The 53,489-nt window shown below is 75.0% G+C and carries 57 protein-coding genes and 1 pseudogene (2 of these 58 running past the window's edge); 24 read left to right on the plus strand and 34 right to left on the minus strand.

What is annotated here, in order from left to right; translation table 11 throughout:
• The 8 genes and pseudogenes from ACF1AL_RS20370 to ACF1AL_RS20405 all read right to left on the minus strand — a co-directional run.
• Positions 1-543, minus strand: partial view of a GvpL/GvpF family gas vesicle protein gene (locus ACF1AL_RS20370; RefSeq protein ID WP_391826769.1) — the 5' portion only. 300 nt of this gene lie to the left of the window's left edge; the window shows 543 of its 843 coding nt (coding positions 1-543); the start codon lies at positions 541-543; its stop codon lies off the left edge, out of view.
• Entirely contained in the window at positions 540-866 is a 327-nt protein-coding gene (locus ACF1AL_RS20375; protein WP_391777483.1) for a gas vesicle protein, read from the minus strand. The genes ACF1AL_RS20370 and ACF1AL_RS20375 overlap by 4 nt, the downstream gene beginning before the upstream one ends.
• 161 nt (positions 867-1,027) lie before the next feature.
• Positions 1,028-1,282 (minus strand): annotated as a pseudogene (locus ACF1AL_RS20380) (gas vesicle protein GvpG); the annotation flags it as partial.
• A gap of 4 nt (positions 1,283-1,286) precedes the next feature.
• Positions 1,287-2,036 carry a GvpL/GvpF family gas vesicle protein gene (locus ACF1AL_RS20385; protein ID WP_391699969.1) on the minus strand — a complete coding sequence of 250 codons (750 nt, stop codon included), beginning with the start codon at positions 2,034-2,036 and terminating at the stop codon, positions 1,287-1,289.
• Complete coding sequence (locus tag ACF1AL_RS20390) at positions 2,036-2,548, minus strand: gas vesicle structural protein GvpA (RefSeq protein ID WP_391777484.1); 513 nt, start codon at positions 2,546-2,548, stop codon at positions 2,036-2,038. The genes ACF1AL_RS20385 and ACF1AL_RS20390 overlap by 1 nt, the downstream gene beginning before the upstream one ends.
• Positions 2,549-2,580: 32 nt before the next feature.
• Positions 2,581-2,901, minus strand: coding sequence for a gas vesicle protein (locus ACF1AL_RS20395; protein ID WP_384207907.1), 321 nt, complete (start codon positions 2,899-2,901; stop codon positions 2,581-2,583).
• A gap of 262 nt (positions 2,902-3,163) precedes the next feature.
• Positions 3,164-5,497: an ATP-binding cassette domain-containing protein gene (locus ACF1AL_RS20400; RefSeq protein ID WP_391777485.1), complete on the minus strand. Its 2,334-nt coding sequence runs from the start codon at positions 5,495-5,497 to the stop codon at positions 3,164-3,166.
• A gap of 41 nt (positions 5,498-5,538) precedes the next feature.
• Entirely contained in the window at positions 5,539-6,534 is a 996-nt protein-coding gene (locus ACF1AL_RS20405) for an LLM class flavin-dependent oxidoreductase (protein ID WP_391777486.1), read from the minus strand.
• Positions 6,535-6,771: 237 nt separating this feature from the next.
• Between ACF1AL_RS20405 and ACF1AL_RS20410 the strand changes: the two genes are divergently transcribed.
• Entirely contained in the window at positions 6,772-7,467 is a 696-nt protein-coding gene (locus tag ACF1AL_RS20410; RefSeq protein WP_391826772.1) for a chaplin family protein, read from the plus strand.
• A gap of 34 nt (positions 7,468-7,501) precedes the next feature.
• Here ACF1AL_RS20410 and ACF1AL_RS20415 read toward each other — a convergent pair whose 3' ends face one another.
• Complete coding sequence (locus ACF1AL_RS20415; protein WP_366840315.1) at positions 7,502-7,909, minus strand: (2Fe-2S) ferredoxin domain-containing protein; 408 nt, start codon at positions 7,907-7,909, stop codon at positions 7,502-7,504.
• 52 nt (positions 7,910-7,961) lie between these two features.
• Here ACF1AL_RS20415 and ACF1AL_RS20420 point away from each other — a divergent pair, with 52 nt between their 5' ends.
• Positions 7,962-8,471 carry a hypothetical protein gene (locus tag ACF1AL_RS20420; RefSeq protein WP_384207913.1) on the plus strand — a complete coding sequence of 170 codons (510 nt, stop codon included), beginning with the start codon at positions 7,962-7,964 and terminating at the stop codon, positions 8,469-8,471.
• A 72-nt stretch (positions 8,472-8,543) separates the two neighbouring features.
• Here the strand turns inward: ACF1AL_RS20420 and ACF1AL_RS20425 are convergent, their stop codons facing one another.
• A complete protein-coding gene (locus tag ACF1AL_RS20425; protein ID WP_391699992.1) occupies positions 8,544-8,759 on the minus strand; it encodes a dodecin in 216 nt (71 codons plus the stop codon).
• Positions 8,760-9,009: 250 nt separating this feature from the next.
• Here ACF1AL_RS20425 and ACF1AL_RS20430 point away from each other — a divergent pair, with 250 nt between their 5' ends.
• On the plus strand, positions 9,010-10,269 hold the full coding sequence (locus ACF1AL_RS20430; RefSeq protein WP_384207915.1) for an extracellular solute-binding protein: 1,260 nt from the start codon (positions 9,010-9,012) through the stop codon (positions 10,267-10,269).
• Between the two features lie 7 nt (positions 10,270-10,276).
• Here the strand turns inward: ACF1AL_RS20430 and egtD are convergent, their stop codons facing one another.
• From egtD to egtA, 4 genes are read right to left on the minus strand one after another with little or no spacing between them, the layout of a single operon-like run.
• Positions 10,277-11,239, minus strand: a complete 963-nt coding sequence (gene egtD, locus ACF1AL_RS20435) for an L-histidine N(alpha)-methyltransferase (RefSeq protein ID WP_366840311.1) — start codon at positions 11,237-11,239, stop codon at positions 10,277-10,279.
• Positions 11,236-12,015: an ergothioneine biosynthesis protein EgtC gene (gene egtC / locus ACF1AL_RS20440; protein ID WP_366840310.1), complete on the minus strand. Its 780-nt coding sequence runs from the start codon at positions 12,013-12,015 to the stop codon at positions 11,236-11,238. The genes egtD and egtC overlap by 4 nt, the downstream gene beginning before the upstream one ends.
• Entirely contained in the window at positions 12,015-13,334 is a 1,320-nt protein-coding gene (egtB, locus tag ACF1AL_RS20445; RefSeq protein WP_366840309.1) for an ergothioneine biosynthesis protein EgtB, read from the minus strand. The genes egtC and egtB overlap by 1 nt, the downstream gene beginning before the upstream one ends.
• Positions 13,331-14,647 (minus strand): ergothioneine biosynthesis glutamate--cysteine ligase EgtA, encoded by a 1,317-nt coding sequence (gene egtA / locus ACF1AL_RS20450; RefSeq protein WP_384207920.1) that lies wholly within the window; start codon positions 14,645-14,647, stop codon positions 13,331-13,333. Before egtA ends, egtB begins: the two co-directional genes overlap by 4 nt.
• 269 nt (positions 14,648-14,916) lie before the next feature.
• Here egtA and ACF1AL_RS20455 point away from each other — a divergent pair, with 269 nt between their 5' ends.
• Complete coding sequence (locus ACF1AL_RS20455; RefSeq protein ID WP_391826775.1) at positions 14,917-15,744, plus strand: TIGR02452 family protein; 828 nt, start codon at positions 14,917-14,919, stop codon at positions 15,742-15,744.
• On the opposite strand, the gene ACF1AL_RS20460 is transcribed toward ACF1AL_RS20455, so the two are convergent.
• From ACF1AL_RS20460 to ACF1AL_RS20475, 4 genes are all read right to left on the minus strand, one after another.
• A complete protein-coding gene (locus tag ACF1AL_RS20460) occupies positions 15,729-16,175 on the minus strand; it encodes a type II toxin-antitoxin system PemK/MazF family toxin (RefSeq protein ID WP_366840306.1) in 447 nt (148 codons plus the stop codon). The two genes, ACF1AL_RS20455 and ACF1AL_RS20460, sit on opposite strands and share 16 nt — an antisense overlap.
• 41 nt (positions 16,176-16,216) lie before the next feature.
• Positions 16,217-17,695 carry a flotillin family protein gene (locus ACF1AL_RS20465; RefSeq protein WP_391826777.1) on the minus strand — a complete coding sequence of 493 codons (1,479 nt, stop codon included), beginning with the start codon at positions 17,693-17,695 and terminating at the stop codon, positions 16,217-16,219.
• A 133-nt stretch (positions 17,696-17,828) separates the two neighbouring features.
• Positions 17,829-18,047: a hypothetical protein gene (locus ACF1AL_RS20470; protein ID WP_384207927.1), complete on the minus strand. Its 219-nt coding sequence runs from the start codon at positions 18,045-18,047 to the stop codon at positions 17,829-17,831.
• Positions 18,048-18,079: 32 nt separating this feature from the next.
• Positions 18,080-19,480: an amidase gene (locus ACF1AL_RS20475; RefSeq protein ID WP_391826779.1), complete on the minus strand. Its 1,401-nt coding sequence runs from the start codon at positions 19,478-19,480 to the stop codon at positions 18,080-18,082.
• 278 nt (positions 19,481-19,758) lie between these two features.
• Between ACF1AL_RS20475 and ACF1AL_RS20480 the strand changes: the two genes are divergently transcribed.
• On the plus strand, positions 19,759-20,484 hold the full coding sequence (locus tag ACF1AL_RS20480) for a hypothetical protein (protein WP_391826994.1): 726 nt from the start codon (positions 19,759-19,761) through the stop codon (positions 20,482-20,484).
• Here ACF1AL_RS20480 and ACF1AL_RS20485 read toward each other — a convergent pair.
• Positions 20,408-21,235 carry an MIP/aquaporin family protein gene (locus tag ACF1AL_RS20485; RefSeq protein WP_391700010.1) on the minus strand — a complete coding sequence of 276 codons (828 nt, stop codon included), beginning with the start codon at positions 21,233-21,235 and terminating at the stop codon, positions 20,408-20,410. The genes ACF1AL_RS20480 and ACF1AL_RS20485 overlap by 77 nt on opposite strands.
• A 175-nt stretch (positions 21,236-21,410) precedes the next feature.
• Here ACF1AL_RS20485 and ACF1AL_RS20490 point away from each other — a divergent pair, with 175 nt between their 5' ends.
• A complete protein-coding gene (locus ACF1AL_RS20490; protein WP_391777496.1) occupies positions 21,411-22,292 on the plus strand; it encodes a fructosamine kinase family protein in 882 nt (293 codons plus the stop codon).
• A gap of 116 nt (positions 22,293-22,408) precedes the next feature.
• Complete coding sequence (locus ACF1AL_RS20495) at positions 22,409-23,191, plus strand: gamma carbonic anhydrase family protein (RefSeq protein WP_391777497.1); 783 nt, start codon at positions 22,409-22,411, stop codon at positions 23,189-23,191.
• A gap of 155 nt (positions 23,192-23,346) precedes the next feature.
• Here ACF1AL_RS20495 and ACF1AL_RS20500 read toward each other — a convergent pair whose 3' ends face one another.
• The 3 genes from ACF1AL_RS20500 to ACF1AL_RS20510 all read right to left on the minus strand — a co-directional run bounded on the left by ACF1AL_RS20500 (position 23,347) and on the right by ACF1AL_RS20510 (position 24,603).
• Positions 23,347-23,697, minus strand: coding sequence for a hypothetical protein (locus tag ACF1AL_RS20500; RefSeq protein ID WP_366840299.1), 351 nt, complete (start codon positions 23,695-23,697; stop codon positions 23,347-23,349).
• Positions 23,698-23,803: 106 nt separating this feature from the next.
• On the minus strand, positions 23,804-24,160 hold the full coding sequence (locus ACF1AL_RS20505) for a DUF6479 family protein (RefSeq protein ID WP_391659797.1): 357 nt from the start codon (positions 24,158-24,160) through the stop codon (positions 23,804-23,806).
• A gap of 38 nt (positions 24,161-24,198) precedes the next feature.
• Complete coding sequence (locus tag ACF1AL_RS20510) at positions 24,199-24,603, minus strand: ChaB family protein (RefSeq protein ID WP_391777498.1); 405 nt, start codon at positions 24,601-24,603, stop codon at positions 24,199-24,201.
• Between the two features lie 126 nt (positions 24,604-24,729).
• On the opposite strand from ACF1AL_RS20510, the gene ACF1AL_RS20515 reads away from it, so the two are divergent.
• Positions 24,730-25,104: a ferredoxin gene (locus tag ACF1AL_RS20515; RefSeq protein WP_366840296.1), complete on the plus strand. Its 375-nt coding sequence runs from the start codon at positions 24,730-24,732 to the stop codon at positions 25,102-25,104.
• An 87-nt stretch (positions 25,105-25,191) separates the two neighbouring features.
• On the opposite strand, the gene ACF1AL_RS20520 is transcribed toward ACF1AL_RS20515, so the two are convergent.
• Complete coding sequence (locus tag ACF1AL_RS20520; protein ID WP_391777499.1) at positions 25,192-25,728, minus strand: DinB family protein; 537 nt, start codon at positions 25,726-25,728, stop codon at positions 25,192-25,194.
• A 274-nt stretch (positions 25,729-26,002) separates the two neighbouring features.
• On the opposite strand from ACF1AL_RS20520, the gene ACF1AL_RS20525 reads away from it, so the two are divergent.
• The 4 genes from ACF1AL_RS20525 to ACF1AL_RS20540 all read left to right on the plus strand — a co-directional run bounded on the left by ACF1AL_RS20525 (position 26,003) and on the right by ACF1AL_RS20540 (position 31,142).
• Positions 26,003-28,591: a tetratricopeptide repeat protein gene (locus tag ACF1AL_RS20525; protein ID WP_391826781.1), complete on the plus strand. Its 2,589-nt coding sequence runs from the start codon at positions 26,003-26,005 to the stop codon at positions 28,589-28,591.
• A 109-nt stretch (positions 28,592-28,700) separates the two neighbouring features.
• Positions 28,701-30,269, plus strand: a complete 1,569-nt coding sequence (locus ACF1AL_RS20530) for a phytoene desaturase family protein (protein WP_391826783.1) — start codon at positions 28,701-28,703, stop codon at positions 30,267-30,269.
• A 79-nt stretch (positions 30,270-30,348) separates the two neighbouring features.
• The gene (locus ACF1AL_RS20535; protein ID WP_384207945.1) at positions 30,349-30,540 is read left to right on the plus strand and encodes a DUF2795 domain-containing protein; all 192 of its coding nucleotides are present in this window, start codon (positions 30,349-30,351) and stop codon (positions 30,538-30,540) included.
• A gap of 44 nt (positions 30,541-30,584) precedes the next feature.
• Positions 30,585-31,142, plus strand: a complete 558-nt coding sequence (locus tag ACF1AL_RS20540; RefSeq protein ID WP_391826785.1) for a GNAT family N-acetyltransferase — start codon at positions 30,585-30,587, stop codon at positions 31,140-31,142.
• 49 nt (positions 31,143-31,191) lie between these two features.
• Here the strand turns inward: ACF1AL_RS20540 and ACF1AL_RS20545 are convergent, their stop codons facing one another.
• A complete protein-coding gene (locus ACF1AL_RS20545; protein ID WP_391826787.1) occupies positions 31,192-32,952 on the minus strand; it encodes a serine hydrolase in 1,761 nt (586 codons plus the stop codon).
• Between the two features lie 157 nt (positions 32,953-33,109).
• On the minus strand, positions 33,110-33,859 hold the full coding sequence (locus ACF1AL_RS20550; RefSeq protein ID WP_391826789.1) for a helix-turn-helix transcriptional regulator: 750 nt from the start codon (positions 33,857-33,859) through the stop codon (positions 33,110-33,112).
• A gap of 140 nt (positions 33,860-33,999) precedes the next feature.
• On the opposite strand from ACF1AL_RS20550, the gene ACF1AL_RS20555 reads away from it, so the two are divergent.
• Positions 34,000-34,533, plus strand: a complete 534-nt coding sequence (locus tag ACF1AL_RS20555; RefSeq protein WP_384207953.1) for a DUF2231 domain-containing protein — start codon at positions 34,000-34,002, stop codon at positions 34,531-34,533.
• 24 nt (positions 34,534-34,557) lie between these two features.
• Positions 34,558-34,977: a hypothetical protein gene (locus ACF1AL_RS20560; protein WP_391826791.1), complete on the plus strand. Its 420-nt coding sequence runs from the start codon at positions 34,558-34,560 to the stop codon at positions 34,975-34,977.
• Positions 34,978-35,177: 200 nt separating this feature from the next.
• Here ACF1AL_RS20560 and ACF1AL_RS20565 read toward each other — a convergent pair whose 3' ends face one another.
• A complete protein-coding gene (locus ACF1AL_RS20565) occupies positions 35,178-37,580 on the minus strand; it encodes a penicillin acylase family protein (protein WP_391826793.1) in 2,403 nt (800 codons plus the stop codon).
• A 317-nt stretch (positions 37,581-37,897) separates the two neighbouring features.
• On the opposite strand from ACF1AL_RS20565, the gene ACF1AL_RS20570 reads away from it, so the two are divergent.
• Positions 37,898-39,397 carry an acyl-CoA synthetase gene (locus tag ACF1AL_RS20570; RefSeq protein ID WP_391826795.1) on the plus strand — a complete coding sequence of 500 codons (1,500 nt, stop codon included), beginning with the start codon at positions 37,898-37,900 and terminating at the stop codon, positions 39,395-39,397.
• 169 nt (positions 39,398-39,566) lie between these two features.
• Here ACF1AL_RS20570 and ACF1AL_RS20575 read toward each other — a convergent pair whose 3' ends face one another.
• Positions 39,567-40,178, minus strand: a complete 612-nt coding sequence (locus ACF1AL_RS20575; RefSeq protein ID WP_391777504.1) for a TetR/AcrR family transcriptional regulator — start codon at positions 40,176-40,178, stop codon at positions 39,567-39,569.
• Positions 40,179-40,283: 105 nt separating this feature from the next.
• Here ACF1AL_RS20575 and ACF1AL_RS20580 point away from each other — a divergent pair, with 105 nt between their 5' ends.
• Complete coding sequence (locus tag ACF1AL_RS20580) at positions 40,284-41,546, plus strand: FAD-dependent monooxygenase (RefSeq protein ID WP_391826797.1); 1,263 nt, start codon at positions 40,284-40,286, stop codon at positions 41,544-41,546.
• 144 nt (positions 41,547-41,690) lie between these two features.
• Here the strand turns inward: ACF1AL_RS20580 and paaK are convergent, their stop codons facing one another.
• Positions 41,691-42,989, minus strand: a complete 1,299-nt coding sequence (gene paaK / locus ACF1AL_RS20585) for a phenylacetate--CoA ligase PaaK (protein WP_386417743.1) — start codon at positions 42,987-42,989, stop codon at positions 41,691-41,693.
• Between the two features lie 290 nt (positions 42,990-43,279).
• On the opposite strand from paaK, the gene ACF1AL_RS20590 reads away from it, so the two are divergent.
• Positions 43,280-44,122, plus strand: a complete 843-nt coding sequence (locus tag ACF1AL_RS20590) for an alpha/beta fold hydrolase (protein WP_391826799.1) — start codon at positions 43,280-43,282, stop codon at positions 44,120-44,122.
• 40 nt (positions 44,123-44,162) lie between these two features.
• Here the strand turns inward: ACF1AL_RS20590 and ACF1AL_RS20595 are convergent, their stop codons facing one another.
• Positions 44,163-44,693: a DUF6069 family protein gene (locus ACF1AL_RS20595; RefSeq protein ID WP_391700050.1), complete on the minus strand. Its 531-nt coding sequence runs from the start codon at positions 44,691-44,693 to the stop codon at positions 44,163-44,165.
• Between the two features lie 129 nt (positions 44,694-44,822).
• Complete coding sequence (locus ACF1AL_RS20600) at positions 44,823-45,518, minus strand: type 1 glutamine amidotransferase domain-containing protein (RefSeq protein WP_391826802.1); 696 nt, start codon at positions 45,516-45,518, stop codon at positions 44,823-44,825.
• A gap of 144 nt (positions 45,519-45,662) precedes the next feature.
• On the opposite strand from ACF1AL_RS20600, the gene ACF1AL_RS20605 reads away from it, so the two are divergent.
• Both ACF1AL_RS20605 and ACF1AL_RS20610 read left to right on the plus strand, forming a co-directional pair.
• Positions 45,663-46,562 (plus strand): LysR family transcriptional regulator, encoded by a 900-nt coding sequence (locus tag ACF1AL_RS20605; RefSeq protein WP_391826804.1) that lies wholly within the window; start codon positions 45,663-45,665, stop codon positions 46,560-46,562.
• 103 nt (positions 46,563-46,665) lie between these two features.
• Complete coding sequence (locus ACF1AL_RS20610; protein WP_391818275.1) at positions 46,666-47,319, plus strand: dienelactone hydrolase family protein; 654 nt, start codon at positions 46,666-46,668, stop codon at positions 47,317-47,319.
• Between the two features lie 61 nt (positions 47,320-47,380).
• On the opposite strand, the gene ACF1AL_RS20615 is transcribed toward ACF1AL_RS20610, so the two are convergent.
• Together ACF1AL_RS20615 and ACF1AL_RS20620 are read right to left on the minus strand one after the other, a co-directional pair.
• Complete coding sequence (locus ACF1AL_RS20615) at positions 47,381-48,259, minus strand: SDR family oxidoreductase (protein ID WP_391658657.1); 879 nt, start codon at positions 48,257-48,259, stop codon at positions 47,381-47,383.
• Between the two features lie 34 nt (positions 48,260-48,293).
• Entirely contained in the window at positions 48,294-48,746 is a 453-nt protein-coding gene (locus tag ACF1AL_RS20620; protein ID WP_391658656.1) for a YbhB/YbcL family Raf kinase inhibitor-like protein, read from the minus strand.
• 92 nt (positions 48,747-48,838) lie between these two features.
• Here ACF1AL_RS20620 and ACF1AL_RS20625 point away from each other — a divergent pair, with 92 nt between their 5' ends.
• Entirely contained in the window at positions 48,839-49,291 is a 453-nt protein-coding gene (locus tag ACF1AL_RS20625) for a flavodoxin family protein (RefSeq protein WP_391777511.1), read from the plus strand.
• Between the two features lie 67 nt (positions 49,292-49,358).
• Here the strand turns inward: ACF1AL_RS20625 and ACF1AL_RS20630 are convergent, their stop codons facing one another.
• The gene (locus tag ACF1AL_RS20630; RefSeq protein ID WP_366840274.1) at positions 49,359-49,622 is read right to left on the minus strand and encodes a GlsB/YeaQ/YmgE family stress response membrane protein; all 264 of its coding nucleotides are present in this window, start codon (positions 49,620-49,622) and stop codon (positions 49,359-49,361) included.
• A 248-nt stretch (positions 49,623-49,870) separates the two neighbouring features.
• Here ACF1AL_RS20630 and ACF1AL_RS20635 point away from each other — a divergent pair, with 248 nt between their 5' ends.
• From ACF1AL_RS20635 to ACF1AL_RS20650, 4 genes are all read left to right on the plus strand, one after another.
• Complete coding sequence (locus ACF1AL_RS20635; RefSeq protein ID WP_366840273.1) at positions 49,871-50,296, plus strand: CBS domain-containing protein; 426 nt, start codon at positions 49,871-49,873, stop codon at positions 50,294-50,296.
• Positions 50,297-50,390: 94 nt separating this feature from the next.
• On the plus strand, positions 50,391-51,071 hold the full coding sequence (locus tag ACF1AL_RS20640; RefSeq protein WP_391700067.1) for a transcriptional regulator: 681 nt from the start codon (positions 50,391-50,393) through the stop codon (positions 51,069-51,071).
• Positions 51,068-52,039, plus strand: coding sequence for a threo-3-hydroxy-L-aspartate ammonia-lyase (locus ACF1AL_RS20645; protein ID WP_391777512.1), 972 nt, complete (start codon positions 51,068-51,070; stop codon positions 52,037-52,039). The genes ACF1AL_RS20640 and ACF1AL_RS20645 overlap by 4 nt, the downstream gene beginning before the upstream one ends.
• 143 nt (positions 52,040-52,182) lie before the next feature.
• Complete coding sequence (locus ACF1AL_RS20650; RefSeq protein ID WP_391700072.1) at positions 52,183-52,539, plus strand: cupin domain-containing protein; 357 nt, start codon at positions 52,183-52,185, stop codon at positions 52,537-52,539.
• A 22-nt stretch (positions 52,540-52,561) separates the two neighbouring features.
• Here ACF1AL_RS20650 and ACF1AL_RS20655 read toward each other — a convergent pair whose 3' ends face one another.
• Positions 52,562-53,489: the 3' portion of a VWA domain-containing protein gene (locus ACF1AL_RS20655; protein ID WP_391826807.1), read on the minus strand. Its footprint extends 440 nt past the window's final position; 928 of the gene's 1,368 nt are visible here — the last part of the coding sequence; its start codon lies off the right edge, out of view; it ends in the stop codon at positions 52,562-52,564.

Consider the following 53,489-nt stretch of genomic DNA (forward strand, 5'->3'; position numbering starts at 1 on the left):
GTGCCCCTCCCGTTCGGTGCGCCGGCGCGCGCTCGCCCGGCTGAGGTAGGCACGCCCGCCCGCGACCGCCGCGGCGTCCCCGGCATCCGGCGCGCGGACCCCGGCCCCGGCCGCGTGCACCTTCACCGCCCACTCCGTACGGCCGCGCAGCCGCTGAAGCAGCGCCACGAGTCCCGCCGACCGTTCCGCGACGGCGGCCACCGCGCTGTCGTCACCGTGGAAGAGGGTCGCCAGCGGCAGCGGGACGACGGCACCGCACCGCGCGGCGGCCTCGACGGCGCGGTGGTGCGCGCGGGCCAGGCGCTCCAGGTCGTCGGCGCGCTCCAGCCGCGCCCTCAGCGGCTCCTCGCCGAAGGCCGCCACGGGCACGTCCTGTACGTGCAGGAACAGCTCGCCCGCGGTCAGCACCCGCAGGGGGCCGCCCTCCTCGTGGCCGCGCGCGTCCGCTGCCCCGGCGGGCCGGGGGGCGCCGGTGACGGCGAAGGCGCAGACGAGCACACCACCGCGCGGCCCGACGAGGTCCCCTGCCGTCCGCGCGCTCACCGGGAGGCCTCCGGCGCGGCGGCCTCCAGGACCTCCACCCGCTCGCGCAGCCGCGCGTTCTCCTCGGCGAGCGCGTCCCGCGCGGCCCGCGAGGACAGCGCCGGGTCGGTCTCCCACCAGTCGATGCCGGCCTTCTTGGCCGTCTCCACCGAGGCGATGAACAGGCGCAGCCGGATGGTGAGCAGTTCGATGTCCAGCAGGTCGATCTTGATGTCGCCGGCGATCACGATGCCCTTGTCCAGGACGCGTTCGAGCAGGTCGGCCAGACTGCCGGTGACGGGGCCGGGGTCGTAGGGCTGCGGTTCGAGGCCGAACTGGGTCATGGCGTCCTCCGCGGACGGCCGCGGGGCCGGTCACCGGGCTGTGCGGCGGCCCGGACTCCGGTACGGCCACCGGCCTGCGCGGGGCCCCGGGCTCCGGGACGGCCTCCGGCCCGTGGTGCGGCCTGCCCGCCGGCCCCGACTGCGGAACGGCCGCCGCCCACGCCGCCGGGCCGCGCCGGAGCGCCGGGCCGGCTCCGGGCCTCCAGCAGGGCGAGCAGCCGTTCCTCCTCCCGCTCGAAGGCCGCCTCGTCGAGGGTGCCCTCCTCCAGGTCCCGGTTCAGCGCGGCCAGCCGGGCCTGCACGGCGCGCGGGTCGGTGGCCTGCCGCCGGGCCTCGGTCAGCAGGTGGTCGGCCACCCACAGGGTGCCGCGCACCGGGGCCAGCGGCAGCAGCAGGAGTCCGCTCACGAGTCCCACCGCGTCACCGGCCGGCCGGCAGGGGGCCGGGCTGCACGAAGCTGTAGCACGGCAGCGGGCCGGTCACGGCGAGGGCGAGCCGGTCCCCGTACGCCTCGGCCTGCGCGGCCACGACCTGCCGGAACCGTTCCTCGTCTGCCGCGGGCACCAGGAACGACGCGCTCAGCACCTGCCCGTCGTCCGTGGCGCCCGGCGCCGTGCGCACCGCGAGCGGCGTGAGCGCGGCGAGCACCTGCTGCGCCGCCTTGCGCGCCTCGCGCCCGACGGCCCGGGCCAGCGCCTGGCCCAGCCGCACGTTGGCCTCGTAGTCGGGGCGCCGCCGGGTCCGCCGGGCCAGGGCGCGCAGGCTCTCGTCCCGGCGCACCAGGGTCTCGAAGTACCCGGACACCGCGGTGCCCTTGACGTTCATCTCCACGCAGTCCCGCACGCCGTCGAGCTGCGCGGCCAGGTGCCCGGCGTCGGTGCGCAGCTGGGCGCGCAGCGTCCCCGCGCCGGGGGAGAGCACCCCGAACCGCATGGGCAGCACGGCGCCCTGCGCGGCGAGTGCCCGCAGCACTTCCTGATGGGCGGTCAGGTCCCGGCGCCGCGCCCGCACCCGGGCGGGCGCACCGGACACGGCCGCGCAGAGCCCGGCCTCCGTCAGCAGCCGTACGGGCTCTCCGCCCACCCCCGGTGTCTCAGGCGGGCGGACGCCGGAGGCGCAGATTCCGTAGACGTAGAGCGTGTCGGTACGCGTCGCGGTGGCGGGCGCCATCACTCCTCCTCCTCGGTGCGGCGGCGGGTGCGGGTACGGGGACGGTCGTCGTCCTCCCGGGAGCGGCCGGGGCCCTCGCGCCGCTCCGCGGCCGGCCGGCGGCGCGGCCGCTGCGCGGCGGGGACGGGCTCGTCGCGCCCGGCGGCGGCCGTCTCCGCGGCCTCCTCCTCCGGGCTGAGGATGTCCCGCACCTTCTCGGTCAGGGAGCGGGCGGTGCGCTTCACGCCCGCCTTGCCCACGCTCTTGGCGAGCGGGCCGCCCAGGAGCTCGGGGACGGTCTTGGCCCGGGGGTCGTACTCCAGATCCAGGCGGTTGCAGGCCTCGGCGAACCGCAGGTAGGTGTCGACACTGGCGACCACGATCCGGGCGTCCACCTTCAGGATCTCGATGCCGACCAGCGAGACGCGCAGGAAGACGTCGATCACCATGCCGCGGTCGAGGATCAGCTCCAGGACGTCGTAGAGCGTGCCGGCGCGCGGGGCGCAGACGACCTCGTCGTCGTAGGTGATCATGCTGCGGTCCTTCCGGAGAGGGGTACGGACGCTCACTGGTCCTGGGCACCGCGCCGGTAGCGGGCGACGCGCCGGTACTGCTGCAGCTCGCCCGCCCGGTCCAGCTCGACCTCGTAGGTGGCGAGCAGGCTGGTGGTGTCGGGGATCCGGGCCAGTTCCAGGACGTCCACATGGACGAGCCAGCCGTCGCCGCCCTCGGTGCGGCACACCGCCGAGACGCCCTCGATGTGCTGCCCGACGAGTGCGGCCAGCTCTTGCGCGGCACATCGGGCGGCATCCCGCGCGCCGCGTACCTGGGACGCGCGGGGTGCCTTGGCGGCCGTGCCGCGCCGTCGCTCGCCGGGTTCTGTCATACGGCCCACTCTGACCGCGGGCCCCGCGCGGCGCCCGGCCGGTTGGTCCGGTCGGGCGGCACGGGTCCGCCACCGGGGTCCGCGGAGGCGGTCCACCCGCCGGGCGAGTGCGCGGACCCCGACACGGGCGTCCCGGCCCCGTCAGCGCGTTTCCACCCGTCGCCGTACGCCCGGCCAGGGCCCGCGCCGCTCGACCCCGCAGGGCCCGTGCCGCTCGACCCCGCAGGGCCCGTGCCGCTCGACCCCGCAGGGCCCGCGCCGCTCAGCCCCGCAGGGCCCGGGCCAGGTACGGGCCCGTCACGCTGCCCTCGGTGCGGGACACCTCGGCCGGTGTGCCCGCCGCCACGATCCGGCCGCCCGCGTCGCCGCCGCCCGGGCCCAGGTCGATCACCCAGTCGGCGGCCGCGACCACCGTCATGTCGTGCTCGACGACGATCACCGTGTGCCCGGCGTCCACCAGCCCGTGCAGCTGACGCATCAGCACCTCCACGTCCGCCGGATGCAGGCCGGTCGTCGGCTCGTCCAGCAGGTACACGGTGTGGCCGCGCCGGCCGCGCTGCAGCTCGCTCGCCAGCTTGATGCGCTGCGCCTCACCGCCGGACAGCTCCGTCGCCGGCTGCCCGAGCCGCAGATAGCCGAGACCGACGTCGAGGAGCGTGCCCAGGCTGCGCGCGGCCGCCGGGGTGTCGGCGAAGAACTCCGCCGCCGCCTCCACTGTCAGGTCCAGCACCTCGGCGATCGTCCGCCCCCGGTAGGTCACCCGCAGCGTCTCGGGGTTGTAGCGGGCACCGCCGCAGTCCGGGCACGGCGCGTAGGTGCTCGGCAGGAACAGCAGCTCCACGCTGACGAACCCCTCGCCCTGGCAGGTCTCGCAGCGCCCTCCCGGCACGTTGAAGGAGAACCGGCCCACCCCGTAACCCCGGGCACGCGCCTCGTCCGTCGCCGCGAACACCTTCCGTACGACGTCGAACAGGCCCGTGTACGTCGCCAGGTTGGAGCGCGGGGTGCGCCCGATGGGCTTCTGGTCCACCGCCACCAGCCGGCCCACGCCCGGCACGTCCTGGGTGATCTCGCCGACCAGCGTGGACTTCCCGGAGCCCGACACGCCCGTGACCGCCGTGAACGCGCCGAGCGGGAACTCCGCCGTCACCCCGCGCAGGTTGTGCCGCGTGACCGGACCGACGGTCAGCCATCCGCGCACCTCGCGCACCTCGCGCACCGGGGCGGGGGAGGTGTCGAAGAGAAAGCGGGCCGTCGCCGACTCCGCCACCGCCGCGAGGTCGGCGACCGGCCCGCTGTGCAGCACCCGCCCGCCGTGCTCGCCCGCGCGCGGCCCCACGTCCACCAGCCAGTCGGCGCCGCGCACCACGTCCAGGTGGTGCTCGACCACGAACACCGAGTTCCCGGCCCGCTTCAGCCGCTCCAGCACCGTCAGCAGCGCCTCGGTGTCCGCCGGGTGCAGCCCCGCCGACGGCTCGTCGAGCACGTACACCACCCCGAACAGGCCGGAGCGCAGCTGGGTCGCCAGCCGCAGCCGCTGCAGCTCGCCCGCCGAGAGCGTGGGCGTGGCCCGGTCCAGGCTGAGATAGCCCAGGCCCAGTTCGAGCACCGGTGCGATCCGGGACTTCAGGTCCTCGGTGAGGACGCGGGCGGTCTCCCCGTCGGCGGTCAGGGTGTCCGCCAGCTCCGCCAGCGGCAGCGCCGCCAGCTCGGCGATCGTGCGGCCCGCGAAGGTGACCGCCAGCGCCTCCGGCCGCAGCCGGCTGCCCCCGCACGCCGGGCAGGGCGCGCTGGTCAGGAACCGCTCCGCCTTCGCCCGCAGGGTGGCGCTCTTCGAGTCCGCGAACGTCTTGAGCACATACCGCCGGGCGCTCATGTACGTGCCCTGGTACGGCCGTTGGATCCGGTCGGCGTCCCGCACCGGATGCACGGTGACCACCGGCTGCTCGTCGGTGAACAGGATCCACTCCCGCTGCCCGGCGGGCAGGTCGCGCCAGGGCCGCTCCACGTCGTAGCCGAGCGCGTCGAGGATGTCCCGCAGGTTCTTGCCCTGCCAGGCGCCCGGCCAGGCGGCGATCGCGCCGTCCCTGATCGACAGCGACGGGTCCGGCACCAGCAACTCCTCGCTGGTGTCGTGCACCTGGCCGAGCCCGTGGCACGCGGGGCAGGCACCGGCGGCCGTGTTCGGCGAGAACGCGTCGGAGTCGAGCCGCTCGGCGCCCGGCGGGTAGGTGCCGGCCCGGGAGAACAGCATCCGCAGCGAGTTGGACAGGTTCGTCACCGTGCCCACCGAGGAGCGCGAGGTCGGCGCCGAGCGGCGCTGCTCCAGCGACACCGCGGGCGGCAGCCCGGTGATCTCCGCGACCTTCGGCGCGCCCACCTGGTGGATGAGCCGGCGCGCGTACGGCGCCACCGACTCGAAGTACCGGCGCTGCGCCTCGGCGTAGATCGTGCCGAACGCCAGCGACGACTTGCCCGAGCCGGACACCCCGGTGAACACCGCCACCACATCGCGCGGAATGTCGACGTCCACGCCCTGCAGGTTGTGCTCACGGGCACCGCGGACCCGGACGTACGGGTCGTGGGGGCTGTGCATGCGGGACTCCGAAGCGCTGGTGGGGGACAAACCCCGCGATTCTATGCGAACAGCGTGGCCAGGCGGCGATAGGAGTCCAGCAGTGCCTCGCGGTCGTAGGTACTGGTGGTGACGAGCACCTCCTGCGCGCCCGTCTCCTTCAGCAGCGTCTCCAGCTCCCCGGCGACCTGCTCCGCGGTCCCGGCGATGTGCCCGCCGAGCCCGGCCTCGTACAAGCCGCGCTCCTTGGCGGTCATCGCGCGGGTCTCGACGGCCTCGGCGGGCGGCAGCGGCGGGAAGGTGCCGTGCGTGCGGGAGTACGCCATCGACCAGGCCTCGGGCAGGAGGAGCCGCCGTGCCGCCTCCTCGGTCGCGGCCACGGCGACCGTGCCGGAGACCACCACGTACGGCTCCGCGGCCCACGGCGAGGGACGGAAGTGCTCCCGGTAGGCGTCGATCCCGCGCCGCATCTTCTCCCGGCCGCGCAGGTCGCCGATCACCAGGGGCAGGCCGAGCCGGGCGGCGATGTGCGCGCCCTCGCCCATCGCCAGCACGAACGGCGGCACGGTGAGCCCGTCGGCGGGCCGCGCGCGTACCCCGGTCGGCGAGCTGCCGCGGAACCAGCCGAGCAACTCCTCGATCTGCGCCGCGAAGTCCTCGGCGTCGCCCTTGTCGCGGCCCAGCGCCTTGCGCACCCCGTCGGTGAACCCGACCGAGCGGCCGAGCCCCATGTCGATCCGCCCGGGAAAGAGCGACTCCAGCACGCCGAACTGCTCGGCGACGACCAGGGGTTGGTGGTTGGGCAGCATCACCCCGCCGGTGCCGACCCGGATCCGCGCGGTCGCGCCGGCCACCGCCGCGGCCAGCACGGTCGGCGCGGAACCGGCCACGCCGGGCACGCCGTGGTGCTCCGACACCCAGAACCGGTGGTAGCCGAGCCGCTCCGCCTCCCGCGCCAGGCGCACGGTGTCGCGCAGCGCCTCACCGGGCGGCCGGCCCTCCCGGGTACGGGAGCGGTCGAGAACGGAGAATCGGGTCCGGGAGATCAGCGCACTCACATCTGTCTTCAACGCCCGCGAGCCCACCGGATTCCCGTCGTCACGCTGCGTCAAGTCTACTGTCACGGTGAGTGAGGCGGGCAGTGTCGGCCCGTGGTCATGCCGTGTTCACCTCGCCGTCACGCCCTGCCCGGGCGCGCGAACGGTTGATTCTCCATAACCCCGGCCGCCGGGCCGCGTTGCACCTCTTGCGGGCACATGCCCGCGTCTCTCTCATCTGTGGAAGGCAGGGAACCTATGAAGCGGGTTACCCGGAACACCCTGATCGCGGTGGCCGCCGCGTCCGGTGCGATGGCCATGGTCCCGGCGGCGCACGCCGACTCGACGGCGGAGGGCAACCTGGCCAACTCGCCCGGCGTGGGCTCGGGCAACGGCATCCAGCTCCCGGTGGCCGTGCCGGTCAACGTGTGCGGGAACAGCGTGAACGTGGTGGGCCTGCTCAATCCGGCGTTCGGCAACACCTGTGCGAACAAGGGCGGCTCGGGCCACGGCGGCTCGTCGAACGCGGGCGGCGGCGCGACGGCCGGGCAGAGCAACGAGGGCTCGCCCGGCGTGATCTCCGGCAACGGGGTGCAGCTGCCGGTCGACCTCCCGGTCAACGTCAGCGGCAACACGGCGAACGTCGTCGGCATCGGCAACCCGGTGTTCGGCAACGAGTCGTCCAACACCTCCGGCCACAAGCCGGAGCAGCCCGGCACGCCGCAGACACCGGACGAGCCCGTCGACCGGTCGGTGCCCCCGGCGCCCGAGCGGCCGCAGGCCCCGCACCACGACACGGCGCTGGTGCGCACGCCGGTGGAGGAGGCCGCCGCCGCGGGCGCCCTCGCCGAGACCGGCACGGACGGCACTCTGGCGGCCGCCCTGACGAGCGGTGCGCTGCTGCTCGGCGGCGCGGCGCTGTACCGCCGCTACCGCCCGGCCGCCCAGCGCTGACGCGCCCCGGCCCACGGCGTGGGCGTACCGGACGCTATCGGCGTGCCCCCGGCCGCCGGATGACCTGCAGTTCCAGCGTCACCGGCGGCGCGGCCACACCGGGCCCGCCGGCGGCCGCCCAGTCGATGACCTCCTCGGTGCTGTCGTCGTCCAGCGTGAAGCCGATCCACACGGCCCGCCCGCCGGCCCGGCGCCCCGCGGCGGAGGGCTGGACGACGATCACGTTCGCCTGGTCGCAGGGGCCGAGACAGTCGGTCGTACGGACCTGGAAGCCGTGCTCGGCGGCCGCGGCGCGCAGCCGCTGAAGCTGCCAGGCGTGGTCGGTGCCGGGGTGCTTGCGGGCGTCGCCGCAGCAGCAGCCCCGGCACACCACGAGGGTGCAGGGGCGCTGCCGGGCCGCACCGACCAGGGCCGTGCGGGGCGGGGGAACGGGGGATCGCATGGGAGAAGCATGATCCATACGCCGGGTCGGGACACCCTCTAGGGTGGACGTCGTGACTGTTACGTCCCGCACGTCCCGTACGCCCCGGCGGCCGCTGGCCGTGTTCGACCTCGACAACACGCTCGCCGACACCGCGCACCGGCAGCGCTTCCTTCAGCGGCGGCCGAAGGACTGGGACGCCTTCTTCGCGGCCGCGCCGCAGGACCCGCCGCTCGCCGAAGGGGTCGCGCTGGCCGTGGAGAGCGCGCGGGAGTGCGAGGTCGTCTACCTCACCGGGCGGCCCGAGCGGTGCCGGAGCGATACGCTGGACTGGCTGGCGGCGCACGGGCTGCCCGAGGGGCGCGTGTACATGCGGCGCGACGACGACCGGCGGCCCGCCCGGCGCACCAAGCTGGACACCCTGCGCCGGCTCGCCCGCAGCCGGGAGATCCGGGTCCTGGTCGACGACGACGAGCTGGTGTGCGACGACGCCGAGCGGGAGGGGTTCACGGTGCTGCGGGCGCGCTGGGCGACCCCGTCGGCCGAGCTGAAGGTGGCGCAGGAGCGCGAGGGCCGCACCTGACGGCCCGGCCCCCGCTCCCTGCCTCGTCCTGACCCCGGCCGGGGTCACCGCACCTGCCGGGTGCCGCGTCCGTCAGTCGTTCTCCTCCAGGCGGAAGCCGACCTTCAGGCCCACCTGCCAGTGCGCGATCTGCCCGTCCTCGATCTGTCCGCGCACCTGCGTCACCTCGAACCAGTCCAGGTTGCGCAGGGTCTGCGAGGCGCGGGAGATGCCGTTGCGGACGGCCGAGTCGACGCCATCGGGCGAGGTGCCGACGATCTCCGTGACCCGGTAGGTGTGGTTCGACATGCGGGTGCTCCTTACGCGGGGGCGCTGGCTCGCGTGTGTCACGCGTCACTCCACCGTGCCCCAAGCTGCCGCGCGGCGCGAGGCGTCCGGGCCCGGCCCGGGGAGCCTTGCTCGGGGAAACCCTTGACCTTCGCATTGGTCCATACCAAAATCCGGCACACCCGTTCGAGCGAGTTGCTCGCCCCCCATGTCGGGTCTCTGACGCCTGTCCGCAGCCTCATCCCTGAGACCAGGACCCCGGGAGCCCCTCGTGCCACGCCGTCTTCTCGCCCTCGCCTGCGCCTCCGCCTGCCTGCTCACCGCGTGCGGCGTCCTGCCGCACGACGGCGCCGCCCGTCGCACGGTCACCGTCTGGCTGATGAAGGACAGCGCCTCGCCGGAGTTCCTGCGCCGCTTCACCGACGACTTCGAGCGCACCCACACCGATCTCGCCCTCGACATCCGCATCCAGCAGTGGACCGGCATCGGCGCCAAGGTGCAGGCCGCGCTGAAGGCGGACGGCGGCGACGGCCCGGACGTCATCGAGGTCGGCAACACCCAGGTGCCGCAGTACATCGACAAGGGCGGACTGCTGGACCTGACCCTGGAGTCGATGCGCGACTGGGGCCTGGACGACTGGCTCCCCGGCCTCGTCGAACCGGGGCAGCGCGACGGACAGCAGTTCGGCATCCCCTGGTACGCCGCCAACCGCGTCGTCATCTACCGCAAGGACCTCTTCGCCCAGGCCGGCGTCACCCGGCCGCCGCGGACCCGCCAGGAGTGGCTGGAGACCACCCGCAAGCTGAACTCCGGCGGCACCCAGGGCATCTACCTCGCCGGCCAGGACTGGTACACCCTCGCCGGGTTCGTCTGGGACGAGGGCGGGGAGCTGGCCGTGGAGGGCGACGGCGGCTGGCGCGGCACCCTGGACACCCCGGCCGCGCTGCGCGGCATGGACTTCTACCGCCGGCTGCACGCCCTCGGCGACGGACCGGCCGGCGCCGACGAGGAACACCCGCCGCAGGCCGGGGTGTTCGCCTCCGGCAAGGCGGCGCAGATCGTCGCCGTCCCCGGGCTCGCCCAGTCGATCGTCCAGCAGAACCCGGACCTGAAGGGCAAGCTGGGCTTCTTCCCCGTCCCCGGCCGGAGCGCCGGGCGGCCCGGCGCGGTGTTCACCGGCGGCTCCGACCTGGTCGTGCCGCAGAACACGGACGACCGCAAGGGCGCCGTCGCCGTCGTCGCCGCCCTCACCGGCGAGCACTGGGACAGCGAACTGGCCCGGACCATGAACTACGTGCCCAACAAGGCCAGGCTCGCCCCGGCGGTCGCCGGGGAGGAGGGGGTCGCGGCCATGGCGGCCGGAGCCGCGCACGGCCGGGCGACCCCCAGCACACCCGAGTGGGCGGTGGTCGAGGCCGACAACCCGATCAAGCGGTACATGACCGCCGTGCTGACCGGGGCCGACCCCGCCACCGAGGCCCGGCGCGCGTCGCGCCGGATCACCGAGCAGCTGAAGGTGTCCCTCGGCTGAGCGCCCTTCAGCGCACCGTGGACAGCGACAGCGCGAACCGTCCCTCGCGGTCGGTCCACCAGTGGGTCAGCTTCAGGCCCTGCGCGGCGAGCTCGTCGCGCACGCCGTCCTCGCGGAACTTCGCCGACACCTCGGTGCGCATCTCCTCGCCCGCGGTGAAGTCCACGGCCAGGTCGAGCGCGGGCACCTTCACGCTCTGCGCGGTGCGGGAGCGCAGCCGCATCTCGATCCACTCGTGCTCCGCGTCCCACACGGCGACGTGGTCGAAGGCGGCCGGGTCGAAGTCGGCGCCCAGCTCGCGGTTGATCACCGTCAGGACGTTCTTGTCGAACGCCGCCGTGACCCCGGCCGCGTCGTCGTAGGCGCGGACGAGGACCCGCTCGTCCTTGACCAGGTCCGTGCCGAGCAGCAGCGCGTCCCCGGGGGAGAGCAGCGCGCGCACCGAGGAGAGGAACGCGGCCCGCTCGGCCGGCAGCAGATTGCCGATGGTGCCGCCGAGGAACGCCACCAGACGGGGTCCCGGCGTGTCCGGCAGCGTGAAGGTGCCGGTGAAGTCGGCGATCAGGGCGTGCACGTCCAGGTCCGGCCGTTCGGCGACGAGCGCCCGCCCGGCCTGGGTGAGCGCGCTCTCGCTCACGTCGACCGGCACGTACGTGCGCAGCGAGGTGAGCGCGTCGATCAGGTACCGCGTCTTCTCCGAGGAGCCGGAGCCCAGTTCGATCAGGGTGCGGGCCCCGGTCGCGGCGGCGATCTCCGCGGAACGGTCGATCAGGATCTCGCGCTCGGCGCGCGTCGGGTAGTACTCCGGCAGCGTGGTGATCCGCTCGAACAGCTCGCTGCCGTGCGCGTCGTAGAACCACTTCGGCGGCAGCGTCTTCGGGGTGGCCGTCAGGCCGGCCAGGACGTCGGCCCGCAGGGCGGCGTCCGTGGCGTCCTCCGGCAGGGTGCGGGTGATCTGGAACGGGCTCACGGTCGGGGCTCCTTGGAAGAGGCGTCCACGGGGTCCTTCAGCTCGGTGAGCAGCACCTCGGTGCGGCTCGCGGTCAGCAGAGTGCGGTCGGGGACCTCGCGCCACAGCGGGTCGTCGTCGTACGGTTCGGAGGCCACCACCGTGCGGCGGCCCGGCTCGGCCAGGTACCACAGGGTGTCGCCCCAGGCGGTCGCGGCGATCGCGTCGCCGTCGGTGAGCAGCAGGTTGAGGCGGGAGCCGGGCGCGGCCGCCGCGGTCTCGGTGACCGTGTCGGCGAGCGCCTGCCCCATCGGGTCGCCGGCCCGCAGCCGGCCAAGGACCAGCGCCCACACCAGCGCGGAGTCGGTGCGCGCCTCCAGCTCCAGCAGGTCCCCGGCCGGCAGGGTGCGCGCGAGCCCGGCGAGCGAGCCCGGCCAGCCGGCGATCGCGCCGTTGTGGCTGAACAGCCACCGCCCGGCGGCGAACGGCGCCGCCGCGGCCTCCGCGTCGGCCCCGGCCAGCGTCGCGTCCCGGACGGCGGCCAGCAGCGCGCGGCTGCGCACCACGCGGGCCAGGTCGGCGAAGGACTGGTCGGCCCAGATCGGCCCGGCCCGGCGGTAGCGCGCCGGCACCGGGTCGCCCTCGGCGTACCAGCCGACGCCGAACCCGTCGGCGTTGACCGTGCCGTACCGCTGGCGGCGGGGCGCCCAGGACTGCCGGTACAGGCCGTGCGGCGGCTCCACCAGGAGCCTGCCGAGCGGTTCCGCGTCGCCGAGGAAGGCGAGGTGACGGCACATCAGCCGGCCTCCACGGAGCGGGCCGTGCGGAACCCGGAGAAGATCTGGCGCCGGATCGGGTAGTCCCAGTTGCGGAAGGTGCCCCGGCAGGCGACCGGGTCCACCGCGAACGAACCGCCGCGCAGCACCTTGTACTCGGGCCCGAAGAACACCTCCGAGTACTCCTTGTACGGGAAGGCCGTGAAGCCCGGGTACGGCAGGAAGTCGCTGGCCGTCCACTCCCACACGTCCCCGATCAGCTGCCGGACGCCGAGCGGCGACTCGCCCTTCGGATAGCTGCCGGCCGGGGCCGGGCGCAGATGGCGCTGGCCGAGGTTGGCGTGCTCGGGCTCGGGGTCGGCGTCACCCCACGGGTAGCGCATCGAGCCGCCGGTCGCCGGGTCGAAGCGGGCCGCCTTCTCCCACTCCGCCTCCGTCGGCAGCCGCCGCCCGGCCCAGCGGGCGTAGGCGTCCGCCTCGTACCAGCACACGTGCAGCACGGGCTCGTCGGGCGGGACGACCTCGGTGACGCCGAAGCGGCGGCGCAGCCACTGCTTGCCGTCGCGGCGCCAGTACAGCGGCGCGTCGATGGAGTGGCGGCGGATGTGGTCGAAGCCCTCCCGGGTCCACCAGCGCGGGTCCTCGTAACCGCCGTCCTCGATGAACGCCTGGTAGGCGCCGTTGGTGACCGGGGTGGTGTCGATCGCGAACGGTGCCACCTCCCGCACGTGCGCGGGCCGTTCGTTGTCCAGCGCCCAGGGCTCGCCGGAGGTGCCCATCGTGAACGGCCCGCCCGGCACGACGACTTCGGCCGGGCCGGTGAACAGCGGCGCCGGCTCCGGGTCCGGGGCGGTGAGCGCCTGCGGCCCGCGGCGCAGCTGATGGGTGATCAGCATGGTCTCGTCGTGCTGCTGTTCGTGCTGGGCGACCATCCCGAAGGCGAAGCCGGCCTCGGTCAGCCGGGTGCCGTCCAGGCGGGCCGACTCCAGCACGTCCAGCACCCGCGTGCGCACCTGGGCGGCGTAGGCACGGGCCTCCTCGGGCGGCAGCAGCGGCAGGGAGGGCCGCTCGGAACGCGGGTGCTCGAAGGCGTCGTACAGTGTGTCGATCTCGGGGCGTATCGCCTCCTGCCCGCCGACCGCGCGCAGCAGCCAGAGCTCCTCCTGGTTGCCGATGTGCGCGAGGTCCCAGACCAGCGGGGACATCAGCGGCGAGTGCTGCGCGGTCAGATCCGGGTCGTCGACGCAGCTGGTGAGCAGGGTGGTGCGGTCGCGGGCGGTGGTGAGCGTGGTGAGGGCCCGCTCGCGGAGCGTCTCGGCGTCCGGGGCCGGCTCGGTCATCGCAGGTCGTCCTTCCCGTGGGCGCGCGCGTCCGCGCCGCGCAGTCGGTCCAGCAGATCGTCGGCGGGGCAGCGGCCCCTGAGCACATGGCGGTCGCGGTACGCCGCGACGGCGTCGGTGACCTCGGTGGTGGCGCCGAGCCGGGGCAGCGCCTCCAGCGCCGCGTCGAAGCAGTCCTCGGCCGCCTGGCGCAGCTCCGGGTCGGTGAGGCCGTCGCGGGCGGCGGCGACCCACAGCGGGTTGTGCGGGGCCGGCTTGCCCAGCGCCCGCTCCGCGAGCGGCTTCACCGTGCGGTACGCCCTCTCCGCGGCCTGCGGGTCGTCGAACAGGGCGGCGGTCACCGCGAGCGGCACGATCCAGCCGTCGTCGCCGGGCTGCGCGTCGATCATCCGCAGCTCCAGGTGGCCGCGCGGCCTGACCGGCGGGAACAGCGTGGTGAGGTGGTAGTCGAGGTCGGCGCGGGTGGGCGGCCTCGGCGAGCGGGTCCACTCCCGGAAGGTGAGCCCCTCGGGCACCTCCCACGGGCCGCCCTCGCGCCGTACGCACATCACCGGCGCGTCCAGCACGTGCCGGGCCCAGGCGGCGCGCGGTTCGACGTCGAGCGCGGGGGCGCCCGCGCGGCCCGGGCCGATCTGTGTCCAGCGCAGCTGCCGGGTGGAGCGCCAGCCGGTGGGCGTGTTCCCGGCCATCGGCGAGTTCGCGAAGGCGGCCACCAGGACCGCGCCGAGGGTGTGCCCGAGCCACCAGCGGCGCCCGTGGCCCAGCGGGCCGGGTTCCTCGTGGCCGGCGTCCACGCAGACCTGGACGGAGGCGGAGGCGCACATCATGGCGCGGCCGGCGGGGCCGGTGCGGTCCAGACAGGCCTCCATCGCCTCGTAGCGCGGTTCGCGCAGGAACCGGCGCGGCAGGCGCCAGGGGTCGTGGCCGATACCGGCCAGGGCCAGGCCGTCGCGGCGCAGCACGGCGCGGACGGCGGCGAGGTCGGCGGAGACGGTGCCGACGCACTCCATCAGGGAGGCGGCGGGCGGCGAGCTCAGCTCCAGCTGGCCGCCGGGCTCGACGGTGAGCGCCGAGCCGAGGGGAACGGTCCGCAGCGCGGCGTAGGCCGCGGCGAGCCGGTCGTCGGTCACGGGGAGCTGCGGCCGCCGCTCCTCCTGGACCAGCCATTCCACTTCCACCCCGAGCCGGCGGGGCGGTCCGGTCTTGAAACAGATGCCCCTGACCAGGGCCTCCACCTCGGCTTCGGTGACCGATGTACGGGGCGTCCGGTGCTCCGTACAGTCACCCGCCGCGGTGGTCGACGAATCGGACATGTCGGGATCCTCCTGAGAGTCCACCATGCCACCGGCCCGGCTCGGGTGGTCCGGGCACGGCACGCTCGTCCCACCCAAGACGCTCGTGCCGCTTCGCACAAGAGTGCCCAGCGGCATGTTCCGGGCTTCGTAAGGTTCCTTTCCCGCGGGTTTTCCCCCGCGTTCCGTGCCCGGGAAAATTCGTTGCGGCGCATCACCAGCATCGCTCAGGATGCGTCCATGAGCACGACGGGGGAGCGCGTGCCCGCGGCGTCGACGGGGGTGACGCCGTGAGCGCGCGGCTGCGCGGCATCGCGCGGGAGACGGAGAAGATCGTCGCGGCCGGCCGGTACGTCCGGGCGGACGGGCGGCCCGTCCCGCTCGCGGAGTGGATCGAGGCCGCCCGCCAGGAGACCCGGATGCTCGGCCCGCAGCCGGTGCCCGTGCCGCCGGCGCCGCCCGTCGACACCCGGATCGAGGTCACCGGCGAGAGCAGCCTCCAGGCGGCAAGCCGCCTCGCGCACCGCCCGGTGGCCGTCCTGAACTTCGCCTCCGCCCGCAATCCGGGCGGCGGCCACCTCAACGGCGCGCAGGCCCAAGAAGAGGCCCTGTGCCGGGCGTCCGCGCTGTACACCTGCCTGCGGCGGGCGCCGGAGTTCTACGACCACCACCGCACCCACCGCGACCCGTTCTACACGGACCGTGTCGTGCACGCCCCGGCCGTGCCCGTCTTCCGCGACGAGCGCGGGCACCTGCTGGACGAGCCCTTCCGGGCCGGTTTCCTGACGGCCGCCGCGCCGAACGCCGGGGTGGTCCTGCGCACCGCCCCCGAGCGCGCCGCCGAGCTGCCGGGTGCCCTGGCCGCGCGGGCCGAGCGGGTGCTGGAGACGGCCGCGGCGCACGGCTACCGGCACCTGGTCCTCGGCGCCTGGGGCTGCGGGGTGTTCCGCAACGACCCGGCTCACGTCGCGGAGGCGTTCCGGGGGCTGCTCGCCCCCGGCGGGCGGTTCGCCGACCGGTTCGCGCACGTGGTCTTCGGGGTGCCGGCCCGCACGGGCGACACCCGTGCGGCCTTCGAGCGGTGCTTCGCCGGGGTCGCCGCTCAGGTCCAGCCGTAGCGCTCCGCCAGGCGCCTGCGGACCAGGTCGAAGCGGCCGCGGTCCAGGGCGCACGCCTCGCGGCGCATGCCCTCCTCGTGCAGGCGCAGCACGCGGTCCACGTCCACCCACGACTCGCGCCCGGAGCGGTCCCACGGCCCGCTGCCGATGGCGACCCACTCCCGGTCGCCGTCGTGGCGCTTGCTCGACAGCTGCACGGCGAGGAAGGTGCCGGCGGCCTCCCGGGCCACGACCAGCACCGGCCGGTCCTTGCCCCGGCCGTCGTTCTCCTCGAAGGGCACCCACGTCCACACGATCTCGCCGGGGTCGGGATCGCCGTCGTGGGCGGGGGAGTACTCGGTGCGCACCGGGCCGACCTCGCGCGGGTCGGCCTCCATGGTGGCCGTCGGGCCGAAGCGGCCGGGAATGTTCTCGTCGGTAAACGCAGTCACGGGGGCACCTTAGAGGCTGCCCCCGTGACTGCGCGATCAGCTCACGCGTCCTGCACGGGCACCTTCTGCGGCGGCTGCGGCCCCGCCCCGTTCAGGGAGGCGCCGTTCGCGTTCGGGGCGCCCGCGTTCATCGACGCGAGCACCTGCCGGGCCAGGCCCAGTCCGGTGCCGCCCATGGTGAGCGCCTTGGCGAACAACTCCGCCATGCCGTCCGCGCCGTTGAGCAGCACCATGTTGTCGACGTTGCCGAAGGCCGAGGCCCCGGCCTGGACGATCTCCGGCCACTTCTCGGCGAGTTGCTGGGCGACGACCGCCTCCTGGTTCTCGGCGAGCGCGGCCGCCCGTGCCTTGATGGCCTCCGCCTCGGCCAGGCCGTGGGCGCGGACCGCCTCGGCCTGCGCGAGGCCCTTGGCCTGGGCGGCGGCCGCCTCGGCCTCACCGGTGGCCCGGGTCGCCGCGGCCGAGGCCTCACCGCGTGTCTTCGTCGCCTCGGCCTCCGCGCCCGCGGCCGCCTTGACCCGGGTCGCCTCGGCCGCCGCGGCCAGTTCCGTCTCCTTGGCCTTGGCCTGCGCCGCCGAGATCCGCGCGTCGCGCTCGGCCTCGGCCAGCGTGCGGGTCTCGTACGCCCGGGCGTCGGCCGGCTTGCGCACATCGGCCTGGAGCTGCTGCTCACGCCGGTGCGCCTCCAGTTCGGCGACCCGGGTCTCCTGCACGACGACCTCCTGCCGGGCCCCGGCCTCGGCGAGCGGCCCGGCCTGGCGCGCCTTCGCGGCCGCCTTGTCCCGCTCGGCCTGGTAGCCGGCCTGGAGGATCTCGCTGTCCCGGGTGGCCTCCGCCATCCGCGCGAAGGACTGCTGCTCGGCCTCGGTGGCCAGCCGGTTGGCCTCGGCCTGCGCGATGCGCGCGTCGCGCTGCACGGCCGCCGCGTGCGGCATCGCCAGGTTCTGGATGTACCCGGTCGGGTCCTCGATCTCGTGGATCTGCAGCGAGTCCACGATCAGGCCCAGTTTCTCCATCTCCGTGCCGCACGCGGCACGCGTCTGACCCGTCAGCTTCTCCCGGTCGCGGATCATGTCCTCGACCGTCAGCCCGCCCACGATGGACCGCAGATGTCCGGCGAAGACGTTGTGCACCCGCTCCGCCATCAGCTTCTGCTGGTCCAGGAAACGGCGGGCCGCGTTCGCGATCGACACGAAGTCGTCGCCCACCTTGAAGATGACCACGCCGCGCACCTTCAGCGGGATGCCCTGGTGCGTCACGCAGTCCACGTGCAGCTCGGTCTCGTTCAGGTCGAGGGAGAGCCGGCGCACCGCCTGCACCCCGGGCAGCACCAGCGTGCCCCGCCCGGTGACGATGCGGAAGCCCATCCCCTCCTCCAGGCCCTCCGTGAGGTGCTTGGAGCCGGAGATGACGAGCGCCTCGTTCGGTTCGGCGACGCGCCACATGAGCTTGAACAGACCGATGAGAAGCAGGACGGCAACGACGACCGTCCCCGCAACGACGCCGACGACCATCGGCATTCGCCCCCTTTGCATGGTGCCCTTTCGGCACCGAACGAAGGGAGTGTGCGCCCGGCGGGGCCACGCGGGAAGACGTCCGGGCATCCTTGTCGCAATCTTGACGCGAACGCCCCTCACCTGCGCCGCGGCGGGCTCAACTGTCGTACGCGGCGGTGACGTAGACGGTCCGCGGCGGCAGGTACTCCACCACCATCACGACCGTGCCGCGCTCGATGCGGTCCGTGCCGGAGGCGGCGTAGGCGAGGAAGTGCTCGGCCCCGCCGCGCACCCGGACGATCACCTCGCCGACCAGTCCCGGCCCGACCGTCCCGGTGACCCGCCCCATGAGCCCGACCATCGACGCATCGTCCATGGTCACAGCGTACGGGCCGGGCCGGGCGCGGCCTACGCCCCGGACGGCCACCGTTCGTGCCAGCGCAGCCGGTCCTCCAGCTGGGCGGCCAGCGACACGAGCAGCGGCTCGGCGTGCGCCGGCCCGAGCAGCTGAGCGCCCACCGGCAGCCCGTCGGCGGTGAACCCGGCGGGCACGTTGACGCCGGGCCAGCCCAGCACGTTCCACGGCCAGGCGTAGGGGCAGGCCGCGATCATCGCCCGGTCGGTGGCGAATCCGCTCAGCTCGTGCAGGGCGCCGATGCGCGGCGGGGGAGCGGCCGTGGTGGGCGCCAGCACCACGTCGTAGGACCGGAAGAAGGCGCCGACACGGCGGTGCAGCACCGCCTCCGCCCGCCGGGCCGCCCGCAGCGGCACGCCGCCGAGCAGCCGGCCCAGCCGGGCCGCGCCCCGGGTGCGGGCGTCGAGCAGGGCGGGGAAGGGCGCCTCGGCGACCCGTTCGGCGATGCCGGCGGTGGCGCGCGGCACGAAGGTCAGCCCAATCGGCCCGTACGGCGGGTCGGCCTCCTCCACCTCGTGCCCCAACGCCGCGAGCGTATCGGCGAGTTCGACGACCCGGGCGCGCACCTCGGGCCGCAGCCGGGCGGGCACGGCGGTGAACGGAGGGCGCAGCGACAGCGCGACGCGCAGCCGCCCCGGGTCGCGGCCCACCGCGTCGGACACGGTGAGCGCGGGCGGCCGGTGCGGGTCGCGGGCGTGGTTGCCGCTCGCCGCGTCCAGCAGCAGCGCGGCGTCGGCGACCGTGCGGGCCAGGGTGCCGTTGACGGTGATGCCCTGGAAGGACTCGCCGCGCGGCCAGGTGGAGATGCGGCCGCGCTGCGGCTTGATGCCGACGAGATGGGTCCACGCGGCCGGGATGCGCACCGAGCCCGCGCCGTCCGAACCGAGCGCGGCCGGCACCAGCCCGGCGGCGACGGCGGCCGCCGATCCGCCCGAGGAGCCGCCCGGGGTGTGCGGCAGGCTCCACGGGTTGCGGGTGGCGCCGAACGCCGGGCCCTCCGTGAACGGCCACTGCCCGAACTCGCAGGTGTTGGTCTTGCCGACGATCACCGCCCCGGCCGCGCGCAGCCGCCGGACCGCCTCCCCGTCCTCGGCGACGGGCGGGAAGTCGCCGCGGCAGCCGAAGGCGGTCGGCTCGCCCGCCACGTCCATGTCGTCCTTGACGGCGACCGGCACTCCGAGCAGCGGCTTGCGCACCCCCGCCGCCAACTCCCGGTCGGCCGCGTCGGCTTCGGCGAGCGCGGCCTTCGCCCGCACGATCCGGAACGCGTTCACGGTCGCCTGGGACGCCTCGATCCGCTCCAGCGTGCGCTCGGCCAGCTCACGCGCGCTCACCTCCCCCGCGGCCAGCGCACGGGCGGTGTCCGCCAGTCCTGCGGAACGGTCGAGCGTCATACGGCGCACCTCCGGGACTCTGTTGTCTACCGAACGGTAACCTGCGGTCCGGGGCGGGGGAACGCCCCCGCGCCGCGCGGGCGGGCCGGGCGGCCTTCCTACGATGGCGGTGTGCGTGCTGTCGGGGGCGGCGGGGGCGGACCCCGCGTCAGGGGGCGGATGTGTACCGGGACCAGGGGCGTCCAGGCGGAGAGGGGACCGGCGGTGGCGGGGCGGTGCCGGCCGCCGCGCCCGAGGGGCTGCGCCGGCGGGTGCTCGGGGCGGCGCGCCGGGCCGCGATGTTCGTCGGGCGGACGCTGTGGAACGAGTTCCGGGGCATCGTGGCCGACCCGGTCCGCCGTCTGTTCGCCCGGGGTCCCGGCGCGCTGCTCCTCGGCTGCCTGGCCTGCGTCGGCGTGATCTTCTTCCACGCGATCGCGCAGCACCCGGCGGGCGCCACCGTCGTCCGGGTCCTCGGCGGGGTGACGGGCGACCTGCCGCTGTGGCTGGCCCTGCTGCGCACCCCGGTGTCGCTGTACGTGCCCGCGCTGGACCTGCCGGTCTGGGCCGGACTCACCCAGCTGTTCCTGGCGTTCGCGCTGGCCGAGCTGGCGCTGGGGCGGGCCCGCACGCTGGCGGTCGCCTACGCGACCACGCTGGCCGGGACGCTCACCGCCCGGGCGATGATCGCCATCGGCCCGGGCTGGTGGGGGCTCGGACTGCCGCCGGAGACCGGCCGGGTGCTCGACACCGGCCCTTCGGCGGCGGTCGTGGGACTGTTCACGTACATGGCGGTGACCCGCCGGGCCCCCGTGCTGTTCACGCTCACCGGCGGATCGATGGTGTGGGAGTCGATCGCCGTGCCCAATCTGGCAGGCCGCGAGCATCTGGTCGCGGTGGGCGCGGCGATCGTCCTGGGCGCGGCGCACGGACGCCTGCGGCGCCCGGCTACTCGTCTCCTGCGTCGGGTGCGGGGACGCGGCCCGGTTCCTGCTCCTCCACGCCGCGCCGCAGGATCGGAGTGATCATGAAGTGGTAGATCGCCGCGCCGAGCACACCGCCGACGAACGGCCCGACGATGGGCACCCACCAGTACAGATCGCCGTACTGATCTCTCCAGGCCGTGCCGTACCCGGTGAGGTAACTCGCCAGCCGCGGACCGAAGTCACGGGCGGGGTTGATCGCGTACCCGGCGTCCGTGCCCCAGGCCATGCCGATCGCCACGACGATCAGGCCGATGATGAACGGCGCCAGGTTGGCGCCTGGCGGAGTGTTGAGCAGGTCGGTGACCGCGAAGATCAGCAGCAGCAGGATCGCGGTGCCGATCACCTGGTCACGCAGGCCACCCCACATGCTCACCGGATTGACACCGTTGCCGGGCAGGGTGGAGAACACGCCCTGCGACTTGATCGTGTGTCCCGGGTCGAACTTGGCCAGCACCTCCGTGTAGTTCCAGCGGACGATCAGTGCGGCGACGAACGCGCCCGCCGTCTGGGCCACCACGTACGGCGCGACCTTGCGCCACGAGAAGCCCTTGAAGCAGGCCAGCGCCACGGTCACGGCCGGATTGAGATGCGCACCGCTGATCCGGGCGGCGACGTACACACCGAGGGTGACGCCGAGACCCCAGGCCCACGCGATGCTGTCGTGAGCTCCTAGTCCGCCGGCCACGACCTGGGCGACCACGCCGAGGCCGAAGAGGAGGAGGACCATCGTGCCGAGGAATTCGGCGATCAGCTCGCCGGCCATTCCTCTGGCGGCCGTCCTGTCTGCCATGAGAGCACCGCCTTCCACCTGCTGAGGGGGATGTGGTGTGACGACGATGGGGGCGTTTTATGTGCGAGCGTAGTGATTTGATGCTGGACGTCCAGAGGCTGAACGTCAACCGGAGGGCCTCGTTCCGCACGCCGCGGCGGCCGGGACCGGGGCCGCACCGCCTACCCTGGGCGCCGTGCTGAACAGCTTCGACGGCGAGGACGACGAGGGTGCCGAGGCCGCGGTCGCCCGGATCACCGGAGCCCGGGTGACCGGGCGGCGGGCCCTCTCCGGGGCCCTCGCCGAGGTCCGCCTGGACGGCGGCCGCGTGGTGATGGTCAAGCGCGGCGACGCGCCCGGCGCGGTCCGCGCGGAGGCGGCCGGACTGCGCTGGCTCGCGGATGCCGGCGCGGTGCGCGTGCCCGCCGTGCACGGCCACGACGAGCGCTGGCTGGTCACCGACCGGGTCCCCGACGGGCCGCCCACCCCCGAGGCGGCGCGGCGTCTGGGCCGCGAGCTGGCCGCCCTGCACGCCGCCGGGGCCCCGGCCTTCGGCGCGGCGCCGCCCGGCGGGCCGCACGACGCCTGGATCGGCCGGGCGCCGATGCGCAACGCCACCGGCGCCGAGTGGCCGCGCTGGTACGCCGAACACCGCGTCCTGCCGTACCTGCGACAGGCCGTCGACCGGGGAACCCTCCGGCCGGCCGAGGCGGCCGTGGTCGAGCGGGTCTGCGCGCACCTGCCCGAGCTGGCCGGACCGGCCGAACCGCCCGCCCGGTTGCACGGCGACCTGTGGAACGGCAACGTGGTGTGGGGCGCCGACGGGCACGCCTGGCTGATCGACCCGGCCGCACACGGCGGGCACCGCGAGACCGATCTCGCGATGCTGCACCTGTTCGGCTGCCCGTACCTGCAGCAGGTGCTGGAGGGCTACCAGGACGCGGCACCGCTCGCCGCGCACTGGCGCGAGCGTATCGCCCTGCACCAGCTGTTCCCGCTGCTGGTGCACGCGGTGCTGTTCGGCCGCGGCTACGCCGAGCAGGCCCTGACCGCAGCCCGGACGGCGCTGCGGGCCTGACCCAAACTGACCCACGGCGTCTGCGCGACGTCGGGGCCACGGCCCGGCACGGCCGGGCGAGAACGACGTCCGAAAACCGCCGGACGGGTCCGGCCGCGCGCCCGACCCTGGGGTGTATGAACGGCATCCGCATCCGGCACCGGGGCCGTGCCCCACAGGTCCATCCGAGCGCGTACGTCGCGCCGACCGCCACCCTCGTCGGTGACGTCCGCGTCGGCCCACGGGCACGGGTGATGTACGGCGCCGTACTGACCGCCGAGGGCGCCTTCGTCGAGGTCGGCGAGGCCACCGTGGTCTGCGAGAACGCCGTGCTGCGGGCCTCCGCCACGGCCGGGGCGCAGCCCGTCGTCCTCGGCGACCACGTCTTCGTGGGCCCGCACGCCACCCTGCTCGGCTGCCGGGCCGAGCGGTGCGCCTACCTGGCGACCGGCGCCACCGTGCTGCAGGAGGCGCGGCTCGGGGCGGGCGCGGTCGTCGCCGTCGGCGCGCTGGTGCACGCCCGCGCCCGGGTGCCGGCCGAGTTCTTCGTACCGCCGCACACCCTCGCCGTCGGTGACCCGGTACGGCTGCTGGCGCCCGGCGACCCGGCCGTGCCGGAGGCGATCGCGGGCGTCGGGTTCGCCCGGACCGCGTTCGGCGTCGACGCCGAGTGGACCGACCGGATCCGCCGCTACGAGCGGATCGCGGAGGTACGGGTCGCCGAGTTCGGCGCGCACGCGGGGGACGGGGCCGACGAGGACGCCGATTTCGGCGCGCACGCGGAGGGCGGGGGCGACGGGAACGCCGCGTCCGGAGCGTACGCGGACGAGGTGGTCGGCGCGGACCCGGACGACGTGGAGGGCAGCGGCACGCCGGGGGACGGCGGAGACGACGCGTGGCGGGGCGACGGGGCACGGTGAGGGGCGACTGCGGCGTGGGGCGGGGCGGGGCGACGGGCCGCCGGGCACCCCGCACGGGGGCACTCCGCGCCGGCCGTCGCGGTGGTGCGGGGCACACATAAGCGACCCCGCGCCCAGTGGCGGCGCGGGGTCGTGGAGGGGAGGCAAGCGGAGCGCTAGGTGCGATCGCCCTTGGGCTTGCCGCGCTGGTCGGGAGTGCCGTGCGGGGGCGGGCTGAAGGGCTGCGGCGAGGTCGCCGGGGACACCGGCGAGCCGGCGCGGCCCGCGCCCTGCTCGGGGCGCAGGGCGCCCGGGTCGCCCGCGGTGGGTTCGGCGCCGGCCCGCAACTGGTCCAGGCGCGACGTGAGGACCTCGGTGATCGGCAGGCGGTCGGCGTGGGTGCGCTCGTAGGCGAGCAGCTCCTCGACCTCCTCGGCGGTCAGCGACCGCACACGGCTCTCCAGGCCGCCGATCGGCAGATGGTCGTAGTCGGGCAGGGGCAGGGTGTCGCGGCCGGGATCGGCCATGGGGACCTCACTTCCCTTCGGACGTGGGCTCGCTCGCGTACGGTCGCTGCGGCCGGCCGGCCGCCCCGCGGGCGCGGGGACGGACGGCTCCGGAGCGGGGCGCGCCTCAGTGGGCGCCCAGACCGCCTCCGCCGAACGAGCCGCTGGTGCCCTTGCCCCAGCGCGGCCGTTCCTGGGACTCGCCCGTCCGGGTGCCGAGATTGCCGAACTCGTGCGGCAGCCGGCGCCGGCCGTCCTGGGGCACTTCCTGGGGTTCCCGGTTCTCCTGGATTCCGCGGACCGCACCCTCGGGTGGCAGGTGCGGCTGCTCCTCGGGACGCGGGGGAGCCGGCTCCCGGCTCTTGAACACGTCGCCGAACCAGAACGCGCCGATCAGGCCACCCACGAGAAAGACCCCGATGATCACGGGACCCAGCACGAGAGCGCCGCTGACGGCGGCCATTTGCATCATTGCGCTGCTCATATCACCTGAATACCCCGCAAACCGTTCCGCTACCAGAGTCATTCGGCCCTGGATTTCCGGGTCTGCGAGCGATTGGCCTTGCGCACCGCCTCGAGCAGCTCGGACTTCGACATCCGGGACCGTCCGCCGACGCCGAGTCGCCGCGCGAGGTCGTACAGGTGGTCCTTGGTGGCCTGCTCGTCGACGCCCTCACCGCTGCGCCCGCCCTGCTGCCGGGGCCGGGCCGACCGCGGGTCCGAGGGGCCCTTGCGGCCGCCCTCCTTGCGCTCCCAGTGGTCGCCGACCTTCTCGTGCGTGTGCTTGAGCGCGCCGTAGGCGACCCGGTGCGCGCGCTCGCCCTCGCCGTACGTCTCGACGGCGGAGTCGTGCGCCTTGATCCAGGTCTCCTGCGCTTCCTGCGAGGAGCGCTCGAGGGTCGACGGCAGCTCCTGTCGTCCGGGCACGTCGCTCACCTCCTCGGGTGTCCCGCCGGGGGTGTACGGGTGCCCGCGCGGCGGGTGCGATAACGCCGGGCCGCGGCCCGGCCGGACCCGGGTTTGGTGCGGGGGGCACCGGCTACCCGGCCCGACGTGACTACGACTACATCCCAACAGGAGCTCATCCGGTTTCTGGAGGACCGCTTCGCTTGCGCCCAGGCGTGCACGCAGTGCGCGCGGGCCTGCGCGCTCCGGGCGAGCCTGGTGGACCCGGGAGGCACCGAGGAGCAGGAACTGGCGCGGCGCAAGGGCATCATGTGCGCCGAGGTGTGCGATGCGACCTGTCGCGTGCTGTCCGAACAGAACAGCGTGGACGAGGCCGGCATCCGCGTACAGGTGGAATGGTGCCGGACCGTGTGTCTGGAGTCGGCCCACGTCTTCGACCGTCATCCGGGCGCCGAGGACACCGCGCAGATGTGCCGGGACTGTGCCCGGGCCTGCTCGGACTTCCTCACGACGCTGACATGACACCGGATCAGGCGGACATGGCGGCGGATCAGGAGGTGCCGCGCACTCCCGACGACTGAGCGCGTTCTACGGTCTCTTCGGTGATTCTCATCCCCCGTGACGGCTGCCGGCCTCGCCCTGGGCCGTGAGGGCGCGGCGCATGTCGATCAGGTGGTGGCGCAGCTCGTGCAGCGTGTGCACGGCGAGCCAGCGCAGGGAGCGCTCCGCGCGCTCGGGGAAGGAGTACACCAGCGTGCGCTCCCAGCCGGCGGGTCCGTGGCGCAGACCGGCGAGGACATCCCCGAACAGCAGGGCGGCGTCCTTGAGTTGGCGCGCCACGTCGGCGGGCCGCTGCCGGGCGTACCCGTCGTGCACCACCCGCTCCTCGCGCCCCATCGACTCGACGACCGGTGTGTCCAGGCGCAGCGCGGCCAGCACCCGTTCCCGCTGGACGAGCAGGACGTCCCGCACATGACAGGCGTACTCCAGCGGTGACCACACGTCCGGCGCCGGCCGGCGCCGCAGCAGTGAGACGTCCGACGTCAGCAGCCGCGCGTAGGCGCCGGCCTCCGCCTCGGCCAGCTCCGGGACACAAGGGGCCAGCCCGAGGTCGTACACGAAGCCGCATTCCGCGCATGTCGTCATGCGGGCACGGTAACAACGCCCCCGCCGGCCCGGGCAGATGCCGTCGCGGCCGAGCGGGGCGCTGTGGCTGTCCGTCCGGCGCGCGAGGTGCCGGTGCGGCGCGGGCTGCCCCGCGCGTACGCCCTCTGGCGCCGCGCGCCCGTGTGTACCCCGTACGCCTCCTCGCTGCCGTACGCCCGGGCCGGTCCGGCGCCGTACAAATCAGGGCGATAGGCCGCCATACTGGGCAAGCCAGGGGAGGGCGGGGCGAAGGGTTACGGGGGCGACGCGGCAGATGGGGGAGAACCGGCTGCTCCAGGGCCGTTACCGGCTGCTCGACCTGATCGGGCGCGGCGGCATGGGCGAGGTGTGGCGGGCCCGCGACGAGTCGCTGGGGCGCCGGGTGGCCGTCAAGTGCCTCAAGCCGCTCGGGCCGCACCCCGAGGAATCCTTCACGCGGGTGCTGCGCGAGCGGTTCCGGCGCGAGGCGCGGGTGGCCGCGGCTCTGCAGCACCGCGGGGTGACGGTGGTGCACGACTTCGGCGAGAGCGACGGCGTGCTGTTCCTGGTGATGGAGTTGCTCGACGGCCGCAACCTCAGCCGGCTGCTGGAGGACAACAAGCATCATCCGCTGTCCGTCCCCGACGTGGTGGACATCGCCGGCCAGGTCGCCGCGGCGCTCGCCTACACCCACGACCAGGGCATCGTGCACCGCGACCTGAAGCCCGCGAACATCGTGCGGCTCACCGACGGCACGGTGAAGATCTGCGACTTCGGCATAGCGCGCCTCGGTCACGGCATCGGATTCACCTCCAAGCTGACCGGCACCGGCGTCGCCATGGGCACCCCGCACTACATGTCGCCGGAGCAGATCGGCGGAGAGGCGGTCGACCGGCGCAGCGACCTGTACTCGCTGGGCTGCGTGCTCTACGAGATCGCCACCGGAGTGCCGCCGTTCGACCTCGACGACCCGTGGGCGGTCCTCGCCGGCCACCGCGACACCCCGCCCCGGCCGCCCAGCGTCCACCGGCCCGGACTCCCCGGCCCGCTGGAGGAGGTCATCCTGGACCTGCTCGCCAAGCGGCCCGAGCAACGCCCGCCGGACGCCCGCGAGGTCGCCCGCCGCCTCACCACGGGCGTCCGCGCGGCCCCGCCGGTGCGGGAGCGGGGGCCGGGCGCCGCGCCCATGCGCGAGGCCCGCCCGGACGCCCCGCCCGTGCGACAGCCCGGCCCCGGCGCCCCGCCCGTGCGGGAGGCCGGCCCCGGCGCCGGCGAGCGTCGCCCGCCGTCCTGGACGCGTGGGGTGACCGCCGGGCAGGAGTCCGCTGGGGCGGGTGACAGGCGGCACGCCACGCCGCCGGATCCGGGTGGCGGCTCAGGGTTCGGCGCGGTGCCGCAGGTCGGGGGCGCCGCGCGGTTCGGCGCGGTCCGGCAGGCCGGCGTCTCCGCCCAGGCCGGGGACGCCGCCCAGGCAGCGGACGCCCCGCAGGCCGGCGCCGACCCCCAGTCCGGGGACGCCTCAAGGATCGGAGCCGTCCGGCACATGGCAGAGGCCCCGCAGACAGGCGAGATTCCCCAGGCGGGGAGCGTTCCGCAGGTCGGGAGCGTCCCCCAGGTCGGGAGCGTCCCGCAGGTCGGGAGCGTCCCGCAGGTCGGGAGGGCCCCGCGGGCCGGAAGCGTTCCCCAGGTCGGGAGCGTCCCGCAGGTCGGCAGGGCCCTGCAGGTCGGCGGCGTCCCGCAGACCGGCGTGGACCCCGCTGTCGTCTCCGCGCTCGCCGAGCGGCATCGCTCCGCGCTGCGGCTCGGTGGGCTGGGCCGCTGGGCCGAGGCCGGGGTCGCGCATCGCGCGCTGGCCGCGGAGCGGGAGCGGCTGCTCGGGCCGGAGCACCCCGACACCCTCGCCAGCCGCTACGAGTACGCCTTCACCCTCTCCCGCACGGGCCGTCCGGCCGAGGCGCTGCGGGAGTACAAGGACGTGGCCGCCGCCCGCACCCGGCTGCTGGGCGCGGACCATCCCGTCACGCTCACCGTGCGGCAGGAGATGGCGTACGTGCTGGGCCAGGTGGGGCGCCACCACGACGCCCACCAGGTGTACGCGGCGGTGCTCGCCGCCCGGGAACGCACCATGGGCGCCGAGCACCCCGACACCCTGCGCTGCCGCCACAACCTCGCGTTCAGCCTCGGCCGGATCGGGCGGGCGGAGGAGTCGTACCGCACGGCCCGCGAGGTGGCCGAGACCCGGGCCCGCGTGCTCGGGCCCGATCACCCGGACACCCTCGTCACCCGGTACGAAGTCGCCTACGCCCTGGGCCAGTTGGGGCGCTGGCCGGAGGCGCTGCGGACGTACCGGGAGGTCGCCGAGGCCCGTGCCCGGGTCCTCGGTCCGGACCACCCCGACACGCTGGCCGCCCGCTACGAGACCGGCATCAGCCTCGGCCGGCTCGGCCGCAGCGCCGAAGCGCTGCGGCTGTACGGCGAGCTGGTCGCGGACCGCACCCGTACCCAGGGCCCCGCCCACCCCGAGACCCTGCGCGCCCGCCACGCCCTGGGCGTCAACCTGGGCCGGCTCGGGCGCTGGGAGGAGGCGCTCGCCGAGGCCCGTGACGTGTGCGCGCTGCGCGAGCGGGTCCTTAGCGCCGGCCACCCCGACACCCTGGCCAGCCACCGGGAGATCGCCGTCGCCCTGGGCCGGCTGGGCCGCTGGGCGGACGCGCTCACCGCGTACCGGCACGTGGCCGGCGCGCGCGAGGCCGCCCTCGGCCCGGACCACCCCGACACCCTCTCCGCCCGCACCGACGTGAGCCACTGCCTCGACCGGCTCGGCCGTCACGCCGAGGCCGCCGCCCTGCGTCCGCGTCGGCGGCGGGAGCGCGACGCCGGGTGAGCCGCGCCGGGTGAGCCGATCCGGGTGAGCCGCGCCGCGTGAGCCGCGCCCGCGCGCCGGCCGGTGCGTGGCTCTGGCGTGGGGTGATCGTCCCGTGTTACCCAGGAGCATGTCTGGAGCGCGCGCACACCGCAGTTTTGACGCCGTCGTCGTCGGTGGGGGACACAACGGGCTGGTCGCCGCCGCCTATCTCGCCCGGGCCGGGCGGTCCGTCCTGGTGCTGGAACGGCTGGCGCACACGGGAGGCGCCGCCGTCTCGACCCGGCCGTTCGCCGGAGTGGACGCGCGGCTGTCGCGCTACTCCTACCTCGTCAGCCTCCTGCCGGACAAGATCGTCCGCGACCTCGGGCTCGACCTGCGGCTGCGGACGCGGACCGTCTCGTCGTACACCCCCGCGGTCCGGGACGGCCGGGCGACCGGGCTGCTCGTCGGCGGGGGAGAGGAGCGCACCCGGGAGGCGTTCGCGCGGCTGACGGGCGGGGAGCGCGAGTACGCGGCCTGGCGGCGGTTCTACGGGATGACCGGCCGGGTCGCCGAGCGGGTCTTCCCGACGCTCACCGAGCCGCTGCCCACCCGGGAGGAGCTGCGCCGCCGGGTGGACGACGCGGATGCCTGGCGGATGCTGTTCGAGGAGCCGATCGGCGTGGCGATCGAGGAGCACTTCGCCGACGACCTGGTGCGCGGCGTCGTGCTCACCGACGCCCTGATCGGCACCTTCGCCGACGCCCACGACCCCTCGCTGAAGCAGAACCGCTGCTTCCTCTACCACGTGATCGGCGGCGGCACCGGCGCCTGGGACGTGCCGGTCGGGGGCATGGGCGCCCTCACCGACGCCCTCGCCGCAGCGGCCCGCGCGGCCGGCGCGGTGCTCGCCACGGGGCACGAGGCGGTCCGGATCGACACCGACGGGCGCAGCGCCGAGATCACCTACCGGACCGCCGACGGCGAGGGCATGGCCGCCGCCCGGCACGTGCTGGTGGGTGCCTCCCCGCAGGCCCTCGCCGAGCTCACCGGCGATGTCCCGCCCGAGCCCGCCGAGGGCGCCCAGCTGAAGGTCAACATGCTGCTCAGGCGGCTGCCGCGGCTGCGCGACGGCGCGGTCGACCCGCGCGAGGCGTTCGCCGGCACCTTCCACATCGCCGAGGGCTACGGCGAACTCGCCGCCGCGCACGCCGAGGCGGCGGCCGGCCGGCTGCCCGCCGCGCCGCCGTCGGAGATCTACTGCCACTCGCTGACCGACCCCTCGATCCTCGCCCCCGAGCTGGTGGCCCAGGGCTACCAGACCCTGACGCTGTTCGGCTTGCACACCCCCGCCCGGCTGTTCGCCCGCGACCACGACGCCGTCCGCGAGCACCTGCTCAAGGCGACCCTTGCCCAGCTCGACGCGCACCTCGCCGAGCCGCTGGCCGACTGCCTCGCCACCGACGCCGACGGCCGCCCCTGCATCGAGGCGAAGACCCCGCTGGACCTGGAGCGCGACCTGCGCCTGCCCGGCGGCAACATCTTCCACCGCGAACTGTCCTGGCCCCACGCCCAGGACGGCACCGGCCGGTGGGGCGTGGAGACCCGGCACGCGAACGTCCTGCTGTGCGGGGCGGGCGCGGTCCGCGGCGGCGGGGTCAGCGGGGTGCCGGGGCACAACGCGGCCATGGCGGTGCTGGAACAGCAGGTGAGTTGAATGGGCCCGGGGTGGGAGGGTACCGGGACGAAACGGTAATAGCGGACATCGCGCCTATCACCTTCCCAAGGAGGCTCCCATGGCGGACCTGAGCCCCATCGACCTGCAGAAGGCGCTCAGCGGGATGGACTACCCCACGGACAAGCAGCACCTCGTGGACGTCGCCCGCAAGAACAAGGCCGACGAGAAGATCGTGAGCCGTCTCGACGGCCTGAAGGAGGATCACTTCGACGGTCCCAACGAGGTGCAGAAGGCCGTCTTCAACTCCTAGCCTCCCGCGTACCCGGTACGCCCCCGGCGCCATAGGCTCGGCGGATGAACAAGATCTCCGCCCGGCTTCGGACAGAGGCCGCCGAGGGCGTACCGGCTCTGTTGTTGCGCCCCTGGGAGCCGCGCGACGCCCCCGGTCTGGTCGAGGTGTTCTCGGACGCGGCGCTGCGCCGCTGGACCTCCGCCGCGGTGCACGACGAGGAGAGCGCGGCCCGCTGGGTGCGCGACCAGCGCGCCGGGTGGGACAGCGGCCGGCGCTACGCCTTCGCCGTCGTCGAGCCCGCCGCGGACGGCGGCGGCACCCTGGTCGGCCACGTCGTGCTGAAGACGCCGGCCGCGACCGCCGAGGTCGGCTACTGGACCGCCGCCCACGCCCGCGGCCGGGCCGTCGCCCCCCCCCGGGCCCTGCGCGCGCTCACCGACTGGGCCTTCACCGAGCTGGGCCTTCAGCGGCTGGACCTGATCCACCGGACGGACAACACGGCGTCCTGCCGCGTGGCGGAGAAGACCGGCTACGCCCTGCACGCCGTCCTGCCCGCCTCGCCGCCCGCCTTCCCGCTGCCGGGCCACCTGCACACCCGCCTACGGCGGCCGGCGGGGTGACCGCCGCCCCCGTGTCCCGGCCCCCGTGTCCCAGCCGCCGCGCCCGCCGCTAGTCCGCCGACGCCGACCAGCCCTTCGCCTCGATGCGCGCGGCGTCCGCGGGCCTGCGTTCGTCGAAGACGGGGCCGGTGGCCGTCTCCACGCGCAGGCCGTCGACGTACGCTCCCCTGCCGACGTAGAGCCGGTCGGTGGTGCTGCGCCAGCGCACGATCAGGGAGCGGGCGGGCGGCAGGGCGGCCGTGAGCCGGTGCCAGACGCGGCCCGACCAGCCGGTCACCGTGCCGGCCGGGTGCTCCTGTGGCCGCTCGCCGGCGGCGGCCGTGACGAACGGCACCGGCTGCCAGGTGGCGCCGCCGTCCGGGGACGCCTCCAGCGCCACCACGTCCGCCTGCGGTTCGGTGTCCCACCACAGCGCACACGTCAGCCGCGCGGCGCCCGCCGACGTGTCCAGCGGCGGCAGCGCGAGGGTGGCCGACGCGGCGCTCGCCATGCCGGAGAACCAGGCGGTACGGCCCTGCCGCGGACGCACGGGCACCGCGCGCGCCAGGTTGTTCCCGGCGGCCACGCGCGGCGCGGAACCGGAGCGCCAGGAGCGCACCGGGTGGACCGAGTTGCCGAGCACGATCAGGAACGAGTCGGTCGTCGGGTCCAGCACCAGCGACGTCCCCGTGAAGCCGGTGTGGCCCGCCGTGCGCGGCGTGGCCATCGCGCCCATGTACCAGTGCTGGTACAGCTCGAAGCCCAGTCCGTGCTCGTCGCCGGGGAAGGCTGTGTTGAAGTCGGTGAACATCAGCTCCACGGACGACGGCCGCAGGATGCGGGCCCGGCCGTAGGAGCCGCCGTTGAGCAGGGTGCGGGCGAGCACGGCCAGGTCCCAGGCGCAGGAGAACACCCCGGCGTGGCCCGCGACGCCGCCGAGCGCGAACGCGTTCTCGTCGTGCACCTCGCCCCACACCAGACCCCGGTCCAGGCCGGACCACGGACGGCGGGCGTCCTCGGTCGCGGCGATCTTCGGCCGCCAGGAGGCGGGCGGGTTGTAGCGGGTGCGGGTCAGGCCGAGCGGGCCGGTGATCTCCTCGTGCAGCAGGGCGTCCAGCGGGCGCCCGGTGATCCGCTCCAGGACGAGCTGCAGCGAGATCATGTTGAGGTCGGAGTAGAGGTAGGCCGTTCCCGGCGGGTTCAGCGGCGCCTCGTCGTAGACCAGCCGCAGCTTCTCCTCGCGCGTCGGCGCGTTGTACAGCGGGATCCAGGCGCGGAAACCCGAGGTGTGCGTCAGCAAGTGACGGATGGTCACGTCCTGTTTGCCGGCGGCCCCGAACTCCGGCACGTAGGAGGCGACCGTCGCCTCCAGCCGCAGCGCGCCGCGCTCGATCTGCTGCACGGCCAGCAGCGAGGTGAACAGCTTCGACACCGACGCCAGGTCGAAGACGGTGTCGGCGGCCATGGGGATCTGCTGCTCGGGCGGGAACTCCACTCCCACGTCGCTCTTCTCGTCGTACGCCCGATAGCGCACCGCCATGCCGATCGGCTCGTGCAGCGCGACCGTGCCGCCGCGCCCGGCGAGCAGGACCGCGCCCGCGTACCAGGGGTGCCGGGGGGAGGGGCCGAGGAAGGCCCGCGCGTCGGTGACGAGTTGGCGCAGGTGTCCGCCGAGCAGTCCGGCGCGCTCCGGTGAGCCGTGCCGCAGGGTCGGCCCGCCGCCGCGCGGCTCGGTGGCCGCCGCCGGGCCGGCCGGGAACGGTACGAAGGTCAGGGCGCCGCCCAGCGCCACCGCCGCCGCACCGAGTTGACGCCGGGTCAGACCGCTCATCGCTTCCTCCCGCACACCGCCTGAAAGTATCTTTCCGTGATCGTGGGGCCGCGTGAAACTTTCCCGTCAGGCCCCGAGGTGTGTCAACGGTGCGGGAGCAGCAGGAAACTGACGGTACGTCAGGCGTGAGCAAGGTGAAGAGCGCGGCCGCGGCAGGTCACGGCACCTGGTCGACTCCGTCCCGGCCGCAGGAGGCGTTCGTGGCGTCGTCGCCGGCATCCGTGACGCCGGTGATCAGCTCGACGCAGCACAGGCCCGCGTGCGGTTCGAGCACCGCGGTGGTGCGGGGGTGCCCGGAGGTGGCGAGGTAGCCGGACAGGAACGCGTGATTCATGCCGCACACCAGCTCCGGCGCCTGGGCGGCCACCGGGTGGAACGGGCAGTTGTGCAGCACGGTACGGCCGCTGCCGTCCTCCCCTGGCTCGAAGCCGAGGGACTCCAGGAAACCCGTGACGTCGCGCCCGCGCGCCTCGGCGCCCAGGGCCGCGCCGCGCTCACCGGCGACCCGCAGCGCGGCGTGGTGCGCGCTCTCGCCCGGCCGCGCGCCGAGCACCGCCTCGGTCAGCAGGGAGGCCAGCAGTTCGTGCCGGCGCGGCGGCAGACTGATCTGCAGGGTCTGCGCGCTGGGCTCGTACACCTTCGGGGCACGGCCCACGCGGCGCGGCCCGTGGCCTCCGTGCCGGGCCTGCAGCAGCCCCGAGTCGACCAGCTTGTCCAGGTGGAACGCGGCCAGCTTGCGGGAGATCCCGACCGCCGCCGACGCCTCCTCGCGGGTCACCGGACGCCGGGCCCGCCGCACGAAGTCGAACAGCCGCCGCCGGGACTCGTCGCCCAGGACGGCGAGCGCGGCCACGGAATCGGCGGTGGCCGGGCCCGGAGCGCCCGCGGCAGGGGAATCGAACGTCACGGCCCCACCGTAACTCCGTCGCGGACCGGTTGGCGCGGGCCCGAGGCGGACGCCGTCACGTCCGGTTGACGCCGGCCTTGACCCGCGAGATGAATAAGACCAACAATCGTTGGTGAAATAACCCGCAGGTGAGGTGCCGTATGACGGTGAACAGTGAGCTTCGTCAGGCCAAGGAACCGGTCAGCGGCGCGCTGGCGGGGCCGTACGGCCACCCCTTCCATCCGATCCTCGTCACGGTGCCCATCGGCGCCTGGGTGAGCAGCCTGGTCTTCGACATCGCCTCCCATGTCGCCGACCGGCCCGCGTTCCTGGTACGGGGCTCCCTGTGGCTGATCGCCATCGGCGTGATCGGCGCACTGGCGGCGGCCTGCGTCGGCTTCCTCGACCTGTTCGCGATCCCCACCGGCACCCCGGCCTTCCGTACTGCACTGGTGCACATGGCGCTCAACCTCGCCGTCACCGCCGCCTACGCGGGCGGCTGGGCGTGGCGGCACGGCACCGGCACCACCGGACAGGAGGGTGTCGGCCCCGGGCAGCTGGCGCTCTCCGCCGTCGCGCTCGCCGCCCTCGGCCTGTCCGGCTACCTCGGCGGAAAGCTCGCCTACCGCTACGGCGTGCGGGTCGCCGACGAGGCCGTGCAGGCCGACGGCTACCGCACCCGTTCCTCGTCCTGACGCACGCACCCTGGAGACCGCCCCATGGACATCGCCGCTCTCGTCGCCTGGATCGTCACCGCCCTCGGCGGTTTCGTCCTCCTCGCCCGCTGGATCGCCCGCGGCGGCCTGCGCCCGGCGCAGCAGGCGGCGCCGACCCGGCTGCCCGCCCCCGTCGTCTTCGGCCACTTCCTGCTCGCGGCGGCCGGGCTGGTGGTGTGGATCGTCTACCTCGCCGCCGACAAGGGCGCGCTGGCCTGGACGTCCTTCGGCCTGCTCGTCGCCGTCGCGCTGCTCGGCTTCACCCTGTTCGGCCGCTGGCTGCCGGTCCACCAGGGCACGGGGGGCGAGACGGCGCCCCCGGAGCGGCACCTGCCCGTCCCCGTGGTCGCCGCCCACGGTGTGCTCGGCGCCACGACCCTGGTGCTGGTGCTGCTCGCGGCCCTGGGCGTCGGCGGCAGCTGACGCCTCCGGCGGCCGGCGCCCGGGAGACGGACCCCGGGCGCCGGCCGCGTCACGGGCACCTCACCGGCGACCGGCCGCGTCACCGCCGTCCTGATCCGTCGCCAGCGTCACCGGCGCCCGACCGGTCCGGTGCCCCGCCCCGGCCGACCGATCCGGTGGCCGGCCCCGGCCGGCCGGTCCGGTGGCCCGCCCCGCACCGGTCAGCGGTGCTCGCTCACCCGCACCACCCGCAGCTGCGGCGAGGCGAGGATGTCCCGCTCGCAGAACCGCGAGGTCACCCACCGTCCCTGCGAGAACAGCCGCGTCTGGTCGCTGAAGTGCGGCGACGCCGGGTTCGAGGACTGGGAGTACGTCAGCAGCGTGCGGGCCACCGGGCAGCGCGAGCCGTCCCAGCCCACCGCCTGGATGTAGCTGGAGCCGTGCGCCACCTCCGTGTAGCCGCCGCCGGCCGCGTTCCACACCGGCTCCACCTTGTTCCACACGCCGAGCGCCTCCGTGCCTCCCGGGACCGGGATGCGCTGCCCGCCGCGCTCCACGAACTGGTGCTCGCCCAGCGGGGAGTCCAGCGCGATGCCCGCCGCCCGCAGCTCGGCCACCGTGTCCGCGAGGGCGGTGGCGAACGCCGGGGTGTCCGTGTTCAGCGTGTGCGGCGTGCCGACCGGGTCGGACGGCGAGAACGGCACCCTCCACAGCTGAGCGGCCGGCAGCCGGCGCCACAGCCGGTCGAAGAGCAGCGCACCCCGGCTGGAGACGTTCATGGTGCGGTCCCACGCCGCGAGCACCCCGCACGCCTCCCGCACGTCGACCGCCCTGCCGTCACCGGCCGTGGCCGTGCCGCCCGGCAACGCGGCGCACGCCCGCGCCGCGTCGGCGGCGGCCAGGTCGCCCGCGGGCACCCGGTCGGCGAACTGCTGCGCCTGCAGATCCCGCACGGTCAGCCCGCCGCGCGCGGCCATCGCCGCCACGTCCTGCACGGCGCCCCGGGTGCGCAGCGTGCGCGGGGTCCCGACCGTGCCGAAGATCCGCTCGTACCCGGTCAGCGGACGGTCCGCGTTCGCCAGCCAGGCGCTGTCGTTGGAGTTCTCCGCGTACGGCGCGTCCTTCAGCACCGGCATCCGCGCGGGTCCGAACACGCCGGGCTGTACGGCGTCGGGGTCGCTGCCGAGGGCGCAGTCACCGCGTGCCCCGTCCAGCACCGCGAGTCCGGACGCCGGGTAGGTGGCCCGGCCCAGGGGCGTCAGGCAGCGCTGCGCCAGCTCGTCGGTGACCCGGGGGAGCACCTGCGACTGGGTGAACAGGGAGTGGCCGCGGGAGTCGGCGGCGATCGTGTTCACCCACGGCAGGCCCTGGGTGCGGCGCAGTGACGCCAGGACGTCGTCGGTGGAACGCGCCCGGCTGAAGCCGAGGGCGGTGTCGGCGCCGCGCAGGTTGACCGCGTTGGGGTCGTCGACGGCGTACGCGGTCGTCGCCGTCCACGGCAACGGCAGCGCGGGGCCGAGGGAGGTGGTGACGGGGCCGTACCGGGTCCACCACTGGGTGCGGGTCACGGGCGCACCGCCCTCGACCGCGACGGTGACGGTCCGGCGGGTCATCCGCTCCGGCCGGCCGTCGACCAGGTAGACGGTCGGGTCGGCCGGGTCCAGCGCGAGCCGGCGCAGGTCGAGCGTGACACCGGTGGCGACGGTGTGGCTCCAGGCGACGGCGGGCGTGTGGCCGATGGAGATCGTCGGCGAGCCGAGCAGGGAGCCACCGGCCACGTCCAGCCGGCCGGGGATGGTCTGCTGGGACTGCCAGAAGCGGCGGCCGCCCTGCCAGGGGTAGTGCGGGTTGCCGAGCAGCAGGCCGCGGCCGTTGGCGGTCGTCGCCCCGCTGAACGCGACCGCGTTGGACCCCATGTCGGCGGTGTCGGTGGCGAGCAGCGCGCGGGCGGCCCGCGCGGCACCGCCCGGGTCGGGGGCCTGGGCGGCGGGCCGGCCGGACGCCGGCGGCTGCGCGGCGGTGATCCCGTCGATCGCCCGGCCCTGACCGCCGAGCACGGACAGCGCGTAACTGCGCGCGGCCACGTCCAGCGTGGTGACCGGGCGCACCCAGGCGGCGCCCCGGCACGCCGGGTCGGTGATCCGGTTCTGCGCCAGCCACGCGTTGTACCCGGCGGCGAAGCCCCGCATCAGCTCCTTGGCGTCACGGCTCGGTCCGGCCGGCGCCGGCTGCCGCAGCAGCCTCTCCACGGTGCCGGCCTCGCGCACCCCGCGGAAGTACAGGTCGCTGGAGAGGTTGGTGGCGGCCGACGACAGCGACCCGTCGGTCGCCGCGGCCGGCCCGAAGTGGCGCGAGCGCTCGCCCCGCACGGTCACGAAGCCGTCGGCGAGCGTGCAGACCTGGTCGGCGGCCTGTGCCCAGCCGGTGCCGAAGCCGAGGCCGGCGTAGGAGCGGGCGAGGATGTGCGGGATGCCGTACTCGGTGTACCGGATGACGGCGGACAGTCCGCCGTGCGCGGGACGGTCCTCGCGGGCGGGCCGTTCGGCGGCGGCCGCCGGCAGCGCGGACGCCGCCATGAGCAGCGCGGCGGCCGCGACGACGGCGCGTCTGGAACGGATGCGCATCGTGCCTCCCAACATCGTCGGGGGAAGGAGCGGCGAGCGTACCAGTCGGTATGTGCCGGTGACAGCAGGCGTGTTGGGAGGAGATGCGGAGTCCACGCGGATCGGTGCGGGTCCGTCCGGAGGCGGTGCGGGGACCGCCGAGCGACCGCCCGGAGGCGCTGTGGGGCGTGCCCCCACCTGTCCGGCGGCGTGACGGGGCGTGCCCGCCGGACCTGTCGCACCGCCGTTCACGCCCCCCGCCCGTGACGCCCCGCCGCGTCCCCCGGACCGCGCACGTGTCTTGACCCTCCCGGCGCGTGCGCCGAGGATCATGAGGCATGACGCCCGGACACGGCAGCACCGTCGACGGCGTGCTGCGCCGCAGCGCCCGCCGCACCCCCGCCCGCGTCGCCGTCACCTACGGCGAGCGCAGCTGGACCTACGAGCAGCTCGACGACGCCGTCTCCCGCGCGGCGGCCGTCCTGCTCGGCCGGGGCCTGGCACCCGGCGACCGCGTCGCCGCCTACGGCCACAACTCCGACGCCTACCTCATCGCCTTCCTCGCCTGCGCCCGCGCCGGCCTGGTGCACGTCCCCGTCAACCAGCACCTCACCGGCGACGACCTCGCCTACCTCGTCCGCCAGTCCGGCAGCACCCTCGTCCTCACCGACCCGGACCTCGCCGGCCGGCTTCCCGAGGGGTCACGGACGCTGGCGCTGCGGGACGCGGACGGCTCGCTCCTCGGCCTGCTGGCCGGGGCGGAGCCGTACGACGGGCCGGAGCCGCGCAGCGAGGACCTGGTGCAGCTGCTGTACACCTCCGGGACCACCGCCCTGCCCAAGGGCGCGATGATGACCCACCGGGCGCTGGTCCACGAGTACCTGAGCGCCATCACCGCCCTCGACCTGAGCGCCGGCGACCGCCCGGTCCACTCGCTGCCGCTGTACCACTCGGCGCAGATGCACGTCTTCCTGCTGCCCTACCTCGCCGTCGGCGCCACCAACGTCATCCTCGACGCCCCGGACGGGGAGCGGTTGTTCGACCTGATCGAGGCCGGCCGCTGCGACAGCCTCTTCGCGCCGCCGACGGTGTGGATCGCCCTGGCGAACCGCCCGGACTTCGCGACCCGCGACCTCGCCGGGCTGCGCAAGGCGTACTACGGCGCCTCGATCATGCCGGTGCCCGTGCTGGAGCGGCTGCGCGCGCGGCTGCCGCACCTGGCCTTCTACAACTGCTTCGGGCAGAGCGAGATCGGCCCGCTGGCCACCGTGCTCGGCCCCGAGGAGCACGAGGGGCGCATGGACTCCTGCGGGCGCCCCGTGCTGTTCGTGGACGCGCGGGTGGTCGACGAGGACGGCAAGGACGTGCCGGACGGCACCCCCGGCGAAATCGTCTACCGCTCACCGCAGTTGTGCGAGGGCTACTGGGACAAGCCCGAGGAGAGCGCCGAGGCCTTCCGGGACGGCTGGTTCCACTCCGGCGATCTCGCGGTGCGCGACGCCGACGGCTACTTCACCATCGTCGACCGGGTCAAGGACGTCATCAACTCCGGTGGGGTCCTCGTCGCCTCCCGCCAGGTCGAGGACGCCCTGTACACGCACGAGGCCGTCGCCGAGGCCGCCGTCATCGGGCTGCCGGACGAGCGCTGGATCGAGGCGGTCACCGCGGTCGTCGTCCCGCGCGGGGAGGTGACGGAGGAGGAACTCATCGCCCACGCGCGGGAGAAGCTCGCCGCGTTCAAGGCGCCCAAGCGGGTCGTGTTCGTCGACGCGCTGCCGCGCAACGCCAGCGGGAAGATCCTCAAGCGGACCCTGCGGGACCGGCTGGCGCGGGACTGAGCCGGCTATAGGGGGTGTCTCGTCGATCACGCCGGGCTCGCGGCGCCTGGCACCGCACCTCGCCGCGTTGTCGTCACTCCCCGATGCTCCGCATCGACTCCCTCCTCCGCCTTGCGATGCACGGCACCAGACGCCGCTCCCTGATCCGGCCTGATCGACGAGACACCCCCTAGCGCAGCGCCGTGTCCACCAGGCGCCGGATCTCCTGCACGCTGACCGCGCGGTCGTTCACCAGCCGGTCGAAGACCAGCCCGTCCACGCAGGTCAGCAGCGTCAGCGTGCGCTCCTCGGCGTCGGCGTGCCCGTGCGCCGCGACGAAGGCCCGCACCAGGTCGCGGCCGGGGTTCTCGCGCGGCAGCAGGATCTCCCGCAGCTCCGGGTGGTGCACGCTCTCCAGCGCACAGGCGTAGCGCGCGAGGGAACGGCGCCGGCCCTCGCCGGTGAGCCGCCGCTCGGTGAGCGCGGCGATCCCGGCGACCAGGTTCTCGGCCGTCAGCGGCGCCGGCGCCGCCTCGCCGGCCGCCCGCAACTCGGCCTGGTCGAGCGCCACCAGCCGCCGTACCAGCGCCGTCAGCAGCGCCTGCCGGGTGCGGAAGTACGCCGAGGTCGTCCCGGACGGCAGACCGGCCGCCCGGTCCACGGCACGGTGGGTCAGCCCGCGCATCCCGGCGTCGGCGAGCACGCCGATGGCCGCGTCGGCGAGCAGGGTACGGCGGTCGGACGGCGCGGCGGGCCGGTCGCCGGGCACGGCACGTCCCCCGGGGGATCCGTCGATGGGCATCCCCCTTTTCTACACCCCGGTTTCTACAGCTGTAGAGAGCGGGCGTACGCTGCTGCCGTCCTTCTACATCTGTAGAAGCTTCGGCGATCGAGGAAAGGGGGCGGCATGCGCAAGAGCGCGGTGGTCGTGGGCGGAGGCATCGGCGGGCTGGCGGCCGCGATCGGACTGCACCGCACCGGCTGGGAGGTGACCGTCACCGAACGCGCGCCGGTCCTCGCCGACGTCGGCGCCGGCATCTCCCTGCACGCGAACGGTCTGCGCGCCCTGGACGCGCTGGGCATCGGCGCCGCGGTCCGCGCCGCGGCCCGGCCCGAGTACACCGGCGGCACCCGCACCCCCGACGGCCGGTGGCTCGCCCGGATGGACGGCGCGGCGCTGGCCCGCGCGGTCGGCGACCCGATCCACGGCATCACCCGGGCCGACCTGCACCGGCTGCTGCGCGAGGCCCTCCCGGCCGACCGGCTGCGGGTCGACGCGGAGGTCACGGGCGTGGACCGCACCGACCCGGCCCGGCCGCGGGTGCTGCTGGACGGCGAGGCGCTGGAGGCCGACCTGGTGGTCGCCGCCGACGGCGTCCGCAGCCGGCTGAGGTCGCAGCTGCTGCCCGGCCACCCCGGGCCGGTGCACAGCGGCTCGACGATCCTGCGGGCGCTGACCGACGGGCCGCTCGCGCTGCCCACCGACTTCTCCCTCACCTGGGGCCGGGGCGTCGAGTTCGGCCACCTCGCCCTCGCCGACGGCCGCGCGGAGTGGTTCGCCGTGCTCGGCACCGCGCCCGGCGACCGGACCGGCGACGGGTGGGACGTACGGGACTCCCTGCCCGGCGGAACGGGCCCGCGGGGCTCCCGACGAACGGAGACGCCGGCCGTGGACGGGGCGCGGGACTCGTGGCAGGCCGACGCCCTGGCCGCGCTGCGGGAACGGTTCGCCGGGTGGCACGACCCGATCCCCGCGCTGCTGGACGCCACCCGCCCCGACGCGGTGCTGCGCCATGACGTCCACGAACTGGCCACGCCCCTGCCCACGTTCACGGCCGGCCGGGTGGCCCTGCTCGGCGACGCCGCGCACGCCATGACCACCAACCTCGGCCAGGGAGCCTGCCAGGCGCTGGAGGACGCGGTCGTACTGGCCGCCGCGCTGGCCGCCGAGCCCTCCGTCGAGGCGGCCCTGACCCGCTACGACGCCGAACGCCGCCCGCGCAGCACCGGCGTCGCCCGCGCCGCGCGCCAGGCCGGCCGCATGGGCCACCAGCTCACCCACCCGCTGGCCGTCGGCCTGCGCAACACGGCCGTCCGGCTCACCCCCGCCCCGCTGATGCTGCGCGGGCTGCTGCGGCACGCCGACTGGACACCGCCGGCGCTCGCCTGACGGGCCGTCGCGCCTGCCGGGCGGGACCCGCCTGCCGGGCGGGATGGGCTGCCGGGCGGGATGCGCCTGCCGGGCAGGGCACGCCTGCCGGGCGGGGCACGCGTGCCGGGCCGGAGGCGCCGTGCGGGCGCCGGCTCCGCCGGGTCAGCGCGGGCGCAGGTCGACGATCCGGCGGATCTTGCCGACCGAGCGCTCCAGGGACTCCGGGTCGACGATCTCGACGGCCACCGAGACGCCGACGCCGTCCTTCACGGCCGCCGCGATGGACCGCGCGGCGGCCTCGCGCGCCTCGGGACCGGCGTCGGGGCGGGCCTCGGCGCGAACGGTGAGGGCGTCCATGCGGCCCTCGCGGGTCAGCCGCAGCTGGAAGTGCGGGGCGACGCCCGGCGTGCGCAGCACGATCTCCTCGATCTGGGTGGGGAAGAGGTTCACTCCGCGCAGGATCACCATGTCGTCGCTGCGGCCGGTGATCTTCTGCATCCGCCGGAAGGCGCGGGCCGTGCCCGGCAGCAGCCGGGTCAGGTCCCGGGTGCGGTAACGGACGATCGGCATGGCCTCCTTGGTGAGCGAGGTGAACACCAGCTCGCCCTCCTCCCCGTCCGGCAGCACCTCGCCGGTGATCGGGTCGACGACCTCCGGATAGAAGTGGTCCTCCCAGACGTGCAGACCGTCCTTGGTCTCCACACACTCCTGGGCGACGCCGGGGCCGATCACCTCCGACAGGCCGTAGATGTCGACGGCGTCGATGCCGAACCGCTCCTCGATCTCCCGGCGCATCTCCTCCGTCCACGGCTCGGCGCCGAAGATGCCCACCTCCAGCGACGTGGAGCGCGGGTCGACGCCCTGCCGCTCGAACTCGTCGAGCAGGGTGAGCATGTACGACGGGGTCACCATGATGATCCGCGGCCCGAGGTCCTGGATCAGCTGCACCTGGCGGGCGGTCATGCCGCCGGACGCGGGGACGACCGTGCAACCGAGCCGCTCGGCGCCGTAGTGGGCGCCCAGGCCGCCGGTGAACAGGCCGTACCCGTACGCGATGTGCACGGTGTCGCCCGGGCGGCCGCCCGCGGCGCGGATCGAGCGGGCCACCATGTCCGCCCACAGCGACAGGTCGCCGTCGGTGTAGCCGACGACGGTGGGGCGGCCCGTGGTGCCGCTGGAGGCGTGCAGCCGGCGGATCCGGTCCCGGGGGACGGCGAACAGGCCGAAGGGGTAGTTCTCGCGCAGGTCAGCCTTGACGGTGAACGGGAAGCGCGCCAGGTCCTCGAGCGTGCGGCAGTCGTCCGGGTGCACGCCCGCCTTGTCGAAGGCCTCACGGTAGAACGGCACGTTCGTGTACGCGTGCCGCAGCGAGGACCGCAGCCGCTGAAGCTGCAGCTCCCGCAGGGCGTCCCGGTCGAGCCGTTCCCCCTCGTCCAGCAGGTCCGCCGTCGCATCCGCCATCGGGACTTCTCCCTCACCAACCATGCCAATCCGGGCGACCGATCATTCGGTCGAGCTGCTGGAGATCAGTAATCCAGGCGCGGCGGACACAAGGCAAGGGGGAGAGCGGCACTTTTTCGCGCGACGGCCGCGCGACCGGGCCCGCACCGCCGGACATCCACGGCCCGGCCGCCTCCGGCACCTCCGGCTCCGCACGGCCCGGCCGCCTCCGGCTTCGCACGGCTCGGCCGCCTCCCGCACCGCCGGAAACCCCTTGCCGGGAGCCCGCGCGGCAGCCCATGCTCGGCCGCATGCCGATCTTCAGCGCCTTCGACGGGACGGAACTCGCCTACCACGAACAGGGCACGGGGGAGCCGCTCGTCGTGGTCCCCGGAGGACCCATGCGGGCCTCCGCCTATCTGGGGGACCTGGGCGGTCTCGGGCGGCACCGCCGTCTCGTCCTGCTCGACCTGCGCGGCACCGGCGACTCGGCCCGGCCGGCCGACCCGGCGACGTACCGCTGCGACCGGCAGGTGGACGACCTGGAGGCGCTGCGCGTCCACCTGGGCCTGGACCGGATGGACCTGCTCGGCCACTCGGCGGGCGGCAGCCTCGCCGCCCTGTACGCGGCCCGCCACCCGCGGCGGCTGTCGCGCCTCGCGCTGGTCACCACCGCGCTGCGCCCGCTCGGGCTGCGGGCGAGTGCCGAGGACCGGCTGGCCGCCGCCCGGCTGCGGCCGGAGGGGCCGGGCCACGACGAGGCGCTCGCGGCGCTGCGCGGCTGGCTCGCGGGGGAGCGGGAGTACGACCTCGACCTCGCGCCGTTCTTCTACGGCCGCTGGGACGACGCCGCCCGCGCCCACGCCGCGTCCGAGGCGGCGCAGACCCACGACGAGGCCGCCGACCGCTACTTCGACCCGGCCGCCTTCGACCCGCCGGCGACCCGGGCCGCGCTGTCCGCGCTGACCGCCCCCGTCCTCTTCCTCGCCGGGGAACTCGACGGCGGCCCCCGCCCGGACCTGGCGCGCCGCGCGGCCCGGTCCTTCCCGCGGGCCGAGGTCGCGGTGCAGCCGGGCGCCGGCCACTACCCGTGGCTGGACGACCCGGAGTGGTTCGTCCGGCGCGTGACGGCGTTCCTCGACGCGCCGGCGTAGGAGCGCGGAGGTCCCGGGCATACGGGGCCCCCGGCGAAGGTCACCAGCCGCGTCGTACCGCGCCCCGGCCCACCGCCGACAGCAGGGAGCCGATGGTGGCGCCGATGGCCAGGTTCACCGCGGCGGTGCCCAGCCGGGTGCCCGTCGAGGCGGCCGTCGTGAAGGGGAACAGGACGGCCGCCGCCGTACCCGTGGCGATCAGCCAGGTGAGGACGCGACCGGGGCGCGGCACCGTCAGCGCGAGGACATGGACCAGACCGGTCGCCGCGAGGGAGGCGACGGCCGCGGCGGCCGCGAGCCTCCCGGTGGAGGCGCTCGCCATCACGTCGTCGCCGCGCGGCACCAGCAGTGCCACGCCCAGCACCCCGCGCACCACCAGCAGTGCCGCCACCGCCGCGAGCCCGGCGACGCCGGCCGCCATCACCCCGCCGGACCACAGCCGCCCGGCGTCGACGCCCGGCCCCCGCCGCGCCGTCCGGCGCTCGGTACCGGCCCGCGGGGCGGGACCCTGGGGCGGGGCCGCCTTCGGGGTGGCCTGCGAGGTGCCCCGGGGCGGGTCGGATGTCTCCATGCGTGACCTCCTGACGTGCTGCCGCGCCTGCGCCGCCCTGAGCCGGCGTGCGCTGCCCTCAGTCAAGAGCCCCCGCGCCCCGGCCGCATGTCGGGACGGGAACGCGGGGCACGCTTCACCCGGACGGGCTCAGCCCAGCCGCTTCAGCAGTTCCTGCGCGAGCGGCGCGGACGACGCCGGGTTCTGGCCGGTGACCAGGTTGCGGTCGGTGACGACGTGCGGGGCCCACGGCTCGGCGGCCTCGACGTGCACGCCCGCCTCGGTGAGCCGGTCCTGCAGCAGCCACTTCGCCTTGTCGGCGAGCCCGCCCTGGATCTCCTCGGCGTTGGTGAAGGCGGCGACGCGGTAGCCGGCGAAGGCGTTGGTGCCGTCGGCCCGCTGGGCGGCCAGCAGCGCGGCCGGGCCGTGGCAGACCACGCCCAGCGGACGCCCGGAGTCCAGCGCGTCGACCAGCAGGCGCCCGGAGCCGGCGTCGACGGCCAGGTCCTCCATGGGGCCGTGGCCGCCGGGGTAGAAGACGGCCGCGTAGTCGTCGAGCGTCACGTCCTCCAGCCGGACCGGCCGGCGCAGCTCGGTCATCGCGTCCAGCGCGGCGGCGATCCGGTCGGCGTTCTCCTGCCCGCCGTTCACCTCCGCCGCGAGGCTGGCCTTGTCCACGGGCGGCACCACACCGCCGGGAGTGGCGACGACGATCTCGTGGCCGGCGGCCTTGAACGCCTCGTACGGGGCGACGGCCTCCTCGGCCCAGAAGCCGGTGGGGTGCGGGGCGCCGTCGGCGAGCGTCCACCGGTCGGCGCCGGTCATCACAAACAGGATCTTGGCCATGGTGTCTCTTCCACGCGTTCGGTGAGCGGTGACTGTCACGATCGACCGTAGGAGCCGCGCTCCTCGTTTTCCAATGGACATCCCCATGGCAGCCATCGGATTCCCTATGGCTCACCGAGTGCTCCGGCGCGTAGATTCGGCCTCGTGACCGAGCAGCTCGACCTCAACCACCTGCGCACCTTCCTCGCCGTCCACCGCTCCGGCTCCTTCACCGGCGCCGCCCAGGTGCTGGGCCTGTCCCAGCCCACGGTCACCGCCCAGATCCGGGCGCTGGAGCAGCACAGCGGCCGTGAGCTGTTCACACGCGGGCCGCGCGGCGTCGTCCCGACCGCCGTCGCCGACGAACTCGCCGCCCGCGTCGCCCCGGCGCTGGACGAGCTCGCCGTGGTGGCCGGCCCCGGCCCCGCCGCCGGCCGCCGCGCCCCCGTGCACCTGGCGGGCCCCGCCGAACTGCTGTGCACCCGGGTGCTGCCCGCCCTCGCGCCGCTGGTCGCCGACGGCGTACGGCTGCGCGTGACCCCCGGCCTGACCGACCCGCTGCTGGACGCGCTGCGCGCCGGCCGCCACGACCTGGTCATCGCGACCACCCGCCCACGCGGGCGCAGCCTGACCTCTGTGCCGCTGACCGACGAGGAGTTCGTGCTGGTGGCGGCGCCCGAGTGGGCCGACTCCCTGCGTCAGCGGCTCGCCGTCGAGGGAGCGGCCGTGCTGCACGCGGTCCCGCTGATCACCTACGCCGAGGACCTGCCGATCGCCCGCCGCTACTGGCGTCATGTCTTCGGCCGCCGGCTGTCGTGCCCGGCGGCCGTCACCGTGCCGGATCTGCGCGGGGTGCTGGCCGCGGTGGAGGCGGGCGCCGGGTTCACCGTGCTGCCCCGCTATCTGTGCCTGGAGCAGCTGGCCCGCGGGACCCTCGTGCCGCTGCACGAGCCCGAGGACCCGCCCATCAACACCGGTTTCCTCGTCCAGCGCCCCGGCCCCGGCGACAACCCGGACGTGGCGCGGGTGCGCGATCTGCTGCTGCGGGTGGCACGCGACTGGTAGCGGACGCCCGGGCGGGCGTGTAGGCACGCCCGCGCGGGGTACTGCGGCGCTTCGCGGACGTACGGCGTCTTCCCTGAGCAGCCGATCTTCCCGGAGGAGCAGCATGACCTCCCGCACGGTCCGGGTACCGGCCGACGGTGCCCTCCTCACCGGGGACCTGGTGGTGCCGCCGGGCGCGCGGGCCGTGGTGCTCTTCGCGCACGGCAGCGGCAGCTCCCGGCACAGCCCCCGCAACCGGATGGTCGCCGAGCGGCTGCGTGAAGCCGCCCTCGGCACCCTGCTCGTCGACCTGCTGACCGAGGAGGAGGACGCCCGCGACCGCGTCACCGCCGAACTCCGCTTCGACATCGGCCTGCTCGGCGAACGGCTCGCGGCCGCCCTCGACTGGCTCGGCCGGGAGGAGACCACCCGGGACCTGCCCGTCGTGCTGTTCGGCGCCAGCACCGGCGCCGCCGCGGCACTGGTCGCGGCGGCACAGCGGCCGGAGCGGGTGCTCACCGTGGTCTCGCGCGGCGGCCGCCCCGACCTGGCGGACGACGCGCTGAAGGCCGTGACCGCCCCGGTCCTGCTGCTGGTCGGCGGACGGGACACCGAGGTGCTGCGGCTCAACGAGGCCGCCGCACGCGACCTGGGCGGCCCGCACACCCTGCACGTCGTGCCCGGCGCCACGCACCTGTTCGAGGAGCCCGGCGCGCTGGAGGAGGTGGCGGACACCGCCCGCCGCTGGTGCGCGGACCACCTGGCGCCGCACGGCTGAACGGCCCCGGGCCGGGCGGGGGACGGACGCCGCTGCCCTGGGGGCAGCGGCGTCCCGGACGTCAGGGCAGCGGAGTGCCGCCGGTGGCGTTGACGATCTCCGCGGTGATGTACGACGCCTCCTGCGAGGCGAGGAAGACGTACGCCGGCGCCATCTCGGCCGGCTGCGCGGGCCGCCCGATCGGCGCCTGCTTGCCGAACTCCGCGGTGTCCGGCAGCGTCGCCGGAATCAGCGGCGTCCAGACCGGGCCGGGCGCCACGGCGTTGACCCGGATCCCGCGCTCGATCAGCATCTGCGCGAGCCCCTGGGTGAAGGTGACGATCGCGCCCTTGGTCATCGCGTAGTCCAGCAGGTGCGGGCTGGGCTTGTACGCCTGCACGGAGGTGCTGTTGATGATGCCGCCACCCTCGGGGATGTGCGGCACGGCGTACTTGGTCAGCCAGAACATGCCGTACAGGTTGGTGCGCATCACCCGGTCGAACTGCTCGGTGGAGATCGCCTCGATGCCCTCCGGCTGGGACATCTGGTACGCGGCGTTGTTCACGAGCACATCGATCCGGCCGAACTCCTGCACCGCCCGGTCCACGAGCGCCTTGCAGGTGTCCTCCTCGCGGATGTCGGCCGAGACCGGCACCGCCCGGCGGCCCGCCTCCTCGACCAGACGGGCGGTCTCGGCCGCCTCGTCCTTCTCGCTGTCGAGATGTGTGAAGAGCACGTCCGCGCCCTCGCGGGCGAACGCCAGGGCGACCGCGCGGCCGATGCCCGAGTCGCCGCCCGTGATCACCGCCTTGCGGCCGGTCAGCCGCCCGCTGCCGCGGTAGGACTCCTCGCCGTGGTCGGGCGGCGGGTCCATGGGGCCGGTCCAGCCGGGATGCGGCTGGTCCTGCGCGGGGAAGTCGGGCTGCGGGTGCTGCTCGGTGGGGTGCTGGGGTTCGTTCACGGTTCCCTTCCTCAACGTTCGTCCCGCACGCGGTTCACCGCTGGTAGAGGCCCACCAGGGTGCCGCTCGCGAGGTGCTGCTCGTCCACCGCCTCGTGCACCTGGCCGGCGGAGGGCGCGTCGGGCAGGACGCACGGCTCCCCGAGGGCGTACAGGCGGAAGAAGTACCGGTGCGCGTCGTCGCCGGGCGGCGGATGCGGGCCGCCCCAGCCGCGCCGGCCGTAGCCGTTGACCAGCTCTCTCCCGCCGGGCGGCCCGCTGCCCGGCTCCACGCCGGTGCTGCGCGGGTCGACGCCGACCACGACCCAGTGCACGAACGTCCCGGACGGGGCGTCCGGGTCCTCGCACAGCAGGACCAGTTCCGCGGTGCCGTCCGGCACGCCGGACCAGGTGAGCGGCGGGGAGACGTTCTCGCCCTCCAGGGCGTAGTGGCGGGGGATGACGGCGTGGTCGCCGAACGCGCTGCTGCTCAGTTCGATACCGGCCATGCGGCCGGAGTACCCGAGGGGCGGGCGTGCATGCGGGGGCATGGGATGCGCGGGTTGCGGCGGGTGGGCCCGTCCCGGCAGGGTGGGGGGCCGTGGCCACCTTGCTGATCGTGCATCACACGCCGTCCCCCAACTGCCAGGCGCTCTTCGAGGCCGTCCTCGCCGGCGCCACCGCGCCCGAGATCGAGGGGGTGCGGGTCGTACGGCGTCCGGCGCTCGCCGCGACCGCCTCCGACGTGCTGGAGGCCGATGGCTATCTGCTGGGCACCCCGGCCAACCTCGGGTACATCTCGGGGGCCCTGAAGCACTTCTTCGACCAGGTCTACTACCCGTGCCTGGACGCCACGCGCGGCCGGCCCTTCGGGGCGTGGGTGCACGGCGGCAACGACCTCACGGGCGCGCTGCGGGCCCTGGACGCCATCACGACCGGCCTCGGCTGGCGCCGCGCGGCGGACCCGGTCACGGTCACCGGCGAGCCCACCAAGGCCGACACCGAGGCGTGCTGGGAACTGGGGGCCACCCTGGCCGCCGGCCTCATGGAGTGACCCCCGGGCCCGAGGCCCTCGACAGGCCGGGGCACCGCGTGTACCGGGCCGCGCCGCCGTCACCTCCTCAGCGCTGCAGCTTGATCTTGCTGACCGCGGAGACACCGAGGGCGGCGAGGACGATCTGGATGATCACCTCGATCCAGTCGAAGCCCTTGGTGTCGGCCACGCCCAGGCCCGCGGCGATTGCGGTGCCGATGAACGCGGCGATGATGCCGATGACGATGGTCCAGAGGATGCCGATGCGCTGGCGGCCCGGGACGACGAGGCGGCCCAGAAGGCCGATCACGATGCCGACAACAAGGGCGCTGATGACGCCGGAGATCTCCATGAGCGGTCTGTCACCCCTTCGTGCGTTGGTGGGGCCCGAGTGCCCGTTCGAATCCCCGGCAGTCCTGCCGAGGGGGGCGGCCCAGGGCCTCCGCGTGAGGACACAAGGGCCGCCCGCAAGGCCTGCCCGCCGGTCCGGACCACGTCTCGCCCGCCGGCCCGGCCCGCCGGAATTCCACCGTCCGTTTGTCGTCGCCCGTTCGGGCTACGCTGCAAGCAGTCAGCGTTCCGCGACAGGGGAGGTACCCCATGAGCCGGCTCATTCGTGACGTGATGCATCCCGGCGCGGTCGCGGTGGAACCGATGACGACGCTGGAGCGGGCCGCCCTCGTCATGCGCGACCAGGACGTCGGCGACGTCCTCGTCGCCTACGACTGCGACCTGTTCGGCGTCCTCACCGACCGCGACATCGTGGTCCGCGCCGTCGCAGACGGCTGCGACCCGCACACCACGGCCGTCGGCACGGTGTGCAGCCGGCCGCCGGTGGTCACCGTCGCGCCGACCGACACCACCGATCACGCGATCAAGCTCATGCGCGAACACGCCGTGCGGCGGCTCCCGGTCGTCGAGCACGGCGGCTGCCCGGTCGGCATGGTCAGTCTGGGCGACCTCGCCACTCTGGAGGACTCCACCTCGGCGCTGGCCGGGATCAGCGCGGCGAACCCCAACCACTGACCGCCCGGCGGGCCCGGGGGGCTTGCCGTGCCGGGACGCCCTCTGCTTGGATTGCGAGTCCAGACGATGGACTGAAAATCCAGAAGGGGGACGGGTGACCGCATCCGCCCGCGACGCCGAGCGCGACGCGATCCTCGCCGCGCTGGCCCCGGTGGTCCACGGGATCGCGGCCACCTTCGGCCCGGTGTGCGAGGTCGTCCTGCACGACTACCGCAAGCCCGAGGCGTCGGTCGTGGCCGTGGCCGGCTCGGTGACCGGCCGGACGGTCGGCGGGGCGATGAGCGAGATCGGCATGCGCGTGCTGGCCCGCGGCGACGACGCCGCCGACGAACTGAACTACGTCACCCGCACCGGCGCCGGCACGCGCGTGAAATCCTCCACGATGGTGCTGCGCGACTCGGCCGGCGCGGTCTTCGGCGCCCTGTGCGTCAACCTCGACGTCACCGCCGTCGACCGGGCGCAGGCCCTGCTCGGCGCCCTCGCCGGTGCCGCCGGCAGCGCCGCCGAGCCGCCCGTCACCACCTTCGGCGACGACATCGACTCCGTCGTCGACGCGATCGTCGACGACCGGCTGCGCCGCCAGGACCAGACCTGGGCCGGCCTCGACCGCACCCGCCGCCTCGCCCTGTTCCGCAGCCTCGACGAACAGGGCGTCTTCGCCGTGCGCCGCGCCGTGGAGCAGGTCGCCGCCCGCCTCGGCATCTCGCGCGCCTCGGCCTACAGCTACCTCGCCCAGTCCCGCACCACCGCGCCCGCAGAGGGAGACCGTTCATGACCAGCGCGCCGATCACCCTGGACGACGTCCGCGACGCCGCCGAGCGGCTCAGGGGCGTCGCCCACCGCACCCCCGTGCTGCGCTCGCGCACCCTCGACGAGCGCGTCGGCGCCGAGGTCTTCCTCAAGTGCGAGAACTTCCAGCGCGTGGGCGCCTTCAAGTTCCGCGGCGCCTACAACGCCGCCTCCCGGCTCACCCCGGAGCAGCTGCGGCGCGGCATCGCCGCGTACTCCTCCGGCAACCACGCGCAGGCCGTCGCCCTCGCCGCCCGCGAGCTCGGCACCACCGCCGTGATCGTCATGCCCGAGGACGCCCCGCCGTCCAAGCGGGCGGCCACCGAGGGCTACGGCGCCGAGATCGTGACGTACGACCGCTACACCGGCGACCGGGCGGCCATCGCCGAGAAGCTGGCCGCCGAGCGGGGCCTGACCGTCGTCCCGCCGTACGAGCATCCGCACGTCATGGCCGGGCAGGGCACCGCCGCCCTCGAACTGCTGGAGGAGGCGGGGGAGCTGGACGCCCTGGTGGTGCCGGTCGGCGGCGGCGGGCTGATGGCGGGCAGCGCCACCGCGGCCACCGCTCTGCGGCCCGGCATCCGGATGATCGGCGTCGAACCGGAGGCGGGCGACGACACCCGGCGCTCGCTGGAGGCCGGGCGGCGCGTCGAGATCCCGGTGCCCCGCACGATCGCCGACGGTCAGGCCCTGCCCACGCCCGGGGAGCTGACGTTCTCCGTCAACCGGCGGCTCGTCGACGCCGTCGCCCTGGTCTCGGACGACGAGATCCGGCAGGCGATGGTGTTCGCGTTCGAGCGGCTGAAGATCGTCCTGGAGCCCAGCGGCGCCACCCCGCTCGCCGCGCTGCTCTCCGGCCGGGCGGGAGCACTGCCCGGCCGCGTCGGGCTGATCCTGTCCGGCGGCAACGTCGACGCCGAGCGCTTCGCCCGGATCGTGCAGGGCGGCAACTGAACGCCCCCGTCACCCGAATGGCGGCCGTGCGCGCACGGACGGAGGATGGTGGCACGGGGTGCGGCCCCGCCGCTCATCCTTGCGTCCGCAGGGGGACGAGACCGGCCCCGGCCGCCGGGAGGCGGCGGGAAGGGAGGAGCGTCATGTTGGAGGCCAAGACGCTCGACAAGCCGGACGAGCGGCGTGATTTCCCCAGGGGCCACCTCGAGGCCGTCCACCTGCCGGGCTGCGACTTCGCCGTGGCGACGTTCGAACCGGGCTGGCGCTGGTCGGAGTCCGTCGGGCCGATCGTCGGCACCGAGAGCTGCCAGGTGAATCACAACGGCTACGTCGTCCAGGGCCGGATGTGCATCCGCATGGACGACGGCACCGAAACGGAACTCGGCCCGGGCGACGTCTTCGTGTGCTCGCCCGGACACGATGCCTGGGTCGTGGGTGACGAACAGTGCGTGGCCTACGACTTCGAGGGCCAGATGGCCAAGGAGTACGCCAGGAAGTGAGGCGGCGGCCTCCGGTGGGGCGTCACACCGGGAGCAGACGCCCCACCAGCGCGCTCAGCTGACCGACCGTGCGGCACTCGTGCATCTCGACGACATCGGCGTACGCGGGTGCCGCGGAGTCCCCCGTGCCCCACTGGGCGCGCGGCTCGGGGTTCAGCCAGTACACCCGGCGGGCCTGCCCGGCGATCTCGCGCAGGGCGGGCAGGTTCGGGTCGCTCAGGTTGGTGCGGGCGTCGCCCAGCACGAACACGGTGGTGCGCGGGCCCACCGCGCCGCCGTAGCGCTGCACGAACTCGCCCAGGGCGACGCCGTAGTCGCTGCTGTCGTGCCAGCCGGTGAGCGTGGCCTCGGCGCGGATGCGCCCGCCGAGCCCCTCGGGGTCGGCCGTGCCGCGCACCAGCAGCCCGGTCACCTCGTCGACGCGGTTGACGAACGCGAACACCCGCACCTTGGAGAACTGGTCGTGCAGCGCCTGCACCAGCAGCATGGTGAAATCCGAGAACCCGGACACCGATCCCGACACGTCGCACAGCAGGATCAGTTCGGGCCGGGCGGGCCGGCGCCGCCGCAGCACCGGCCGCATCGGCACCCCGCCCGTGGACAGCGAGCCGCGCAGGGTGCGCCGCAGATCGACGGTGCCGCGGGCGGCCCGCCTGCGCCGGGCGGCGAGCCGGGTCGCCAGTTTGCGGGCCAGCGGCTGCACCGTCCGCCGCAGCTCGGCCAGTTGCTCCCGGCCGGCGTACAGGAAGTCGACCCGGTCCACGGTCGGGGCCACCGCCCGCCGGGCGATCTCCTCACGCCCGCGCCGCTCGGCCACCCGCCGCCGCGCCTCCGCCGCCACCATCGCCCGGAAGCCGTCGATACGGCCGCGGATCTCGTCCTCCAGCAGCCGGTCCGCGAAGCCGCCGCCCCCGCCCTGGGCCCGCACCCGGTCCCGGACGGGCGCGAGC

The sequence above is a fragment of the Streptomyces sp. NPDC014801 genome (assembly GCF_043082085.1).
Classification (GTDB): domain Bacteria; phylum Actinomycetota; class Actinomycetes; order Streptomycetales; family Streptomycetaceae; genus Streptomyces.

Bases quoted from the DNA above. Each gene is read 5' to 3' on its own strand.
- ACF1AL_RS20610 (WP_391818275.1), top strand. From the start codon at position 46,666: ATGACCTCCCGCACGGTCCGGGTACCGGCCGACGGTGCCCTCCTCACC.
- ACF1AL_RS20590 (WP_391826799.1), top strand. From the start codon at position 43,280: ATGCCGATCTTCAGCGCCTTCGACGGGACGGAACTCGCCTACCACGAA.
- ACF1AL_RS20475 (WP_391826779.1), bottom strand. From the start codon at position 19,480: ATGACGCTCGACCGTTCCGCAGGACTGGCGGACACCGCCCGTGCGCTG.
- ACF1AL_RS20465 (WP_391826777.1), bottom strand. From the start codon at position 17,695: ATGCCGATGGTCGTCGGCGTCGTTGCGGGGACGGTCGTCGTTGCCGTC.
- ACF1AL_RS20520 (WP_391777499.1), bottom strand. From the start codon at position 25,728: ATGACGACATGCGCGGAATGCGGCTTCGTGTACGACCTCGGGCTGGCC.
- paaK (WP_386417743.1), bottom strand. From the start codon at position 42,989: ATGGCGGATGCGACGGCGGACCTGCTGGACGAGGGGGAACGGCTCGAC.
- ACF1AL_RS20495 (WP_391777497.1), top strand. From the start codon at position 22,409: ATGAACGGCATCCGCATCCGGCACCGGGGCCGTGCCCCACAGGTCCAT.
- ACF1AL_RS20505 (WP_391659797.1), bottom strand. From the start codon at position 24,160: ATGAGCAGCGCAATGATGCAAATGGCCGCCGTCAGCGGCGCTCTCGTG.
- egtA (WP_384207920.1), bottom strand. From the start codon at position 14,647: ATGTCCGATTCGTCGACCACCGCGGCGGGTGACTGTACGGAGCACCGG.
- ACF1AL_RS20535 (WP_384207945.1), top strand. From the start codon at position 30,349: ATGGCGGACCTGAGCCCCATCGACCTGCAGAAGGCGCTCAGCGGGATG.
- ACF1AL_RS20565 (WP_391826793.1), bottom strand. From the start codon at position 37,580: ATGCGCATCCGTTCCAGACGCGCCGTCGTCGCGGCCGCCGCGCTGCTC.
- ACF1AL_RS20500 (WP_366840299.1), bottom strand. From the start codon at position 23,697: ATGGCCGATCCCGGCCGCGACACCCTGCCCCTGCCCGACTACGACCAT.
- ACF1AL_RS20415 (WP_366840315.1), bottom strand. From the start codon at position 7,909: ATGCGATCCCCCGTTCCCCCGCCCCGCACGGCCCTGGTCGGTGCGGCC.
- ACF1AL_RS20530 (WP_391826783.1), top strand. From the start codon at position 28,701: ATGTCTGGAGCGCGCGCACACCGCAGTTTTGACGCCGTCGTCGTCGGT.
- ACF1AL_RS20575 (WP_391777504.1), bottom strand. From the start codon at position 40,178: ATGCCCATCGACGGATCCCCCGGGGGACGTGCCGTGCCCGGCGACCGG.
- ACF1AL_RS20630 (WP_366840274.1), bottom strand. From the start codon at position 49,622: ATGGAGATCTCCGGCGTCATCAGCGCCCTTGTTGTCGGCATCGTGATC.
- egtC (WP_366840310.1), bottom strand. From the start codon at position 12,015: ATGTGCCGTCACCTCGCCTTCCTCGGCGACGCGGAACCGCTCGGCAGG.
- ACF1AL_RS20400 (WP_391777485.1), bottom strand. From the start codon at position 5,497: ATGCACAGCCCCCACGACCCGTACGTCCGGGTCCGCGGTGCCCGTGAG.
- ACF1AL_RS20390 (WP_391777484.1), bottom strand. From the start codon at position 2,548: ATGATCACCTACGACGACGAGGTCGTCTGCGCCCCGCGCGCCGGCACG.
- ACF1AL_RS20580 (WP_391826797.1), top strand. From the start codon at position 40,284: ATGCGCAAGAGCGCGGTGGTCGTGGGCGGAGGCATCGGCGGGCTGGCG.
- ACF1AL_RS20540 (WP_391826785.1), top strand. From the start codon at position 30,585: ATGAACAAGATCTCCGCCCGGCTTCGGACAGAGGCCGCCGAGGGCGTA.
- ACF1AL_RS20410 (WP_391826772.1), top strand. From the start codon at position 6,772: ATGAAGCGGGTTACCCGGAACACCCTGATCGCGGTGGCCGCCGCGTCC.
- ACF1AL_RS20485 (WP_391700010.1), bottom strand. From the start codon at position 21,235: ATGGCAGACAGGACGGCCGCCAGAGGAATGGCCGGCGAGCTGATCGCC.
- ACF1AL_RS20385 (WP_391699969.1), bottom strand. From the start codon at position 2,036: ATGGCGCCCGCCACCGCGACGCGTACCGACACGCTCTACGTCTACGGA.
- ACF1AL_RS20480 (WP_391826994.1), top strand. From the start codon at position 19,759: ATGTTCGTCGGGCGGACGCTGTGGAACGAGTTCCGGGGCATCGTGGCC.
- ACF1AL_RS20650 (WP_391700072.1), top strand. From the start codon at position 52,183: ATGTTGGAGGCCAAGACGCTCGACAAGCCGGACGAGCGGCGTGATTTC.
- ACF1AL_RS20560 (WP_391826791.1), top strand. From the start codon at position 34,558: ATGGACATCGCCGCTCTCGTCGCCTGGATCGTCACCGCCCTCGGCGGT.
- ACF1AL_RS20425 (WP_391699992.1), bottom strand. From the start codon at position 8,759: ATGTCGAACCACACCTACCGGGTCACGGAGATCGTCGGCACCTCGCCC.
- ACF1AL_RS20595 (WP_391700050.1), bottom strand. From the start codon at position 44,693: ATGGAGACATCCGACCCGCCCCGGGGCACCTCGCAGGCCACCCCGAAG.
- ACF1AL_RS20645 (WP_391777512.1), top strand. From the start codon at position 51,068: ATGACCAGCGCGCCGATCACCCTGGACGACGTCCGCGACGCCGCCGAG.
- ACF1AL_RS20375 (WP_391777483.1), bottom strand. From the start codon at position 866: ATGACCCAGTTCGGCCTCGAACCGCAGCCCTACGACCCCGGCCCCGTC.
- ACF1AL_RS20555 (WP_384207953.1), top strand. From the start codon at position 34,000: ATGACGGTGAACAGTGAGCTTCGTCAGGCCAAGGAACCGGTCAGCGGC.
- ACF1AL_RS20395 (WP_384207907.1), bottom strand. From the start codon at position 2,901: ATGACAGAACCCGGCGAGCGACGGCGCGGCACGGCCGCCAAGGCACCC.
- ACF1AL_RS20545 (WP_391826787.1), bottom strand. From the start codon at position 32,952: ATGAGCGGTCTGACCCGGCGTCAACTCGGTGCGGCGGCGGTGGCGCTG.
- ACF1AL_RS20635 (WP_366840273.1), top strand. From the start codon at position 49,871: ATGAGCCGGCTCATTCGTGACGTGATGCATCCCGGCGCGGTCGCGGTG.
- ACF1AL_RS20470 (WP_384207927.1), bottom strand. From the start codon at position 18,047: ATGGACGATGCGTCGATGGTCGGGCTCATGGGGCGGGTCACCGGGACG.
- egtB (WP_366840309.1), bottom strand. From the start codon at position 13,334: ATGACCGAGCCGGCCCCGGACGCCGAGACGCTCCGCGAGCGGGCCCTC.
- ACF1AL_RS20620 (WP_391658656.1), bottom strand. From the start codon at position 48,746: ATGGCCGGTATCGAACTGAGCAGCAGCGCGTTCGGCGACCACGCCGTC.
- ACF1AL_RS20570 (WP_391826795.1), top strand. From the start codon at position 37,898: ATGACGCCCGGACACGGCAGCACCGTCGACGGCGTGCTGCGCCGCAGC.
- ACF1AL_RS20525 (WP_391826781.1), top strand. From the start codon at position 26,003: ATGGGGGAGAACCGGCTGCTCCAGGGCCGTTACCGGCTGCTCGACCTG.
- ACF1AL_RS20600 (WP_391826802.1), bottom strand. From the start codon at position 45,518: ATGGCCAAGATCCTGTTTGTGATGACCGGCGCCGACCGGTGGACGCTC.